Origin of the sequence: Tabrizicola sp., assembly GCF_016793705.1 — a bacterium.
Classification (GTDB): domain Bacteria; phylum Pseudomonadota; class Alphaproteobacteria; order Rhodobacterales; family Rhodobacteraceae; genus Tabrizicola.
On the sequence record NZ_JAEULO010000068.1, the window covers coordinates 223,997 to 277,337 of the forward strand.

A 53,341-nucleotide genomic window follows, 5' to 3' on the forward strand; every position below is an offset into this window, starting at 1 on the left:
TGGCCTCGATATCGCGGCGCATGGCGATGCGGCAGTTCGAGGTGCCGGTGAACTTCGATCCCAGCCCCTCCTGCATCGCCTGCACACACCAGTCCTGCCACAGGAACCCGTGCCGTCGTCGGGTTCCGAAATCGGCGATCTTCAGCCCGTCGATCTTCTTCAGCCGCTCGATCTTCTCCCAAAGCCGGGTCATCGCGCGGGCATAAAGCACCTGCAGCTCGAACTTGCCCATGTCGTTCAGCACGGCGCGGCTGCGCAGCTCCATCAGCACCGCCAGCGCCGGGATTTCCCACAGCATGACCTCGGGCCAGCGCCCCTCGAAGGTCAGCTCGAACTGCCCGTCGCGCTTTTCCAGGTGATAGGCGGGCAGGCGCAACCCCTCGAACCATTCCATGAAATCAGGGCGGAACATCTGCCGCTTGCCATAGAAGGTGTTCCCCCGCAGCCAGGTGCTTTCCCCCCGCGTCAATGAGACGGTGCGCACATGGTCAAGCTGCTCGCGCAACTCGCCCTCGTCGATCAGGTCGGCGAGGCGCACCTTGGTCGAGCGGTTGATGAGCGAGAACACCACGTTGGTGTCCGGCTTGTTTCGGAAAATCGATTGGCACATCAACAGCTTGTAGAAGTCGGTGTCGATCAGCGACCGCACGATCGGGTCGATCTTCCACTTGTGGTCCCAGACCCGCGTCGCGATATCCACCATCTATGCCTCCAGCGCGACGCCGGCCGCGCGCATCTTGTCCCGCGCTTCGGCCAGGCTGCCGTTCAGGTCGATGGCCCGGGTCGCGCCTTCCAGCACGGTCGCCTTGAATCCCAGTCGCGCCGCGTCCAGCGCGGAATAGGCGACGCAGTAATCGGTGGCGAGGCCGACCAGCGTGAGCGCCGTCACCCCCCGGCTCCTCAGATAGCCTTCCAGCCCGGTGGGCGTGCTGTGGTCGTTCTCGAAGAACGCGGAATAGCTGTCGATCCCGGCGCGAAAGCCTTTGCGGACAATCAGTTGCGCGGGATCGGTGCGCAAAGTCCAGTGGATCTCGGCCCCTTCCGTACCCTGCACGCAATGGGTGGGCCACAGCACCTGCGGCCCGTAGGGCATGTCGATCAGGCTGAAGGGCTCGGCCCCCGGATGGTTGTCGGCAAAGGAGGTGTGGTCGGCCGGATGCCAATCCTGTGTCAGCACAACGGTCGGGAACTCCGTCATCAACCCATTGATCCGACTGATGATTTCATCGCCCCCCGCCACGGCCAGGGCGCCGCCGGGGCAGAAGTCGTTCTGCACGTCGATCACGATCAGCGCTTCGTTCGCGGCTCTCATGGCGGCCTCCCCCGGATCATCCCTCCTTGGTTAGGTCCGGGGGCGGGGTGCGTCAAGCGAAGCGCTTGAAATTCCGGGAGGTTGGGCGCAAAGGGGGGCCATGCTGACCGTCGCTGCGCTGTATCACTTCACCCGCTTCCCCGATCCCGCTGCCCTGAAACCGGGGCTCCTGGAGGTTTGCGAGACGCATGGCGTGAGGGGGTCGCTGCTGCTGGCGCCAGAGGGGATCAACGGCACCATTGCCGGGACCCGCGAAGGGATCGACGCCGCCTTGGCCGCGATCCGCGCCCTGCCGGGCTGTGAAGGGTTGGAGTGGAAGGAAAGTTTTGCCGAGGCAATGCCATTCGGGCGGATGAAGGTGAAGCTGAAGCGCGAGATCGTGACCATGGGGCAGCCCGGCGTGGACCCCCTTGCCCGAGTCGGGAACTATGTCGCGCCTGCCGACTGGAACGCGCTGATCTCGGACCCCGATACCGTGCTGATCGACACGCGGAACGACTACGAGGTGGCCATCGGCACGTTCCGGGGGGCGGTGGACCCCGATACGCGAGCCTTTGGCGAGTTTCCCGATTGGTGGCAGGCGAACCGCGACCGCTTCGCGGGCAAGCGGATCGCGATGTTCTGCACCGGGGGCATCCGTTGCGAGAAGTCGACGAACTACCTTCTGGGGCAAGGGGTCAATCAGGTCTACCACCTGAAGGGCGGCATCCTGAAGTACCTGGAAGAGGTCCCGGAGGCGGAGAGCCTGTGGCTGGGCCAGTGCTTCCTCTTCGACGACCGGGTGTCGGTCGGGCACGGGCTGGTGCCGGGGGGCCTGAAGGTCTGCGGCGCCTGCCGGAGGCCGGTGACAGAGGCGGATCAGGCCGCACCGGAGTATGAGGAAGGGGTCTGCTGCCCGGCCTGCGTCGAGGAATACTCGACCGCCGACCGGGCGCGGTTCCGGGAAAGGCACCGCCAGATGATGTTGGCAGCCAGGCGGGGCCGCCAACATCTTGGGGCCTAGGCCGCCTTGTCGGCCAGCATGTCCTGCACCATCGGGATGACCTTCTCGCCATAAAGCCGGATGCAGTCCATCAGGTCGGCATGCGGGACGGGACCGGTGGAGTATTTCATGTCGAACCGCTGGATTCCCAGCGTCTTCACGGTCTTCGCGATCTTCCGCGCCACCGTCTCGGGCGAGCCCACATACAGCGCGCCGTGGTGAACTTCGCCCAGGTAGCGGTCCTTCGTCACCGGCGGCCAGCCCCGTTCCTTGCCGATGCGACCGAACATCTCGGCATAATGCGGCCAAAGCTTTTCCTGCGCGATTTCATCCGTTTCCGCAACGAAACCGGGCGAGTGGACGCCGATGGGCCGCACGGGTTTCTCCAACTGGGCGCAGGCGCGCTGGTAGAGGTCGACATAAGGCGCAAAGCGCGCCGCATCGCCGCCGATGATCGCCAGCATCAGTTGCAGGTCCTGCCGCACCACCCGCACCACGCTTTCAGGGCTGCCGCCGACGCCAACCCAGACCGTCATCGGCTGGCCCAGCGGCGGGAAAACCTGCTGGTCTTTCAAGGCGCTACGGGTTTCGCCCGACCAAGTCACGCGCGGCTCGCGCAGGAGCTTGGCGAAGAGGTCAAGGCGCTCCTCGAAGAGCTGGTCGTAGTCGTGCAGGTCATGCCCGAAGAGCGGATAGCTTTCGGTAAACGACCCGCGCCCGAGGATCGGCTCCGCCCGGCCGTTCGACAGGGCGTTGAGCGTGGAAAACCGCTGGAAGACGCGGACCGGGTCGTCGGTCGACAGCACCGTGACGGCGGTGCCGAGCTTGATCCGGCTGGTGCGCCCGGCGATGGCGGCCAGCACGATCTCGGGTGAGGAAATCGCGAAATCGGGGCGGTGGTGTTCGCCAAGGCCAATGAAATCAATGCCGATTTCATCGGCGAGCGTGGCCTGGTCCAGGACTTCGCGCAGCACGCGGTCCATGCTTTGCGGCTGGCCGTCAGGACCGACCGAGACGTCGCCGAACGTGTCGAGGCCGAGAGAGATGGGGGTCATGGGAAGCTCCTTTCCGGCCAAGGTAGGGAGGGAGCCGCGACAAATGAATGCGGATTTCGAGAGAGGGGCGGTTCAGCGCCGCACGCATCGGGCAAGCCACGACGAACGCTGGATTAATTGGACGGATCGGCAGCGATCCGGGCGTCTTCCTTCCGTCCCCATCGCGTCTACATTCCGTCGATATGCACGCACGTCCTGCAACCGATTAATCATGGCGGCGAATCGGCGGGCCGGGGCAGGATGACAGGGAAGGAGACCGACATGACATCACCCGAGAAACTGGCCATCGAGATGGGCCTCGACATCCCCGACTTCGACCGTGACGGCTATTACGGCGCGGGTTACGGCACGATGAAACCCTATCATCGGGTCGGCAGCCTGCTGTTCCTGTCGGGCCATGTCGCGCAAAGGGGCACCGAGATCACCCAAAGGGGCCGCCTCGGCGCCGATGTGACGGTGGACCAGGGCTATCAGGCGGCGCGGCGGACCGGGGTGAACGTTCTGGGCGGCATCCGGCAGGCGGTGGGGTCGCTCGACCGCGTGAAGGGGATTGTCCGCAGCCTCAACTTCGTCGTCTGCGCGCCGGAGTTCGAGGAGGTGAACAAGGTCTCCTCGGGTCTGTCGGACCTGTTCGTCGAGGTCTTCGGGCGCGAGCGCGGCCTTGGCGGTCGGGCGACGATTGGCGTGATGGCGCTCGCGAATGGTGTCTGCTTCGAGACCTGGGTCACGGTCGAGGTCGAATAGCCTCAGCGGCAGGGGGCCTGCGCGGCGACATGCGGTTTCAGCGAGGCCCAGGCCGTCAGTCGGGCAATGGCTGCGGTCCAGCGCTGGCGACGATCTGCGCGGAGGACGGCCAGATGTTCTGCCAGATGTTGCGCGTGGGCGGAGCGCGGGGCGATGCGGAGAAGGTCGAGGTTGACGCCGTTCATGGCTTTCGTTCCAGAATTCGATTGCCCTTTGTCATTGCCACAAATCCTGCGATATCTCGACTCAGCAATTTCCTTGGGAAGAAAGTTGAAGTTACGTGTCGCGCTGGCGTGATCTCCCCTCCCTGTCCGCGTTGCGGGCCTTTGACGCCACGGCGCGCAGCGGCAGCTTCGCCGGGGCGGGGCGGGTGCTGAACGTCACCCATGCCGCGGTGACGCAGGCGGTGCGCGGGTTGGAGGCGGATCTGGGCATGCCGCTCGTGAGGCGGACGGGACGGACGGTCAGCCTGACCGAGGCAGGTGAAAGGCTCGCCCGCGCGCTGGACGAGGGGTTCGGCACGGTGGCGGCCGGCATCACCGCCCTGCGCGAGGCCGAGGCGCGGCGGGTGGTGCGGGTCACCACGACGACCTTCATCGCGGAAACCCATGTCATGCCGCGTCTGCCGGACTTCTGGGCGAAACATCCCGGGGTCGAAGTGGCGCTGTCGCCCACTCCGTCGAAGGTCGAGCTGGCCAGGGATGGTTTCGACATGGCGATCCGGGCCTTGTCGGACGGCTGGACCGAACCGCAGGGCGAAGAGATCAGGCCACTGGCCCGCATTCCGCTGCTGGCGGTCTGTGCACCATCGCTGATCGCGGGCCGACGGATGGACTTGCAGGCCCTGCCCTGGATCGTGGGGGAGGACAGCCCCTGGGACAACGAGCAGCTTGGCGCGACGGGGATCGACCCCGCGCGGCTGAACCGGGTGCAGGTGGGCAGTCCGCATCTGGAGATGTCGGCCTGCCGGCAGGGCCTGGGCGCGATGCTGGCGACCGAGATCATCTGCCGGGCGGATCTGGAGGCCGGGCGCCTGGTGCGCCTGCCGCTGGCCGATCTGCCGGAAGTGACCTATGCGGCGGTGCTGCCAAGTGGCCCGCGTCGCCCGGCGGTGGAGGCCTTCGCCGACTGGCTGGCAACGATCTTCTGAGGCTCAGGCCCCGGATCGGGCCCAGGGGTCAGGCCTCGGGGTCAGGCCTTGTCGCGGACCATCAGGTGATTGCCTTCACCCTTGGTCACGTCGAAGCGCCCGGTGCGTTTCAGGAGATCGGAGAGTTTCGCGCTGCCGTAGCTGCGGGGATCGAAGTCGGGATAGAGCTGCACAAGGACGTTGCCGAGCTGGCCGAGAGAATAGCTGTCCTCCTCGACGCCGATCTTCTTCATCGCCGCAAGGATCAGCGGGATGGCTTTCGAGGGCGCGTCTTTCTCGGCCCGGCTTGGCCTGGCCGGTGCCGGGGCATCGGCCGCGGGTTCCGGGGACGCCGAGAGGTTTTCAAGGAAGATGAAGCGGTTGCAGACATTGCGCAGGCTTTCGGGGGTCTTCTTCTCGCCCACCCCTATGACCTGGAGCCCGTCCTCGCGGATGCGGCTGGCAAGCCGGGTGAAATCGCTGTCCGACGACACCAGAACGAAGCCGTCGACCTTGCCCGCGTGCAATATGTCCATCGCATCGATGACAAGGCCGATGTCGGAGGCGTTCTTGCCCCTGGTGTTCGCGGATTGCTGGTGCATGACAAGGCCAAGGCTGCGGGCCTTTTCCTTCCATTGCGCCAGTGCGGAGGAGGACCAGTCGCCATAGACGCGACGGACCGAGGGTTCGCCATAGGCGGCGAGTTCGTCGAGCACGGCCTCGATGTGGCGGGCGGGAATGTTGTCGGCGTCGATCAGGACGGCAAGGCGGGGATCGGCGGGCATCGGGGCCTCCTTGGGGTGCTCCCTTTGTCGCCGAACCGGGTCGGCGGGGGAAGCGGAAAGCGTCAGGCGATCAGCGGCAGGGCCTGCGCGGAAAGTGCCCGGAGCGCAGCCTCGGGCGTGAGCGACAGCAGGAGCCCGCGCTGGCCCGCGTTGATCCAGACACGCGCGGCGGTGCAGGCTGTGCCCTCGATAGCCGTGGGAACAGCCCGCTTCTGCCCGAAGGGAGAGATGCCGCCGACATGATAGCCGGTCAGCTTCTCGGCCTTCGGCGCGGGCATCATCGCGGCGGACTTGCCGCCAAAGGCCGTGGCAACGCGCTTCATGGAAAGCTGCCGGTCCGAGGGGATGACGCAGCAGGCGGGCTTGCCGTCGATCTCGACCATCAGGGTCTTGAGCATGACGGCAGGGTCGATCCCCAGCGCCTCTGCCGCCTGCAGGCCCGTCGCCTCGGCCTTCGGATCATAGGCGTAGGGGTGCAGCGTGACCTCGATCCCGAGGCCAGCCAGCGCGCGGAGGGCAGGGGTGGAGGACATGGGTCAGACCAGCGGTTCGGGGAAAGGTGATTGCACCTTGGCTCCGGTGGCGAGGAAGGCGCGGTCACCGGTGACGACCGTCGCGTCCAGCGCGAGAGCGATGGCGGCGATCTGGAGATCGGCGCCGGTATTGCCGATGCGGGCGGAAAGCTGACCCCAGATGCGGGCGGCCGGGGCGTCGAAGGGCAGGATGCGGTCGGCGAAAAGCCGGGTGGTGCGGTCGAGCCAGGCGCGAAGCTCGCCGGCGAAGACCGGGTCGCGACGGGACTGCTGGGCGATGCCTCGTTCGATTTCGCCAAGGGTGATGACGCTGAGAAACAGTGCATCGTCCGGCTTGTCGGCCAGCCAGCGGGTGACATGCGGTGCGCGGTCGGGGCGGCGCAGCGCCGACAGGACGTTGGTGTCGAGGAGGAACATCAGAAGGAAACGTCGCGTGGCAGTGCCCCGGCCCTGTCGATTTCCCCGCCGGGAAAGGCAAGCAGGTGGTCGGCAAACCGGCCCCGATGTTGGCCCGCCTCCGAGACGAGACGCGCGTAGTCGCTGGCCGACAGCACGACGACGGCAGGCTTTCCGCGCCGGGTCACTTCCTGCGGTCTTCCGCCAAGCGCGGCTTCGACCACTTCGGAAAAGCGATTCTTGGCGTCCTGCAAAGTCCACATGAGCACACCTATCTAGCCAGATAGCTAGCTAGATAGGTTGAAGGCTTTCTCCCGTCAAGCCTAGTACACCACCACGGCCCGGATCGACTTGCCCTCGTGCATCAGGTCGAAGCCCTTGTTGATGTCTTCCAGCTTCAGGATGTGGGTGATCATCGAGTCGATCTCGATCTTGCCGTCCATGTACCAGTCGACGATCTTCGGCACGTCGGTCCGGCCGCGCGCGCCGCCGAAGGCGGTGCCTTTCCACACCCGGCCCGTGACCAGCTGGAAGGGCCGCGTCTCGATCGTGGCCCCGGCGGGCGCAACGCCGATCACGATCGACTGGCCCCAGCCACGATGGGTGCATTCCAGCGCCGCCCGCATCACCTTGACGTTGCCGGTGCAGTCGAACGAATAGTCCACCCCGCCGATCTTGTCGAAGGGCGTCTTCGTCATGCCGACGATATGGGCCACCACGTCGCCCTCGATCTTGGTCGGGTTGACGAAATGGGTCATCCCGAACTTGCGGCCCCATTCCTCCTTGTCGTCGTTGATGTCGACGCCGATGATCTTGTCCGCGCCCGCCAGCTTCAGCCCCTGGATCACGTTCAGCCCGATCCCGCCCAGCCCGAACACAGCCGCCGTCGCGCCCTGTTCCACCTTGGCGGTGTTCAGCACCGCGCCGACCCCGGTGGTGACACCGCAGCCGATGTAGCAGATCTTGTCGAACGGCGCGTCGTCGCGGACCTTGGCCAGCGCGATCTCGGGCAGGACGGTGTGGTTCGCGAAGGTCGAGCAGCCCATGTAGTGATAGATCGGCGTGCCATCCAGCATCGAGAACCGCGTCGTCCCGTCCGGCATCAGCCCCTTGCCCTGCGTGTCCCGGATCGCGGTGCAGAGGTTGGTCTTGCGCGAAAGGCAGGACGGGCATTCCCGGCATTCCGGCGTGTAGAGCGGGATCACATGGTCGCCCGGTTTCAGCGTCTTCACGCCGGGGCCGCATTTCACCACCACCCCCGCGCCTTCATGCCCCAGGATCGAGGGGAAGATGCCTTCCGGGTCGGCACCCGAAAGGGTGAATTCGTCGGTATGGCAGATGCCGGTGGCCTTGATCTCGATCAGGACCTCGCCTTCCTTGGGGTCGTCGAGGTTGACCTCCATCACCTGCAATGGCTTGCCTGCGGCGACGGCAACGGCGGCACGGGTGCGCATGGGGTTTCCCTCCCTTGAAGAATTTTTCGGAACCTGTGCCAAACTGGGGCGTAAAGCAATGACGGATTCGACTCCGAAGCATGAAGGATGCGACCCATGAAACACGCCTTTCCCCTGCTTGTCTGCACCCCCCTGCTGCTGTCGGCCTGCGTGATGGAGCCGGTGCCGATGCCGCCCCCCGACCCGCTGGCCAGCTGCGGCGCGGACGAACTGCAATACCTGGTCGGTCGCCCCGGCGTGGTGCTGGACGGAATGCGCTTCAGCCAGGACGTGCGGGTGATCCAGCACGGCATGGCGGTGACGATGGACTACAGCGCCCAGCGGCTGAACTTCTGGCTTGACCGCCGCGACGTGATCGAGCGCGTGACCTGTGGCTGATCGCGGGGCGCTGGCCGGGGTCCTGTGTCTGGTGCTGGCCGCCTGCGTGGACCAGCCAGGTCCCGACGCCTGCGGTGCGGCAGGGATGCAGGACCTCCTCGGCCAGGATCGGGGCGTGCTGGCGGCAATGACCCTGCCGACCGGTACCCGCGTGATCACGCCGGGCATGGCCGTGACCGAGGACTACAGCGCCTCACGCCTGAACATCGACCTCGATGCGCAAGGCCGGATCACCGGCATCTGGTGTGGATAAAGCCGCAGGAAAAGCGTCCCGGCCTTTCGGTCGGGACGCTGCATCACCGGGGGTCTGCGTTATTCCTTCATGATGCGATAGGTGGTGTGGCAGTCCTTGCAGGCCCCGCCGAGCGCCCCCATCCCCGCCTTGATCGTATCCACCGAAGCGACGTCCAGCGCGCCCGCGGCATCGTTCGCGGCCTTGGCCTTCTTCAGGAAATCGTCCCAGTTTGCCCAGATCTCCGGCTTGGCTTCCGAGGCCGGGTCCGCCGCGCCCTGGTCCTTGAAGGTGGCCTCGATCTTGCCCGTCGCCTCGACCAGCGCGGCCTTGGCGCCTTCGGCAGCGGCGGCGTCGAAGGCGGTCTTGCCACCTGCCATGTCGCCGATGATGCCGACGTTCTTGCCGATGGTTTCCATCAGCTCCTCGCGCGCGATGGCGTTCGGGTCCGTGCGTTCTTCCTCGGCGAAAGCGGCCCCTGCGGACAGGGTGGCACCGATGATCAAGGCTTTGGCAAACTTCATGTACTGGCTCCCTCGCTGGCTTTACCTTGGCCACTATAGGCGGGGCATTCCGTCACGATAGCCGGACGGTTGTGCTCTCACGCACTTGTCATCTGCGGTGGTGCGGGCTCAGCAGCGCGCAACCCAGGCCCTTGCGGCAGCGCGCTGTCCGTGGAAACCATCCACACATGAAGTCCCGCAACCGCATCTCGGTGCATCAGACGCAGCGCATGGCGCTGACCACCGGGCTTGCGACCTCGATCCGCATCCTGCGCGCCGATGCTGCCGGGCTCAGCCGCTATCTCGAGGAAGCGGCAGTGGAGAATCCGCAGATCATCCTGACCCGGCCGCAGGTGCAGGAATGGCTGCCGCGCTGGAAATCGGCCTTCGGCTCGGACGACCGGCCCGAGCAGGAAGCCGCGGGGCCGAGCCTTGTCTCGCATGTGCTTGGCATGATCGAGGCGCTGCGGCTGGCCCAGGCCGAGGCCCGCATCGCCATGGCACTGGCCGAGGCGCTGGAACCCTCGGGCTGGATCGGCCGCGCCCTGCCGGCGATTGCGGGGCAACTGGGGGTCGGGGTTCCGGCGGTGGAAAGCGTGCTCAGCCGTCTGCAACAGCGGGCCGAGCCGACCGGGCTTTTCGCCCGCAACCTCGCCGAATGCCTGCGGCTGCAAGCCGAAGAGGCGGGGGAACTCGACGCGCCCATGGCGGCACTTCTGTCCCGGCTCGACCTGCTGGCCAAAGGCGAGATCGACCGCATCGCGCGCGAGGCGGGGCTGGATTTGACGGACCTGCGCCAGGCCTTCGGGCGGCTGCGCAGCTATGACCCGAAACCGGGCGCCGGGTTCGAGGTCAATGCCGCCCCGGTGCGCGAGCCCGACCTGATCGCCGAGAAGGGCGCGGCGGGCTGGATCGTCTCGCTGAACCGCTCGGCGCTGCCCTCGGTCTCGGTCGCCGAAGGCCGGGGCAAGGGACGGGCCGAGGCGCGGGCGCTGATCCGGATGATAGAGGGGCGGAACGCAACGCTTCTGTCGGTGGGGCAGGACATACTGACCCGGCAGACCGCTGCCCTCGAACACGGTCTTGGGGCGCTGGTGCCGATGACCATGGCCGAGGTGGCAATGGCGCTGGGCCTGCACGAGGGCACGATCAGCCGGGTCGTCGCGGGCACCGCGGTCGATACCCCGCGCGGCACCTGGTGGCTGCGTGCGCTCTTCACCAAGGCGGCGCGCGACGGGGGCCTGGCGGCAGGCGCGCTGCGCGACCGGCTGGCGAAGCTGGTGGCGGGGGAGGACCCGGAGCATCCGCTTTCCGACGACGCCCTTGCCGCGGCTTTGGCCGAGGGCGGCACCCCCATCGCCCGGCGGACGGTCGCGAAATACCGCACGATGCTGAACCTGCCCCCGGCCCATCGGCGCAGGCGGCGGCACTGATGTCGCTTCCGGGGCTGACAGCGGCGTGAACCTGCCTTAGCTGGCGGAAGGCGAAGCGGGGCAGGGACGAAGATGGCGATCTTTCTGGGTGTCGATACCGGGGGCACCTATACCGATGCGGTGATCCTGGACGAGGCGGCGAATACGGTCCTCGGCAAGGCCAAGGCGCTGACCTCGCGGCACGACCTTGCGGTGGGGATCGGCGAGGCGGTGGATGCGGCCATCGCGGCGGCGGGGGTCGGGGCGGCGGACGTGGCGCTGGTGTCGCTCTCCACCACTTTGGCGACCAACGCGCTGGTCGAGGGCCAGGGCGCCCGCGTGGCGCTGGTCTTCATCGGCTTCGACGATGCCGACCTCGGCCGCAGCGGCCTGACCGAGGCCTTGAAGGGCGACCCGGTGGTGAAGTTGCCAGGCGGGCATACCCATGCCGGGACCGAGGCCGCACCGCTGGACCTCGGGCTGCTGGAACTCATGGTGCGGGAACTGGGCGACGAGGTGTCGGGCTTCGCCGTCGCCTCACAATTCGCGACGCGGAACCCCGCGCACGAGATCGCGGCGCGCGACCTGATCCGCCGGGTGACGGGGCGGCCCGTGACCTGCTCGCATGAGCTGTCCGCCAACCTGAACGGCCCGAAGCGCGCCCTCACCGCCGTGCTGAACGCCCGGCTGATCGGGATGATCGACCGGCTGGTCGCCGCCTGCGAGCGGCATCTGGTGCAGGTGGGCATCGACGCGCCGCTGATGGTGGTGCGCGGCGACGGGGCGCTGATTTCCGCCGCCATGGTGCGCGAACGGCCGATCGAGACGATCCTCAGTGGCCCCGCCGCCAGCATCGTCGGCGCGCGCTGGCTGACCGGGGCCTCCGACGCGCTGGTCAGCGACATCGGCGGGACGACGACCGACGTGGCGCTCCTGCGCGGCGGGCTGCCCGAGATCGACCCGCAGGGCGCGCGGGTGGGCGGCTTCCGCACTATGGTCGAGGCGGTGGCGATGCGCACGACCGGCCTTGGCGGCGACAGCGAGGTGCATCTGGTAACGGAAGGCCTGACGGGCGGGTTGCGGCTTGGCCCCCGTCGGCTGATGCCGGTCTCGCTCCTCGCGATGGAGCATGGCGAGATGGTCCATGCGGCGCTCGACCGCTGGCTCTCGTCCGAGGCGGTGGGCGAGATGGACGGCCGTTTCGTCGTGCCGATGTCGGGCCAGCGCGGCGGGTTGAACGCCCGCGAACTGGCGGTGCTGGAGCGGATCACCAGGCCGATGACCATGGCCGCCGCGCTGACCTCGCGGCTCGAGGTCGCGGCGCTGGAACGGCTGGTCGCGCGGGGGCTGGTGATGCTCTCGGGCGTCACCCCCTCGGACGCGGCGCATGTGCTGGGGCGGCTGGACAGCTGGGACGGCGCGGCAGCGGAAAAGGCCCTGCGCCTGATCGCCAAGAGGCGCACCGGGGCGGGCGAGCGCTTCGCCACCGGGCCGAAGGTCTTCGCGCAAGCGGTGGTGGATCAACTGACGCAGCAGACAGTCGATTGCCTTCTGGAAGCCGCTTTCGGCGAGGATGCGGAGTTCGCGGATGAAGCGCCGGAAACCCTCGCCCGCCACACGCTGACCAGGGCGGGCCTCGCCCGGCACCGGGGCGTTCTGGAGCTGGACGTCAGGCTTGGCGTCCCGGTCATCGGCCTCGGCGCCTCGGCCCCCTCCTACTATGGTGCGGTGGGCGAAAGGCTGCATTGCCAGACGATCCTGCCCGAACATGCCGGTGTGGCGAACGCCATCGGCGCGGTGGCGGGGCAGGTCAGCCAGCGGGCAACCGGCACGGTGTCGTCGCCCGCCGAAGGCCGCTACGTCGCGCATCTGGCCGAAGGGCTGGAAAGCTTCTCCTCCTCGGAAGTCGCTCTCGCCGCGCTGGAAGCCGCGCTGGTCGCCGACGCCTCTTCCCGCGCGCGGGAGGCCGGGGCGGTGGACCTGCGGGTGACGGTCGAGCGCGAGGTGAACGAGGTCGAGATCGAGGGCCGCACCATGTTCATCGAAGCGCGGGTCACGGCCACGGCTTCGGGCAGGCCAAGGGTGGCGCACTAGGGCTGCTCCTCATTCGGCTGTTCCCGACGAGGAGACGAAGTCGAACGAGGAGGCCCAAGCCGAGCCGATTCACCCTTGACCTCTTCCCGCCGCGCCCTTAATCCGCCCGCCAGTGGCTAGGTAGCTCAGCTGGTTAGAGCGCGCGACTCATAATCGCGAGGTCGAGGGTTCGAGTCCCTCCCTCGCCACCACTTCCCGAAGACCCTGACGATCCCGGAGGCCCGTAGCCCCGCCTCGGTGCGGCCGTCCCGCGGCCAAGAAAGCCATTGCAGCGCAGGCCGGGCGCTGATTGATTGCATTAACAATGCCTTGCCCTGACCAGCCCTTGCGACGGGGTCCGGACCCTTGACCAGTCAGACCGACAGCTTCCTGGCGCGCTGCCTGTCCATTGACCTGGAGGTGGACCCGAAGACCGCGCGGCTTTTCGCCTTCGGCGCGCTGCGGGGCGGGGAGACGCTGGCCTACCGCGCCGGACCCTGGGCCGCTCTCGACATGGCACTCGACCGGCTGGAGGCGTTCAGTGCCGGGGCGACACATCTCGTCGGGCACAACATCCTGCGCCATGACCTGCCGCATCTGGCGGCGAACCGGGCGCGGCTGGCCGGGCTGGGCGCAGCGGCCGTCGACACGCTTTGGCTGAACCCGCTCGCCTTCCCGCGCAATCCCTATCACCACCTGGTCAAGCATTATCAGGACGGGCGGCTGGAGGTCGGCCATGTCAACGACCCGGTGGAAGATGCCCGGCTGGCGATGCAGCTTTTGTCCGACCAGATCGCCGCCTTCGCCCGGCTGGGAGAGGAAAGCCCGGACACACTGGCCGCCTGGCACCACTTGACCACCCGCGGGTCCGAGGCGCCGGGCTTCGATGCCCTCTTCCAGGCGCTGCGCGGCCCCGCCCCCGGCGAGGCGGCAGCCCATGCGGCGATCCGGCGGCTCTTGACGGGGCAGGCCTGCAACCACCGGCTCGACCAGACGCTCGAGCGCCTCTCCGATCCGCAGAACGGCTGGCCGATGGCCTATGCGCTGGCCTGGATTTCGGTCGCGGGCGGGGCCTCGGTGATGCCGCCCTGGGTGCGGTTGCAGTTCCCGCAGGCCGCGCGGATCGTCCGCGACCTGCGCGACTCCAACTGCGGCGACCCGGCCTGCGCCTGGTGCCGCGAGGGAAACGATCCGGGCCGCGCGCTGGAGCGCTGGTTCGGCTTTCCCGCCTTCCGGCCAGAGCCCGTGGACCCGGAAACCCGCAGGCCGCTTCAGGAACGCATCGTCGCCGAGGCGATGGCGGGCAAGTCGGTGCTGGGCATCCTGCCCACCGGCACCGGGAAATCGGTCTGCTACCAGATCCCGGCCCTGTCCCGCTTTGACCGGACCGGGGCGCTGACGGTGGTCATCTCGCCCCTTGTCGCGCTGATGGCAGACCAGGTGCAGGGCATGGCACGGGCGGGCATCTCCTGCGCCGTCACGGTGAACGGGATGCTGTCGCTGCCCGAACGCCACGACGCGCTGGAGAAGGTGCGGATGGGCGATGCGGCGATGCTGCTGATCTCGCCCGAACAGCTGCGCTCGCCTTCCGTCCGCTCCGTGCTGCACCAGCGCGAGGTCGGGCTCTGGGTGCTGGACGAGGCGCATTGCATCTCGAAATGGGGCCACGATTTCCGCCCCGACTACCGCTATGTCAGCCGCTTCATCAGGGAATCCTCGGGCGACAGCGTGCCGCCGGTCCTGTGCCTGACCGCCACGGCGAAGCCGGAGGTGGTGCGCGACATCCGCGACCATTTCCAGACGCGTGTGGGCGTCGACCTCATGCTTCTCGATGGTGGCGCGGTGCGGACCAACCTGCATTTCGATGTCCTGCCGACGCAGAAGGCCACCAAGCTCTCCGACATCCTGACGGCAATCGAGGCGCACTTGCCGTCCGAAGGTGGCTCGGGCGCGATTGTCTATTGCGCCACGCGCGCCACGACCGAACGGGTGGCGGGGCATCTCAAGGCGCAGGGGCTGGCGGCGGACCACTTCCATGCGGGCCTTGAGCCCGAGCGCAAGCGCGAGGTGCAGGAGGCCTTCCGCACCGGCCAGCTTCGGGTCATCGCCGCGACCAACGCCTTCGGCATGGGCATCGACAAGCCCGACATCCGGCTGGTGGTGCACGCCGACATTCCGGGCTCGCTGGAGAACTACCTGCAAGAGGCGGGCCGCGCAGGCCGGGACCGGGCACCCGCCCGTTGTGTGCTGCTCTACGACCCCGAGGATGTCGAGCGGCAATTCTCGCTCTCGGCCCGGTCGCGACTGGCCCGGCACGAGATCGGCGCGATCCTCAAGGCGCTTCGGCGGATGGAGAAGCACAAGTCGGGCGAGGTGGTCGCCACCCCGGGCGAGATCGTGCGCGAGGAGAAGGACCAGGCGTTCGAGCGCGACCGGCAGACCGACGACACCCGCGTCAAGACCGCCGTCGCCTGGCTGGAGGAGGCGACGCTCCTCTCGCGTGAGGAGAACCGGGTGATGGTCTTCCCCTCCGCGCTACGCATCCGCACGGTCGAGGACGCGGCGGCAATCCTTGACCGTGCCGATATCACGGGGGCGCGGAAGAAGCAGCTTCTGGATCTTGTCCGCCATGTGATGAACGCGGCCCCAGACGCTGGCGTGTCGACCGACGATCTGATCGGCGCGACCGGGCTTGCGGGCAAGGGCGTGGCCAAGGCCCTGGCCGATCTGGAGGCGCTGGGGATCGCCCGCAACGACACCGCGATCACCGTCTACCTGCACCTCGGCGTCGAGGACGCCTCGACCCGGCGGCTGGAGCAGGCGGCACGGCTGGAGACCGACCTGATCGAACTCATGCAGGAGGCCGCGCCAGATGCGCAGGGCAGCGTGCTGCCACTCCATCTGACCGAAACCTGTCAGGCGCTCCGCGACCGGGGCCATGTCCAGGTGCGGCCCGATCTGGTCGAGACGATCCTGCGCAGCATGGCGCAGGACGGGCGCGACCACGAGGGCAAGAGCGGTAGCCTGACGCTGCGAAAGCTCAGCCGGAACAGTCTGTCGCTGCGGCTGGGGCGGTCGTGGTCGCTGGTCGCGCGCATCGCCGATCTCCGCCGGCAAGGGGCGCAGGTGTTGCTGTCGCACCTGATCGGGCGGGCGGCAAAGGGCGCGCGGGGCAAGGATGTCCAGGTCGACACCATCCTTGGCGCGATGCTGGACGCGCTGAACGGCGATGCCCTTCTGCGGGCTGACGTCAAGGACATGACCCGGCTGATGGACCGCGCGCTTCTCTGGCTGCATGAGCAGCGGATCGTGACGCTGGGCCGCGGGCTGACCGTGTTCCGCCCGGCAATCACCGTGCATCTGAACCCGAAGGGTGGGCTCTTCACGCTGAATCATTTTGCGCCTTTGGAAGAGCATTACACCGAAACGACGATCCAGACGCATGTGATGGCCGCCTATGCCGAAATCGGGCTTGCCGACATCAATCGGGCGCAGAAGCTGGCCGAGGATTACTTCAGGCTCGACCGCGACAGCTTCCTGCGGCAGTGGCTGCCGGGGCGCTCCACCGACCTCCGGCGGCAGACCACCAGCGCCTCATGGCGCGCCATCGTCGAGGCGCTGGACAATCCCGCCCAGGCCGAGATCGTGCGCGACGACCGCGAGCAGACCAACGTGCTGGTGCTGGCGGGGCCGGGGTCGGGCAAGACCCGCGTCCTTGTCCACCGCATCGCCTATCTGGTCCGGGTCCGGCGCGAGGACCCGCGCGGCATCCTGGTTCTGACCTACAACCGTCACGCCGCAGCCGAAGTCCGCGAACGCTTGCGCCGCCTGATCGGCGAGGATGCGGTGCTGGTCACGGTCTTGACCTGCCACGCGCTGGCGATGCGGCTGGTCGGTGCCAGCTTCGCGGGCGACCCGGGTCGCGAGCGCGACTTTGACGGCATCGTCATGCAGGCGGTGGCGCTTCTGCGCGGCGACGGCCTCACCCGGCCCGAGGCCGAGGCCCTTCGCGAGACGCTGATCCAGGGCTACCGATGGCTTCTGGTCGACGAATATCAGGACATCGGCCCCGAGGAATACGCCCTGATCGGCGCGGTGGCGGGCCGGTCGCTGGAGGACCCCGACCTGAAGATCAGCCTCTTCGCGGTGGGCGACGACGACCAGAACATCTACGCCTTCGCCGGGGCCTCGATCGACTTCATCCGCCGCTTCGAGGCGGATCATGCCGCGAAGCCCGTCTGGCTGACCGAGAACTACCGCTCCACCGGCCATATCATCGCTGCCGCGAATGCCGTCATCGCCCCGGCGGCGGGGCGGATGAAGGCGGGGCACGACATCACCGTGAACCGCGCGCGGGCGAAGGACCCGCCGGGGGGCGACTGGTCTGCACTCGACCCGGCGGCGCAGGGCCGCGTCACCCTGCTCGACGCCGGGCCGGGCGCGCGGGCGCAGGCGGTGGCGGCCCTGGACGAGTTGCAGCGCCTGTCGCGTCTCGACCCGGACTGGTCCTGGCGCAGATGCGCCGTGATCGCCCGCGACTGGAAGCGGCTCCTTCCGCTGCGCGCCCATGCCGAGGCGCTCGGCATCCCGGTCGACATGGCGAACGAGAAGATGCCAAGCCTCTGGCGCCTGCGCGAGATGCAGGCCTTCATCCGCGCGCTCCTGGCAGACCGTGCGCGGATGCTGGGTGTCGACGACCTTGTCGCGCTCCTCAACGCCCAGCCGCAGACCCGCTGGACCGACCTGGTCGGCGAGGGGATCGGCGCCCTGGCCCGCGAGCTGGCGGAAAAGACCGCGACCGTCCCCGATCTGGTGCAATGGTTCGGCGAATGGGCCCGCTCGGCGCGGGGCGAGCAGCGCGGGCTGTTGCTTCTGACCGCGCATCGTTCCAAAGGGCTGGAGTTCGACCATGTCGCGATCCTGGACGGCGGCTGGGACCGCCCGTCCCGCAACGAGGATGCCGAGGCCCCGCGCCGCCTGTTCTATGTCGCCATGACGCGGGCAAGGCAGACCCTGACCGTGCTGACCGGCGGCGCCCATGCCCTTGTCCGGCCGGGCGGGTGCGTCCTGCCGCGCCGGGTCCGTCCGGACCTTACCGCCGCGCCCGGCGTGCACCGGCACTACATTCCTGCCGATCCGAAGCTGGTGGACCTGTCCTACGCCGGACGCCTGAAACCCGGCCATCCCGCGCTTGCCGCCATCGCCGCCGCGCGTCCGGGCGATCCGGTGCGTCTTCTGCGGCAGGGCGACCGCTGGCAGATCGAGAACGAGGCGGGAATCGTGCTGGGCCGCATGTCACGCTCTTTCCACCCACCCGATACGGGCGCACTCCTGTGCGGCGAGGTCGCCGCGATCCTCGGCTGGCGCGGGAAGGACGGTCAGGACGACTACGCCCGCCACCTGCATCGCGAGGCTTGGGAGGTGGTTCTGCCCGAGCTTGTCTATACGCTCAGCGCACCCGCCCCGGCAGCGTGAGCGTCCTCAGCCTTTCGCCCAGGGTCCGTGCGGCTGGTCCAGCCCGTCAATCCGCTGGAATCCGTGCAGCCCGAAGAAATCGCGCTGGCCCTGGATCATGTTCGCCGTCCCGCGCGCCGTCCGCATCAGGTCGAACCAGGCCAGCCCCGCCGACAGCGCGGGCAGCCCCAGCCCATGCAGCGCGCCCGCCGCCACCACCCGGCGCAAGGCCGGAAGCGTCCGGCGCAGGTGATCGGCAAAGAAGGGGGCCAGCATCAGGTTGCGACCGGGGTCCTCGGCAAGCGCCTCTGCCATGTCGTTCAGCATCGCCGAGCGGATGATGCAGCCCGCCCGCCAGACCCGCGCCACCCGGGGCATGTCCAAGGCCCAGCCGAACTCGCCCGCCGCCGCCGTCATCATCGCGAAGCCCTGGGCATAGCACAGGATCTTCCCCGCGATCAGCGCCTGTTCCAGATCGTCCAGCGCAACCTCAACCCGCTCCGGCCCCGGCCCGTACAAGGCCTCGCCCGCTGCCCGCTCGCCGCGCCGGGAGGACACGTTCCGCGCCATCACCGCCGCCTCGATCACCGGGATCGGGGTGCCGAGGTTCTGCGCCTCGATCGCCGTCCAGCGCCCGGTGCCCTTCTGCCCCGCCGCATCGACGATCATGTCCAGAAGCGGCCCGCCCTTGACCGGATCCGCCGCCCCTGCCACCGCCGCCGAAATCTCCACCAGGTAGGACCGCAGCACGCCCTCGTTCCAGCGCGCGAAAACCGGGGCGATTTCTGCGGCGCTCATCCCCAGCCCGTCGCGCATCACGCCATAGACTTCGGCGATCATCTGCATGTCGGCATATTCGATGCCGTTGTGGACGGCCTTGACGAAATGGCCCGCGCCGCCTTCGCCCATGTGGTCGGCGCAGGGGGTGCCGTCCTCGGCCCGGGCGGCGATGGCCTGGAACACCTTGCGCATCCGCTGCCAGTGGATGGGCAGGCCGCCCGCCATGATCGCCGGCCCATGCCGCGCCCCTTCCTCGCCCCCCGACACGCCGATGCCCATGAAGCCGAAGGGCAGGCCCGCCGCCGCCCGGCGGTTGGTGTCGTGGAAGTTGGCGTTGCCCGCGTCGATCACCAGATCCTCGGGCTGGAGGAGCGGCGCCAGCGCGGCGAGTTGGTCGTCGACCGGCTGGCCCGCCGGGACCATCAGGATGATCGAGCGCGGGCCTGCCATCGCCGCGACCAGCGCCTGCAGCGTGTCGGTCGGCACGATCCGCGCGGCAAGATCGCCCGCCCCGGCGTGGAAATCGTGCGTCACGCTGGTCGTCCGGTTCCAGACCGCGATCGGAAACCCCTTCTCCGCGATGTTCAGCGCCAGTGCCGCCCCCATGGTGCCAAGGCCGACCAGCCCGACCTGCGGTTTCTGCATCGCGATTCCTCCCATTCCGCCGCCCGGCGGTGTTTGCGCAAACAGACCGCCGGGACATGTCGGGGTCAAGCCCAAAGCCACCCTGGCCGGGGGGCATGGCGCGAACCCGCGGCGTCGCCGCCGGGACCGGCGGGAGTCGCTTCTGGCGCTGGCTGCGACGCCGCCGCGCATGATAAGGGGGCGCATGACCTATCGTTTCATGATCCAGGGCGCAGGCTCGAACGTCGGCAAGTCGCTGCTCGTCGCGGGCCTCTGCCGTCATTTCACGCGGCTCGGAATGACCGTCCGCCCGTTCAAGCCGCAGAACATGTCAAACAACGCCGCGGTGGCGACGGGCGGCGAGATCGGCCGCGCCCAGGCCCTGCAGGCCCGTGCCTGCAAGGCGTCGCCGCATGTCGACATGAACCCCGTCCTTCTGAAGCCCGAATCCGAAACCGGCGCCCAGGTCATCGTGCAGGGCCAACGCCTGACCACGGTGAAGGCCCGCGACTATGCGGTGCTGAAGCCGCAGCTGATGACCCCGGTGCTGGACAGTTTCCGCCGCCTGCAGGCACAAGCCGACCTCGTCATCGTCGAAGGCGCGGGCAGCCCGGCGGAAGTGAACCTGCGAGCGGGGGACATCGCCAACATGGGCTTCGCGCGCGCCGCCGATGTGCCGGTGATCCTGACCGGAGACATCGACCGCGGCGGCGTCATCGCGCAACTGGTCGGTACGCAGGCCGTTCTCGACCCCGAAGATGCCGCGCTGATCCGGGGCTTCCTGGTCAACAAGTTCCGCGGCGACCCCCGGCTTTTCGACGAGGGCTACCGCCTGATCGAAAGCCGTACCGGCTGGCAGGCCCTCGGCGTCATCCCCTGGTTCCCCCAGGCCCACCGCCTCCCCGCCGAAGACGCGGCCGATCTCGGGGGCACGCGCGGCAGCGGCAGCTTCCTCATCGCCGTCCCCCACCTGAACCGTATCGCCAATTTCGACGACCTCGATCCGCTGGCGCAGGAGCCCGGCGTCACTCTGAAGATCGTCAAGCCCGGCCAGCCCCTGCCGGTCGAGGCCGACCTGATCATTCTGCCGGGAAGCAAGGCCACCATCGCCGACCTCGCCCATTTCCGGGCGCAGGGCTGGGACATCGACCTCGCCGCCGCCCTGAGACGCGGCGCAAAAGTCCTCGGCCTCTGCGGCGGCTACCAGATGCTCGGGAAGGAAATCGCCGACCCCGACGGCATCGAGGGCAAGCCCGGCTCCGTCCCCGGCCTCGGCCTTCTCGACCTCACCACCACGATGACCCCCGACAAGCGCGTCACGGAAACCGAAGCGATCCATCCCGCCTCCGGCACCCGCGTCACCGGCTACGAAATCCACCTCGGTCGCACGGACGGCCCCGACCGCGCCCGCCCGATGTTCACCGTGAACGGCCAGCCCGAAGGCGCGATCCGCGCCGATGGCCGCGTCATGGGCAGCTACCTGCACGGCATGTTCAGCGAAGACAGATTCCGGCGCGCCTTCCTCGCCAGCCTCGGCGCCACGCCGGGCAATGCCAGCTACGACGCCACGGTCGAGGAAACCCTCGACGCCCTCGCTGACCACCTGGCGGCGCATGTCGACTGCGAAGCCCTGTCGAAGCTGGCGTAGGTCGGGGTTCACCCCGACTCTCCCGCCGCATCCCTGCATCCTTCCGCCCCTGTGACAACTCAGCCGCAGCCAAAAGAATTCACAGTTTCGCATGCTTTTCGGCCACAATCAGGGCGGGTAAACTTCCCGCATCTTCAGTGTGCAGGTTCGGGCCGTTCGCCCGCCGCCGCAAAAAAAAGGATCAGGAAATGAAACTCGCCATCCTCGCCGCCGCTTCAGCGCTTCTCCTCGGCCAGAGCGCCGCCGCCCAGGATGGGTTCTACTACGGTATCGGCCTTGGCCTCACCCGGACCAGCACGGTCTCTCCGGTCGTTCCCGGCTATGAAGCGGATGCGACCGACGTTTCGCTCGCCCTGACGGCGGGCTACCGCTTCGCCGGCACGGCTGCGCTGAGCTACGGGATCGAGGGCAACCTCGACGTGCTCGGCGGCGCGACGATGAGCGATGGCGCCGACGCCTGCACCGGCAGTTCGCCCTCCTGGTGCAGCGTCGACACCGTCCTGCGCCTGCGCGGCACGCTGACGAACCAGCTGGCGAACGGCGGAGAGCTGACCTGGTCGCTGGGCGCGGTCATGGTCAAGGGCATCAGCGAGAATGGCCCCGGCAACAATCTCGATACCACCGGGCGCGGACTGTCCGTCGGTCTGGGCTGGCAACCGGGGGGCGGCATGCCGGTGCGGGTCGATGTGAACTACGATGCGATCCGCGACGACAACCAGCCCGCCTATGAGCGTGATCTCGACCTGTTCGGCCTGCGCGTCTCGTATATGTTCTGATCCGGCCAGCACGGGCGGGGTGGGCAGTCCTGCCCCCTTCCGCCCGTGGTTTACCGATCCTGAACACCCACGCGCAATTCCTTGAAATCATTGAAGGCCGCCAGTCCGTCCAGCGTGGACATCACCCGCCCGCGCAGTCCGCGATCGTTTCCGCCAGACCGCGCAGCAGCGCCGCATAGGCCCCCGGCCCGGCCTCGAGCGAGGACCCCACCGGATCCAGTGCGGCGCCGATCCTGACCCCGGTCCCCTCGGCCAGCTGGTCCATCAAGGCCGGGTCATGCTGCACCTCCGGGAAGAGGCAGACCACGCCCCCCGCCTCGATCTGCTGCCGCAACCCGGCCAACCGCGCGGCACCGGGCGACGAGGCATCCCCCAGCGCGATGCTGCCGACGAAATCCAGCCCGTAATGGTCGCCGAAATAGCCGAAGGCATCGTGGAAGCTGACGATGGGCTTGCCCTGCACCGGCGCCAGGATCGCCGCCACCTCTGCGTCCAGCGCCGCGACCTGCGCCGCCGCCGCCTCTGCATTGGCCTGATAGGTGCCCGCATGCTCCGGGTCCAGCCGCGCCAGTTCCGCCGCGATCAGCCCAAGCCAGACCTGCGCATTGCCGGGGTCGAGCCAGGCATGGGGGTCCTCGGAGCCATGGTCGTGGCCCGCTTCGTCGTGGTCGTGATCGTCCTCTCCCTCGCCCTCGGCATAGCTGCGGCGCAGGGTTCCCTCGGCATCCAGCAGCGCCAGCGAGGCCGCGCCTTCGGGCCGGGTTTCCAGTGCACCCTCCAGCCAGGGCGTCAGCTCCGGCCCGATCCAGACCACCAGACCGGCCCCGGCCACCGCCCCGGCCTGGCTGGGACGCAGCTGGAAGTCATGCTCGTCCGCCCCCTTGGCCAGCAAAAGCTCCGGCTGCCCCAGATCGCCCATCACCTGCGCGACCAGAGCGTGCACCGGGGGGATGTCGGTCACGACCGAAGGCACCTCGGCGAGGGCGGGGGTGGCGGTCATGAGGAGAGTAATGATATAACGCATCAGTCTGGCCTTTCCTTTGCGCCGATCTATGTATGTAATATCATAACACGTCAACCCCCGTGATACCGCCCATGCCCGATTCCACCTCCCCCGACCTCGCCTTCGCCGCCCATGACCACACCCATTGCGCCCATGATGCGCTGGAACGGGCCGAGGCGCTGACGAAGGCCAGCGGCGCAAGGATGACCCCGGTCCGCCGCCGGGTTCTGGAAATCCTGCTGGAAGAACACAAGGCGCTCGGCGCCTATGACGTGCTGGCCCGGCTGGCGGTGGAGGGCTTCGGCAACCAGCCCCCCGTCGCCTATCGCGCGCTGGAATTCCTGGTGGAGCAAGGCCTTGCCCACCGCATCCAGCGGCTGAATGCCTTCACCGCCTGCACCCATCCCGGTCAGGACCACGCCCCCGCCTTCCTGATCTGCCGCCTCTGCCACATGGTCGCCGAGGCCGAAGCCTCCGCCGCCCGCACGGCACTCGACGCCGAGGCCGCCCGCGCCGGTTTCCAGGTCGAACGCTCGACCATCGAGGCGCTCGGCCTCTGCCCGAACTGCCGGGAGGCCGCATGAGCCTGATCACCGCCGACCACATCTGCGTCCGCTTCGGGGCGGAGGAAGTGCTTCACGACATCAGCCTGACCGTCCGGCCCGGCGAGATCGTCACCATCCTCGGCCCCAACGGGTCCGGCAAGTCCACGCTGCTGAGGGCGCTCCTGGGCATCGTTCCGGCCGCCGAGGGGCGGATCACCCGCCAGCCCGGCCTGCGCATCGGCTATGTCCCGCAGCGGCTGACGATCGACCGCACCATGCCGATCACCGTGCGCCGGTTCCTGTCGCTCCCCTCCCGCGTCAGCGATGCCCAGGCCGGGGAGGCGCTGGCGCGTGTCGGCATGGCGGGGCAGGGGCATGAGCAGATGACCACGCTGTCCGGCGGCCAGTTGCAGCGGGTGCTGCTGGCCCGCGCGCTATTGGGTCGCCCGCAGCTCCTGATGCTGGACGAGCCGACCTCCGGCCTCGACCAGCCCGGCGAGGCGGCCTTCTACCGGCTGATCGAGGAGGTGAGGGCGGAAACCGGCGCCGCCGTTCTGATGATCAGCCACGACCTGCATGTGGTGATGGCCGCCAGCGACCGGGTGATCTGCCTCAACGGCCATATCTGCTGCGAGGGCACGCCCCGCGTGGTCTCGACCGCGCCGGAATACCGCGCGCTCTTCGGTCTCGGGACGCAGGGCGCGCTGGCGCTCTACCGCCACGAACACGACCACGCGCATGAGGACGGGCCGCACCACCATCACCACGGGCACGACCACAGCCATGATCATCCCCATGCTTGACGATTTCCTTGTGCGCGCCGGGCTTGCCGCCGTCGGCCTCTCGCTCGCCACCGGCCCGCTCGGGTCTTTCGTCGTCTGGCGGCGGATGGCCTATTTCGGCGATGCCACCGCCCATGCCGCCGTCCTGGGCGTGGCGCTGGCGCTGGCGACCGACCTGCCCATCGGCCTTGGCACGCTGACCGTTGCCCTTGCCATGGCCGTCACCGTCGCGGGCCTCTCGGCGCGGGGCTGGGCGATGGACACCACGCTCGGCGTCCTGGCCCATTCCGCGCTGGCCTTCGGCCTGGTTGCGGTCAGCTTCTTCCCGACCGTGCGCACCGACCTCTCCGCCTATCTTTTCGGCGACATCCTCGCCGTCAGCCGGGGCGACCTTGCGCTGGTCTGGCTCGGCGCGCTGGCTGTCCTCGCCCTTCTGGCCTGGCGCTGGCAGGCGCTTCTCACCGCCACCGTCAGCGAGGACCTCGCCCATGCCGCCGACATCCGCCCCGACCGCGAGCGGCTTGTCCTCGTCATCGCCCTCGCGCTGGTCGTCGCCGTGGCGCTGAAGATCGTCGGCGCGCTTCTCATCGCCGCCATGCTGATCATCCCCGCCGCCACCGCCCGCAGCTTCGCCCGCACACCCGAGGCGATGGCCGCCCTCGCCATCGCGATCGGCGCCGCCTCCGGGATCGGCGGCCTCGCCCTCTCGCTCTGGCAGGACACGCCCACCGGCCCCTCGATCATCGTGGTGGCCGCCGGACTCTTCGCACTGGCTTCGCTTCGGCAACAAAGTTAGGCGGATACCCGCATCCTGCCCGAAGCTTGCCAAAATTGCCCGCTATCACCACTGCCAGACCCGCCTAGGCCGCCGTTCCCAGGGCCAAAGTTACCAAGGACTGACCCGTGTTCCGACTGATCGGTTTTCTCGTGATCTTCGCCCTCAGTGCCGGGGGGTTCATGTTCGTCGACTACAAGATGTCCGCCCGATGGTCCGGGCGCGAGGATGCCGGGGGGCTGACCTTCGGCGAATATCTCCAAGGGCTTTCCGGGCGCATCTCGGGAATGGGCGGTGGTGGCGCACACGGGATGCCGAAGAAGCTTGCCGACATGCTGCCGAATCCGCCCGAAGGCTGGAAGGCCCGCCCGGTCGAAGCCGGCGACATCGACGGCTTCCTGCCGAAAAGCAGCAAGAACGCCGACAAGAAGGGCGTCGCGGCAGTGAAGGCGATGGCCGAGGGCGCCGCCGGTTCGGGCGTCGAGGTCGCGGCCCTGACCTTCCAGAAGGGCGACCGCAAGGTGATCGTCAAGGCGATCCGCTATCCCAACATCATCTTCACCAGCTTCGCCGCGATGCAGCAGCGGCTGGAGCTTCGGATGAAAACCGCCGAGTTCCGCGGCACCGAATTCGCCACCGTGCGCGGTCTAGACGTGACCGAGGACCTGTTGCCCGACGGATTTCGGGGCCGCTACTTCCTCGCCGATGTGGGCGCACAGATCCATCTTCGCATCCTCGCGCCGAAACGGATGACGGACGAAGAGTTGGTGCCCTTCCTCGAAACGCTTCACGTCAAGGCGATGAACGCAAGCGTCGTCGACAAGGTCGAGGGGCTGGGCGAGGTGCCGGTGATCGTTCTCGCCTCGGCGCTGGACGGGGTGGAACGCGATGCCTATCTCGCCGATGTCGCCGCGCGCTCGGCCTCCGAGGCCACAAGGGCCGAGACCGAACGCGCCGAGGCCGAGGCAGCCCAGGCAGAGGAGGTGCCAACCGAAGAGGGCAGCGGCGGCGGATTCCTGAGCGGCCTCTTCGGCGGCGACGACGACGCGGGACCGGCAGAGGAAGCCAAGGCCCCGGCGAATGCCGCCAAGCCCGGCTGCAAGACCGGCAAGGACGGCGTCAAGCGCTGCACCGTCGAAAGCGCGGTTCCGGCGGAAAACTAGAAGGTCAGCCCCGAAAACCGCGACGGGTTCTGCGGCACGCCCGGCAGGACGCACAGCATCTCGTACAGGAAATTCGCCCCGATCAGCGCGGTGTTGCCCGAAGGGTCATGGGGCGGTGACACCTCGACCAGATCGCAGCCGACAAGGTTCAGCCCGGCGCAGCCCCGGATGATCTCCAGCCCCTGCCAGGTGGTCAGCCCGCCCGGCTCCACCGTCCCGGTGCCGGGGGCGAAGGCCGAATCCAGGCTGTCGATGTCATAGGACAGATAGACCGGTGCATCGCCGATCTTCTCCCGCACGATCTTCATCAGGGGGGTCAGCGACTTGTGCCAGCACTCCTCGGCCTGCACCACTGTCCAGCCCTGCCTGCGGCCCCAGTCGAAATCATCCGCCGCATAGCCGGTGGCGCGGAGCCCGATCTGGAACACCTTGTCGTTGATCAGGCAGCCATCCTCCCAGGCCCGGCGGAAGGGGCAGCCGTGCGCGACCTTTTCGCCGAACATGGTGTCGTTGATGTCGGCATGGGCGTCGATGTGGATCAGCGCGACCGGCCCGTGCCGCTCCTTGATCGCCCGCAGGATCGGCCAGGTCAGCGTATGGTCGCCGCCCAGCGTCAGCGGGATCACCCCATGCGACAGCACCTCGCGGTAGTGCGCGGTGATGATGTCGACCGTCTTCTTCAGATCAAAAGTGTTGATCGCCACATCGCCCAGATCGGCCACCTGCAGGTGGTCGAAGGGCGCAGCCCCGGTGGCCATGTTGTACGGCCGGATCATCCGGGATTCATCCCTGATCTGCCGCGGGCCAAGCCGGGTGCCGGGACGGTTCGAGGTGCCGTGGTCCATCGGAATGCCGATGAAACCCGCATCCAGCCCATTGGCAGAGGTCGCCGCAGGCAACCGCATCATCGTCGCCGGTCCACCGAAGCGCGGCATGTCGTTGCCCCCGAGGGGTTGGTTGAAGCCGCTCATCTCATCCGCCTTCCGTACTGGTCCGGGCCAAGCTTGCGCAGATTTCGCGCGGCGGCAAGCCGGGTCGCCTCCTCGCGCGCCTTCGGCTTCTCGTCGGTGGCGAGGAGAAACGAAGTGCACGACGAGCGCCCCCGTCAGCGCGCCGCCAGAAGCCGGTCCAGTACCGCCCCGATCTCCGCCCCTTCGCTGATCTGCGGCAGGCTCTGCGTCAGCCCGTCCGCCGCTTCCTTCCGCGCCACGTCCTGCGCCGCCAGCGGAAAGGCCTTGCGCGGGTCCGGCTCCGACCGCAGCCCGAGATCGAAGAACGACCGTCCGAACTCCGTCCACTCCGCCCCGTCGCGGCACCCGAACGAGGTCCGGTCCCCCCGCGCCGCGGTGATGATCAGCCGGTCGGGCGCGGCGATGTCGTCGATGAACGACCCCGAATGGCAGGCCGAGACGACGATCACCGCGGGGCCGATCCCGCTGGCCTCCAGCATCGCCGCAAACTCCGTCGCCATCAGGTCACGGGTCCCTGCCTCGGGGAAATCCAGCGCAAAGCTGTCCTCACGGCCATGCGAGGCGAGGAAGAGGAAAGCCACATCCTCCGGCCCCTGCCGTCGGCCGATCTCGGCCAGCGCGCGGGCCAGGTTCGCCCGGTTCGCCAGCGGATACCGCATCGGATGGTCGTGGCTGTTCGCCAGCCGCAGCGTCCGCCCGCCCGAACCAAATTGCACGTCAAGAATGGCCGAGACGCTGTCCACCTCGGTCAGGAACACCGACTGCTCCGCCGTGCCCCCCAGCGCCAGGGCAAAAACCTCCGGCACCCCCGGCACCTGCGGCGTCAGCGCCGCGACCTGCTCCCCCATCAGCCGGTCTTGAGCCGCATACAGCGCCTCGACATCGACCGGCGTATAGGCCTCGTCCCATTCCGCATCGGGGAAAACATACAGCGCGTCCACCGGGAACCAGCGCAGCGCCACCTCCTTGGTGCCGAGGAACACCACCGCCATCACCAGCCCCGCCCGGAGCCATTGCCGCCACGGCCCCCGCAGCAGCCAGACCAGCAGCGCCACCTGCAGCAGATGCGACACTCCCCGCACCGCCGCCACCCGCGCCTCGGTCGCGAACAGGCCGGGCGCCTCGCGAACCAGCGTCCAGAGCGCCAGGTTCAGCACTGCCCCCAGCAGGAACAACAGCGTCACCGCCCGCGCCAGCAGGTCCAGCCGCCCCACCAGCGCCAGCCCGAGGACCAGCCCCGCCACCACCACCGCGCTTTGCGCCACCGCCGTCTGCACGCCCCAGAGCGACAACTCGCCCCCCGGCCCGAACGTCCCCACCTGCGCCGCGATCTCGGCCAGCCACGAAACGACAATCGCCCCCAGCGCCACCAGCGCGGGCCGGGCCGAATTGCGCGGAAGCGTGTCGCTAACGATCATGCCCGATTCCCTTTTCCGCCCTTCAACCCCAGAATCCGGGCAAGACTGCGGCGGCTTGTCGCGAATGTCGTTTTCTGACGCCAAAGGTCGGGTGGACTTGCCCGCCTTCTCGCGCCTCTGTCAGATAGGGGCAAACCTTTTGCGGGAGCCCCCAGATGAAAACCCATGTGAAAGCCCTTGTCGTCGGCGGCGGCGCGGTCGGCACCGGGATCGCCTACCACCTGGCGAAAGCCGGCTGGGACACCATGCTGGTGGAACGCGACGAGCTGACCGCGGGCTCCACCTGGCACGCCGCCGGTCTGCTGCCGCTCTTCAACATGGGCTACGCGACCACCCACATCCACAAGTACTCGGTCGACTTCTACAAGGGCCTGCAGGCTGAAACCGGCCTCGACGCGGGCTTCTATGTCGTCGGCAACCTGCGGATGGCGCAACACCAGCAGCGGATGGACGAGTATATGCTCTACTCCTCCGTCGCCGAGACCGCCGGGGTCTATCACGAGTTCCTTAGTCCCAAGGAAATCAAGGACCGCTGGCCGCTGGTCCGCACCGAAGACCTGATCGGCGCGCTCTACCACCCGCAGGACGGCTACATCAACCCGGCCGACGTGACTCAGGCCATGGCCAAGGGCGCCCGCCAGCACGGTGCCACCATCGAGCGCAAGGTTCAGGTCGACGGCTACCGCTGGACTGGCAGCGAATGGATCGTCTCCTGCACCCGGCTTGAGGAAAAGGGCGGGATGCTGGTCGCCACCGACGACAAGTTCGACATCACCGCCGAGCACGTCGTCACCGCCACCGGCAACCACGCCCAGCGGACGGCCAAGCTCCTCGGCATCAAGACCCCCGCCGTGGTGGTCGAGCACCAGTATATCGTGACCGAACCCGACCCGGCGCTGGTGGAATGGCGCAAGACCAACCCGCAGCACCCGGTCCTGCGCGACGCCGACGCCAAGTGGTATGTGCGCGAGGAACGCGGCGGCTGGATCCTCGGCCCCTACGAGAAAGGCGCCCCCGCCCGCTTCCAGTATGGCGTCCCCGACAGCTTCCGCGCCGACCTCTTCCCGCTCGACCTCGAAAGGATCGAGCAGGAATACATGTCCTTCATCCACCGGATCCCGTCCTCGGAAACCGTGGGCCTGAAGGACGACTACAACGGCCCGATCTGCTATACCCCCGACGGCAACCCGCTGGTCGGCCCCGCCCCGGGCCTGCGCAACATGTGGCTGGCGGAAGGCTTCTCCTTCGGCATCACCGCCGCGGGCGGCACCGGCCATTACCTCGCCCAGCTGATGACGCAAGGCGAGGCCGAGATCGACATGGCCTCGCTCGACCCCAAGCGCTTCGGCGGCTGGATGACCACCGAATACGCTTCCCGCAAGAACGAGGAATGCTACGACCACGTCTTCATCCTGCACCACCCGGACGAGGAACGCGAAGCCTGCCGTCCCTTGCGCACCGCCCCCGCCTATGACCGCCAGAAAGTGATGGGCGCGCAATTCGGTCAGGTGAACGGCTGGGAACGCCCGAACTACTATGGCCCGAAGGATGCCCCCGCCGACTTCGACCACAACTCGCGCAGCTTCCGCCGGGGTGAGTGGTGGCAGTATGCGAAGGCCGAGGCCGAAGCCGTCCGCAACACCGTCGGCATCATCGACGCCTCTGCCTTCACCAAGCACCTGGTCCGTGGCCCCGGTGCGACCGCCTTCCTCGACCACTTCACCTGCAACAAGCTGCCGAACGTGGGCCGGATCAACCTGACCTATGCCCTGACCGACCACGGCACGACGCGGACCGAATACACCATCGTCCGGCTGAAGCAGGATGAATACTACCTGATCTCCGCCGGCGCCTGGACGGCCTACGACTACGACTTCCTTCAGAAATCCGCCGACGACTGGATGGCCGCAGGCAAGGGTGCCATCGACATCCATGACGTGACGACCCAATGGGGAGTCTACGCCCTCGCCGGTCCGAACGCCCGTGCGCTCCTGAAAGAGATCGTCAAGGACGCCGACCCCGACACCGTCCTGTCGAACAAGCGCTTCCCCTGGCTCAGCTACCGCGACATCGAGCTGGGCATGTGCCCCGTCCGCGCCGTCCGCGTGGCCTATACCGGCGAGCTTGGCTGGGAACTGCACTACCCGATCGAATTCGGCCGCTATCTCTGGGACCTGATCTGGTCGGTTGGCGAAAAGCACGGCCTGAAGGGCGTCGGTGCCCGGGCGCAGAACTGGCTGCGGCAGGAAAAATCCTACCGTGCCTTCGGCAACGAGCTTGGCCGCGACGCGACCCCGCTGGAGGCGGACCTGCCGCGCTTTGTCGACCTGTCGAAAGAGTTCCGCGGCAAGGCCAGGATGCTGGAAACCGGCATCCGCTCCAAATGCGTGACACTGTTGATCGACGGCCCGGCGGACGCCGATCCCTGGGGCAAGGAAGCCATCCTGAACGGCGGCATCAAGGTCGGCCGCCTGACCTCGGGTGGCTATTCGGTCGCCTTCGGCAAGCAGATCGGCATGGGTTACGTCCCCGCAGACCTTGCGGTTCCCGGCACGAAGCTGAAGGTCAAGATGCAGCTCAAGGAATGGGATGCCGTCGTGACCGAAGACAGCCCCTTCGACCCGACCAACGCCCGCATCCGGGTGGACGGTTGACCGATTTCTACGAAGATATCGTGCCGGAGCCTTCAAAGGCTCCGGTGCAAAATCCTTGAAGATTTCGGCGGCTCACACCCGCCCCGTCACCTTCTTCCACCACCAGCGCGTGCCGACCAGCAGGAAGCGCCAGTCCTTGAAGAACTCCGGCGGCTTGCCCTCGATGGCGTGGCCGATGAACTGCAAGGCCCAGCCCAGGACGAACAGCCCCAGGGCCCAGGGCCAGAGGCCCGCGACGAAGATCGCCAACATTCCCAGCGCAATCGCCACCACGATCATCGGGATGCCGAAAGTATGCGTCAGCCGGTTCCACCGGTTCCGGTGGCTTTCCGCATATTCGGCGATCCAGTCGTCCCAACTGCGTCCGTTCAGCATCGCTTGCTCCTCTCCGGTCAAGGGTAGGCCCGGCTTTCCTCCTGGCCAAGCGGAATCCGGCCTCTGCCCCGGTCCCGACTTGAAGCTGTAAGACTCGGTCTCCATTTTCGTCACCATGGGGGCACGGATGACCAACGGCGAACGCAGGTTTCAACGACAGTTCGACGCGCTGGCGCGGCTGATCCCGCCCCTGCGCGGGCCGATGTCGACGCTGCGGCGCGACAGCTGGTTTCCAGTCCGCTTCCCCCTTGCCCTGATCCTGATCGCGGGCGGTTTCTTCGCCTTCCTGCCCGTCCTTGGCGTCTGGATGCTGCCCCTCGGCCTTCTCCTCCTCGCCGTCGACCTGCCTGTCCTGCGCGGCCCGATCTCGGCACTGATCATCCGGGGCCGCCGCAAGGGCCGTCGGCTCGCGATGCGCTGGCGACACTGGCGGCGGGGACATTAGTCCTCCTCCGACAACTCCTGCTCCAGAAACCGTTCGAAGGCATCCAGGTCCAGCGGATCAACCTGCCCGAAGGCCCGCATCCAGACCGTCGCCTCGCGCATCGCCTCAGGTTCCAGCTTGCACCAGATCACCCGGCCGCGCTTTTCCCGGCTGATCAGGCTGGCCTCCGACAGGACCGCCAGGTGCTTGGAAATAGCGGCCAGGCTCATCGCGAAGGGTTCGGCGACATCCGTCACCGCCATGTCGTCTTCCAGCAGCATGGCCAGGATCGCCCGCCGTGTCGGGTCGGCCAGCGCGGCAAAGACGGTATCCAGTCGGTCGGTCATCCGCCGCTTATCCCGCGCGCCCTGGCAATCGTCAACCGCGGGGTTGAATATGGGAAAGCGCACCCGGGGGCCACCAAGGCACCGCATGACCTTCCAAACTCAAGCAAATACAGATACTTGCCTGCCGCTCTGCGCGCTTGACTCTCGCCCCCCCGCTCCGTAGAACCGCGACGACCGTGAAGGGGCCAAGCCTTATGGCAACCGAACCCGATCCTGACCGTCTCCGCGCCCTGGAAGCGCGGCTTCATCAGGCGAAGGGCAAGCCGGAGGTGAAGCCGACCGAAACGGCCAGGGGTTTCTCGCAGGGCGAGGTGGCCTGGAGGATGGTGATCGAGCTGGCGACCGGCATCCTGCTGGGGTCCGCCATCGGTTACGGGCTCGACGTGCTGTTCGGCACTCTGCCGGTCCTTCTGATCATCTTCTCGCTCTTCGGCTTCGCCGCGGGCATCAAGACGATGCTCGGCACCGCGAAGGAACTGGGACGAAAGACCGGCAAAGCCGGACAGGACGAAGGGAACTGACCATGGCGACGGAAGAACACGGCAGCGGGCTGGCGATCCATCCGATGGATCAGTTCATCGTCAAGCCGCTGTTCGGCGACGGCCCGATCCACTGGTACACCCCCACCAACGTCACCCTCTGGATGGGCATCGCCATCCTCGCGATGATCGCGCTTCTCGTCCTGTCGACCCGCCGCCGCGCCATCGTCCCCTCGCGCGGGCAGTCGGTGGCCGAGATGTTCTACGGCTTCATCCACAAGCTGGTGGAAGACGTCGCGGGACACGAAGGCCTGAAGTTCTTCCCCTATGTGATGACGCTTTTCATGTTCGTCTTCCTGTCGAACATCCTGGGCCTCATCCCGATGTCCTTCACCACCACCTCGCATATCGCCGTCACCGCGGTGCTGGCGTTGATGGTGTTCCTGACCGTCACCCTCGTCGGCTTCTACCGCAAGGGCCTCGGCTTCCTCTCGATGTTCTGGGTTTCCTCGGCGCCGCTGATCCTGCGCCCGATCCTCGCCGTGATCGAGCTGATCTCGTATTTCGTTCGTCCGCTCAGCCATTCCGTCCGTCTTGGCGGCAACATGATGGCCGGTCACGCCGTGATCAAGGTCTTCGCCGGGTTCGCCGGCGCGATGGGCGTGGCTTCGGTGCTGCCGATTGCCGCCATCGCGGCGGTCTACGGGCTTGAACTCCTGGTCGCCTCGGTCCAGGCCTACGTCTTCACCATTCTGACCTGCGTGTACCTGCGCGACGCCGTCGGCGACGCCCACCACTAGGGTCCGGACAACCAACCTCAAGCATTCCATCCATAGGAGAGACATCATGGAAGGCGAACTCGCTCTGCTCGGCAAATACATCGGCGCCGGTCTTGCAACCATCGGTCTGGGCGGCGCCGGCATCGGCGTGGGCCACATTGCCGGCAACTTCCTGTCGGGCGCCCTGCGCAACCCGTCGGCCGCTCCCGGCCAGATGGCCAACCTCTTCGTCGGCATCGCCTTCGCCGAAGCGCTCGGGATCTTCTCGTTCCTGATCGCGCTCCTGCTGATGTTCGCCGTCTGATCCGACGAACGACGCCCAGCGATTGGCGGCGCCGGATCATCGGCGCCGTTCCGGCGTGAAGACGAACCCGATGGGGGACGACGATGTCAACTGAACCGATCGTTGAGGAGGCCGCCGGCCTTTGCGTCAACGAACATGGCGGCGCCATCGGCATGCCGCAGCTTTGCGGCGACTGGATTCCGAACCAGGTCTTCTGGCTTCTGGTCACGCTGGTCGTGATCTACTTCGTGCTGTCGAAGATCGCCCTGCCGCGCATCGCTGCGGTGCTGGCCGACCGGAAAGGCACGATCACCAACGATCTCGCCGCCGCCGAAGAACTGAAGCAGAAAGCCGTCGCCGCCGAAAAGGCCTATAACGACGCGCTGGCCAATGCGCGGACGGAAGCGGGCAAGATCGTTGCGGCAGCCAAGGCCGAGATCCAGAAGGATCTCGACGCCGCCACCACGAAGGCCGATGCCGAGATCGCCGCGAAAGCCGCGGAATCAGAGAAGACCATCGCCGGCATCCGCGACGGCGCCGCCGCTGCGGTGGCCGAAGTCGCCCGCGACGTGGCTGCCGAACTGGTCGGCGCGCTGGGGGGCGGGGCGGATGCGAAGACGGTCACGGCTGCCGTGACGGCACGGCTGAAGGGGTAAGGCGATGAAGAAACTCTCCATCCTCCTTGCCCTTCTGGCCTCGCCCGCGATGGCGGCCTCGGGTCCGTTCTTCTCGCTGCAGAACACCAACTTCGTGGTGCTCATCGCCTTCATCGCCTTCATCGGCATCCTGATCTACGCCAAGGTTCCCGCGAAGCTGACCGGCATGCTCGACGCCCGCGCGGCGACGATCAAGGCCGAACTGGACGAAGCGCGGAGCTTGCGCGAAGAGGCCAAGTCGATCCTCGCCACCTATGAGCGTCGGCAGAAGGAAGTGCAGGAACAGGCCGACCGGATCGTGTCGCAGGCCCGGGAAGAGGCGCTCGCCGCCGCCGCCCAGGCGAAGGCCGATCTCAAGGCCTCCATCGCCCGCCGTCTGGCTTCGGCGACCGAACAGATCGCCTCGGCCGAAGCAGCCGCGATCCGCCAGGTGCGCGAACAGGCCGTCTCGGTGGCCGTGGCCGCGGCAGGCGACGTGCTGTCGAAGCAGATGACGGCAGAGGCTGCGTCCTCCTCGATCGACGACGCGATTGCCCAGGTCGAAGCCCGGCTGCACTGAGCACCACTTGCAGAAATCGAAACCGGCGGTCCGCAAGGGCCGCCGGTTTTGCTTTGCGGGAACCGCTCGTCGAGCACTTTTCGTGCACTCCTCGCTGGAGCACCGCCCTCACGACGAGGAGCCGAAGGCGAACGAGGAGTAGCCCCTCAAAGCCCCGCCCAGCGTAGCCCGGCCACCACGACAACCCCCAGCAAAGCCGCCGCCACGTCGCTGCGCAGCACCAGCGTCAGCCCCACGACCGCGGCCAGCGCCAGCCCCTCCGCCGGCCCGCCCGCCTGCACCGCCAGCGCGGTGATCCCGGCCATCACCCCCAGCGGCGTCGCCCGCAGCGCGGCCTCCACCCTTGGCGAGACCGGAACGAAGCGCATCAGCGTGAACCCGGCGACCCGGCACAGGAGCGCCGCCGATGCCATCACCGCCAGCAGGACCGGGAAACTGTCGGTCATGCCTCCCCCCGATGCATCAGTGCCGCCACAGCCCCGGCGGCCAGCCCCGCCCCGATGATCGCGGGCGCAGGCCCAGCGAGATGGAAGATCGCCAAGGCCGCCCCCGCGCCCACCGCCACCGGCAGCAGGTCGACCCGGCTGTGCACCATCGCCGTCACCATTCCGGCAGCAAAGCAGGGCAGCATCAGGTCGAAGCCCAGCGCTTCGGGACGCGGCAGCACCGAAACCGCCGCCGCCCCCAGCGCCGTGCCCGACAGCCAGCCCACCGCAATCGGCGCGCCGGTGCCCGCCAGGTAGGCCCGGTCCTCCTCGCCCGCCCGGATCGCCCGCATGGTCATCAGCCAGTTGGCGTCCCCCAGCAGCAGCAGGCTGCCATAGGCCTTCACCGGCCCCGCCCCCCACAGCCAGGGCTGCAAGGTCGCTCCGAACAACAGGTAGCGCGCATTGATCACCAGGATCGCCGCGAACAGCGCCCAGATCGTCGCCTGCCCGGTCTGCAACAGATTCACTGCCGCCAGCTGCGCTGACCCGGAATAGATCGCAGCACTCATCGCCACCGACTTCACGACGCCGAACCCCGCCTGCGCCGCGACCAGCCCGAACCCCAGCCCGTAGGCAAAGATCGACACCGCCAGCGGCACCCCATCCCGCGCCCCGCGCCGGAAACCATCCAGGGAGAAGACCACCCCGCTCATCGTAGGTCGGGGCGTGCCCCGACTCTGCCCCCACCCCGAATCATCGCGCCGCCGCCCGCAGCACCCGGTCCAGCACGTCCAGGAACCGGCTCCGGTCCGCCTTGGAGAAGGCCCTCCCGCCCCCCTGCCGGAATGGATCAGCCGACCGCAGGTCCTGCATCAGGTCCCTTGTGGCCAGCGCCATCCCGACATTGGCCGCCGTCAGTTCCTCGCCGTTGTGCTTGACCACCCGCGCCCCCGCCGCCACGCATTTCGCCGCCAGCGGGATGTCTCCGGTGACAACCACATCCCCCGGCCCGCAGGCTTCGGCGATCCACTTGTCCGCTTCATCGGGGCCGCTGGAAACGAAGACGCTCTCCACCAGCGGGTTCTGCGAGGGTCTTATCCCCCCGTTCGACACCACCACCATCCGCACCCGATGGCGCGTCGCCACCGTCTCGGCCTCACCCTTCACCGGGCAGGCATCGGCGTCGATATAAAGCGTCATGTGGCCCCCGGATGGGCGTGGACAGGTGTTAAGAAACCCCTAACGGAAAATCGCAACCCATTGATTCTGAGGGAAACGCGGCGATTGTCCACCGTGGACACCTCAGATCGCCGCCTTCCGCATCTCGTCCAGATAGATCTCCCGTAGCCGCGCCGCGACCGGCCCCGGCTTGCCGGTCCCGACCGGCTTCCCGTCGACCTCGACCACCGGCATCACGAAGATCGAGGCCGCGGTCGAGAACGCCTCGTCCGCCCCCTGCGCCTCGGCGGGAGTGAAGGCCCGCTCCTCCACCTCGAACTGCGCCTCCCTCGCGAAGCGCAGCACCGCCGCCCGGGTGATCCCGTGCAGGATATCGTTGCCCAGGGCCCGGGTGATGATCCGGTTCCCCTTTACGATCCAGGCGTTGTTCGAGGTCCCCTCGGTCACCGCCCCGTCGTCATCCGTGAACCAGCTGTCGTCCACCCCCGCCTTCTTCGCCGCCATCTTCCCCATCGAGGGGTACAAGAGCTGCACCGTCTTGATATCCACCCGGCTCCACCGCAGGTCCGGGATGGTGATCACCCGGAACCCGGTCTTCGCGGCGGGCGCATCGGCCAGGTTCGGGATATCCTGCGTGAAGGCGACGATGGTCCCCGGCAGGTCGGCGGCGGGGAATACAAAGCTGCGATCCCCCGGATTGCCCCGCGTGACCTGCAGGTAGATCATCCCCTGCTCGATCCCATTCCGCGCGACCAGTTCCCGGTGCATCGCCAAGAGTTCCGCCTCGCTGACCGGGCAGGTCATCTCCAGCTCCGCCAGCGACCGCCAGAGCCGTTTCACATGCCCGTCGAAGTCGATCAGCTTCCCGTCCAGCACCGAGGTCACCTCATAGACCCCATCCGCCATCAGGAAGCCCCGGTCGAAGATCGACACCTTCGCCTCGCTTTCGGGCAGGTAGTCTCCATTCACATAGACGGTGCGGGTCATGCTCTATCCCCAAAGCTGCGGCAGGGCCGGGTGGATGTGGCGGTCGTCGTATCGGACCGGATTGTCGCGGTCCTGCGCCATGTCGGCGGGGCCGTCAAGGTCGGACCAGTCGGCCGCCTGCGCGACCAGGATCGCGGGGGCCATCGAGAGCGAGGTCGAGATCATGCAGCCGACCATCACCTTCAGCCCCAGCCGCCGGGCCTCGGCGCGGGCACGCAGGGCCTCGGTCAACCCGCCGGTCTTGTCGAGCTTCAGGTTCACCACATCGTACTTGCCCACCAGCCCGGGCAGCGAGGCCGCATCATGGGCGCTTTCGTCGGCGCAGACCGGCAGCGGGCGAGCGATCTCGGCCAGCATGTCGTCGGCCCCCTGCGGGAGCGGCTGTTCCACCATCTCCACCCCCAGCCGGATCAGGTGCGGGGCAAGGTCGGTGTAGACCTCGGGCGTCCAGCCCTCGTTCGCGTCGACGATCAGGCGGACCTTCGGGGCGCCCTGCCGGACCGCCTCGATCCGGGGCATGTCGGCGGGGGTGCCAAGCTTGACTTTCAGCACTGCACGATGGGCGTTCCGCGCGGCGGCAGCGCGCATCGCCTGCGGCGTGTCGAGCGAGAGGGTGAAGGCGATCTCCACCGGCTTCGGCTCGGCGAGACCGGCAAGCTGCCACACGGGCCTTCCCGCAGCCTTCGCCTCCAGATCCCAGAGCGCGCAGTCCACCGCATTCCGTGCCGCGCCGGGCTTCATCGCCTGTTGCAGGGCGGCGCGCGTGATCCTCTCGGGCAGGGCGGTTATTGCCGCGATCGCCTCCTCCACCGTCTCGCCATAGCGCGGATAGGGCAGGCCTTCGCCCCAGCCGCGATACCCGCCGCGGGTGACGGTGGCGGTGACCACCCGCGCCTCGGTCTTCGAGCCGCGCGAGATGGTGAAATGGTTGCGGAGCGGGAAGGTCTCGGCCTGGGCGGTGATCATGGGCGGGACTGTAGGGGGCAGCGCCGGGTTTGGAAAGGCGCGCGAGTTTCTGCATAAGCAAAAGGAATGTTGCGCCGCCGCGCGCAACAATATAACCCTGGCAAAGCAACCCGCGACATATCCTTGCCCACAGGAATCCCCATGAGCTTCCGCCTGCAACCCGCTGCCCCCGCCCGCCCGAACCGCTGCCAGCTTTTCGGCCCCGGCTCGCGGCCCGAGCTTTTCGCCAAGATGGCGGCAAGTGCTGCGGATGTGATCAACCTCGACCTGGAGGACTCCGTCGCCCCGGCGGACAAGCCGCAGGCGCGGGCGAACATCATCAAGGCGATCTCCGAGGTCGACTGGGGCCGCAAGACGCTGAGCGTGCGGATCAACGGGCTGGATACGCCGTTCTGGTACCGCGACGTGGTCGACCTGCTGGAGCAGGCGGGCGACCGGCTGGACCAGATCATGATCCCTAAGGTCGGCTGCGCGGCGGATGTCTATGCGGTGGATGCGCTGGTGACCGCCTGCGAGGCGGCGGCGGGTCGCAAGAAGCGGATCGGGCTGGAGGTGATCATCGAAACGGCGGCGGGGATCGCGCATGTCGAGGAGATCGCGGCCTCCTCCCCCCGCTTGCAGGCGATGAGTCTTGGCGCGGCGGATTTCGCCGCCAGCATGGGAATGCAGACCACCGGCATCGGTGGGACGCAGGAAAACTACTACATGCACCGCGAGGGGCAGAAGTATTGGTCCGACCCCTGGCACTGGGCGCAGGCGGCAATCGTGGCGGCCTGCCGGACACATGGCGTCTTGCCGGTCGACGGTCCGTTCGGGGATTTCTCGGACGAAGAGGGGTTCCGGGCGCAGGCGCGACGTTCGGCGACGCTGGGGATGGTCGGCAAATGGGCGATCCACCCGAAGCAGGTGGCGCTGGCGAACGAGGTCTTCACGCCGTCCGAGGCGGCGGTAACCGAGGCGCGGGAAATCCTCGCGGCGATGGAGGCGGCGAAGGCCGCAGGCCAGGGCGCTGCGGTCTACAAGGGGCGGTTGGTGGATATCGCCAGCATGCGGCAGGCCGAGGTGATCGTGCGGCAGGCGGAGCTGATCGGGGTGTAAACCGGGAGGTTGGGTCGAACCCCACTCTACACTTCGCTCACCGCACATTCCGGAAGCAGGCGCATCACGTCTTCCGGGCGACAGAGCTGGGTCGCGTCGGTGGTGACGGCGGCGGAAGCCGCGGCGGAGCCCATCGCCAGCGCCTCGGCGTTCGACTGGCCGCGCGACAGGGCCAGCACGAAGGCGGCGACGAAGCTGTCGCCCGCGCCGACGGTGGACTTGACCCGCACCTTGGCGGCCTTGGCGAAGAGCTTCTGACCGGCGTCGGCCAGAACGTTGCCTTCGGCCCCGCGCGCGACGATCACCGTCCTGGCCACGCCGCGCCGGACCAGCGATTGCGCGAATTCGGCGGTGTCGGCGAGGGTGGGGAGCGGCTTGCCGGCCAGTTCCTCGCCCTCGGGTCCGTCCATCCGCAGGACTTCCAGGCCGGGAATCGGATGGCGCACCGCCTCGGTCAGGGTGGCGCCGGACGTGTCGAGCACGATGCGGCTTTCGGGCATTGAGGCGGCGAGTTGCGCGGGAAAGTCGATCGGCACGCCGGGGGGCTGGCTGCCGGAGATCACCGAGATGCCGCCGGGCCGGGCGGTGGCGCGCAGGAGGGTGAAGACGCGGGCACGTTCCGCCTCGCCCCAGACAGGCCCTGGCAGCATGAAGCGGTATTGCTTGCCGCTGGTGGCCTCGTTCACGGTCAAGGACTGACGCGTCTCGCCGGGGCCGAGGATGGAGAGGAAGGTCACGCCCTCGGCCCGGATCAGGCCCGCCAGCCGGTCGCCGGTCAGCCCGCCGATGGCGACAAGGGCGAGGCTGTCACCCCCCAGGGCCTTGATCGCGCGGGAGACGTTGAGTCCGCCGCCGCCGGGGTCGAGGAGCGGTTCGGCACAGCGCAGCTTGTGGCCGGGAGTCAGCTCGTGCACCTCGGTCGCCATGTCGAGCGCTGGGTTGAGCGTGAGGGTCAGGATCGGAAGCTGGGACATGCGGCACCTGTTCGTGTTACCGCTATCATAGTGGCTTCGGCGTGAAATGGAACTGCTCGCGGCGGGTGGGGCCGGGGGCAAAAGTTTTCGAAAACTCTTGGCAGATTCCTTGGAAGGGTTTGGGCCGGGCCTCACTCCCACCAGGGGTCGATGGCGGCGATGTCGTCGTCGGACCAGCCGAAGTGATGCGCGATCTCGTGGATCACGACATGCGTCACCAATTCCTGGATCGAGACATTGCCGCGTTCGGCCCATTCGTCGAGGATCGGGCGGCGGAAGAGCCAGACCACGTCGGGGCGGGTCATCTGGTCGGCGGTGGATTTCTCGGTCAGCGGAATGCCGTCGTAGAGGCCGGTCAGGTCGAAGGCATCGTCGACACCCAGTTCCTCCAGCACCTCGTCCCCGGGGAAGTCCTCGACCCGCAGGCGGATGTGGGTGGCGGGTTCGCGGAACGGGTCGGGCAGGGTCGAGATCGCCTCATGCGCGAGCTGTTCGAGGAAGGCGAGGGAAGGGGCGATGCTGTCAGGCGAGGGGTTGGTCATGGGCGGAAGATAGGCGGCCCGCGAGGTGGGGGGAAGGGGGCGCGGCGATGCGCTGCCTGTGTTAGGCTGGGTCGGGCGGGAGGTCGGGATGGCGAAGGAAGCGAAGACGAAGAGCGCGCCGCTGGACCGGGAGGCATGGCTGGCGGGGGTGGACCCGAAGCGGCGGGAGGAGGCCGGGCGGCTGCTGGCGATCTTCGGCGAGGTGACGGGCTGGGAGCCGCGGCTCTGGGGGCCGTCGATGGCGGGTTTCGGTCGCTATGCCTATCGCTATGCGAGCGGGCATTCGGGGGAGAGCCTGGCCACGGGGTTCTCGCCGCGGACGGCCGAGCTGTCGATCTACATCATGCCCGGCTATGCGGACTTCGGCGCGCTTCTGGCCCGGCTTGGCCCGCACCGGACCGGCAAGTCCTGCCTTTACATCCGGCGACTGGCGGCAGTGGACGAAACTGTGCTGCGCGAGCTGATCCGGGCGGGGCTGGAGGATCTGGCGCGGTACTGGCCGGTGCATCCGGTGTGATCCTGGAACGGGGAGCCGGCCTCGGGGCATCGAGCCCCTCGGACGGCGTTGCCACGGGATGCGGCACCGTCGGCGAAAACTGGACAAAGGCGGGGGCTTGTGACAGGGAAGGGCGCTTGAAGGAGCCCCCCGATGACCGTCACCACCCGCTTCGCCCCCTCGCCCACTGGCTGGATCCATGTGGGCAACCTGCGCACTGCGCTGATGAACTACATGATCGCCCGCCAGAACGGCGGGACCTTCATCCTGCGGCTGGATGACACCGACCAGGAACGGTCGAAACAGGAATATATCGACGGGCTGAAGGCGGACCTCGACTGGCTGGGCATCCGCTACGACCGGATCGAGCAGCAGTCGAAGCGGATGGACCGTTATGCCGCGGCGGCGGAGCGGCTGAAGGCGGCAGAGCGGTTCTACGAATGTTTCGAGAGCCCGGTCGAGCTGGACCTGAAGCGGAAGAAGCTGCTGAACATGGGGCGTCCCCCGGTCTATGACCGCGCGGCGCTGGCCCTGACCGAAGAGCAGAAGGCGGCCTACCGCGCCGAGGGGCGGCAGGGCTACTGGCGCTTCAAGCTGGATCAGGAGCGGATCGAGTGGAAGGACGGGATCATCGGGCCGATCTCGATCGACGCCGCGTCCGTCAGCGACCCGGTGCTGATCAAGGCGGACGGGCAGGTGCTGTATACCTTCGCCTCCTCGGTCGATGACGTGGAGATGGGGGTCACCCATATCGTGCGCGGGGCCGATCATGTGACGAACACGGCGACGCAGATCCAGATCATGAAGGCGCTGGGGGGCATCCCGCCGACCTTTGCGCATCACAGCCTCCTGACCGGACCGCAGGGCGAGGAATTGTCCAAGCGGCTGGGCGTCCTGTCGCTGCGCGACCTGCGGGCGCGGGGGGTGGAGCCGATGGCTTTGTTGAGCTTGATGGCGCGGCTGGGGTCGTCGAAGCCGGTGGAGCTGGCGGCCTCGATGGACGATCTGGTCGCGGGGTTCGACATCGGGTCGTTCGGCGCGGCGCCCACCAAGTTCGACGCCGAGGACCTGTTCCCTCTGACCCGCCACCATGTGCAGGCGCTGCCCTTCGCGGCGGTGAAGGAGCGGATCGTGGGCTTGGGTGTGCCGGACGCCGAGGCAGAGGCGTTCTGGGCGGTGGCCAAGGGCAACATCACGGTGCTGGACGATCTCGGGCAGTGGTGGACGCTCTTCCGCGACGGGGCGGAGCCGGTGGTGGACGAGGCGGACCGGGAATTCGTGGCGCAGGCCCTGGCGATGTTGCCGGCGCGGCCCTGGACCACGGCGACCTGGGGCGAGTGGACTTCCGCCGTCAAGGAGGCGACGGGGCGCAAGGGCAAGGACCTGTTCCGCCCGCTGCGCCGGGCGCTGACGGGTCGCGATGCCGGGCCGGAGATGGCGGATGTGATGCCGCTTCTGCGCAAGGTGCCGGGCGTCTGAGCCCTTGGGCAGCCGCCGGGGGCGCTTCGCCCCCCGGACCCCCCGAGGATATTTGGGCAAATGTGAAAGGGCTTTGGCATGGCGGTGCCGCAGGCGAGGTTTGTCGAGGGCAACCTCTTCCGTCATGTGGCGGTGATGTCGCTGACCGGATCGGTCGGGCTGATGGCGATCTTCATCGTCGACCTCATCAACATGGTCTATATCTCCTGGCTGAAGGACCCGGTGCTGACGGCGGCCACGGGCTATGCCGGGGCGGTGATGTTCTTCACCACGGCCTTCGGCATCGGGCTTTCGATTGGGGTGTCGGCGCTGGTGGCGCAGGCGGTGGGCGCGCGCGATCCGGTGCTGGCGCAGGAGCGGGCGACGGTCGGGCTGATGCTGAGCCTGATCCTCGGCACCGGCTTTGCGGCACTGGTGTTGGTGCTGCTGCCCTGGATCGTGCCCGCTTTGGGCGCGACCGGGCGGACGGCGGACGAGACGCTGCAGTTCCTGCAGGTCTACACGCTGAGCCAACCCCTCCTGATCCTTGGCATCGTCGGCTCGGCCATCCTGCGCTCCTATGGCGAGGCGCGGCGGGCGATGATGGTGACGGTCTGGGGCGCAGTGGCGCTGGCCGCGCTGGACCCGGTGCTGATCCTCTGGGCGGGCTGGAAGCTGGAAGGCGCGGCTATTGCCGGGGCCGGGTCGCGCGTGGTCATGGCGACGGTGGCGCTGATGCCGGTCTGGCGGCGGATCGGCGGTTTCGCTCCGCTCAGTCGCGAGGCGTTGACCAGCGGGCTGGGGCCGTTGTTCGCGATCTCGGGCCCGGCGATCCTGACCCAGATGGCGACGCCGGTCGGGCAAGCCATCGTGACTCGGATGGTCGCGGGCTATGGCGAGGCGGCGGTGGCGGGGATGGCGATTGCCGGGCGGCTGACGCCGGTGGCTTTCGCGATGATCTTCGCGCTGGCCGGAGCGGTGGGGCCGATCATCGGCCAGAACCTCGGCGCCGGGCAGATGGCGCGGGTACGGCGGACCTTCCGCGAGGCGGTGGTCTTCACCGCGCTGGTCATCACCACGGTCTCGGCGGTGCTTTTCGTGCTGCGCGGGCCGCTGGCGGACCTCTTCCATGCGACGGGCGAGACGCGGGAGCTTCTGTTCCTGTTCTGCGGGCCGCTGTCGCTTCTGTTCTTCTTCAACGGGCTGATCTTCGTCGCCAATGCCACCTGCAACAACCTTGGCGCGGCCTACCAGTCGACCGTGATCAACTGGGCGCGGCATACGCTCGGCACGGTGCCCTTCGCCGCGCTTGGCGCGCAATGGGCGGGCGCGGCAGGGGTGCTGATCGGACAGGCGACGGGGGGCGTGGTCTTCGGTCTTCTGGCGATCTGGCTGGCCTGGCGGGTGATCCTGCGCCGCACGCTGTGATGTCGCTGGCCTGCGGCATACCGTCGTATTCCGTTTTCCTCTTGCCCGGACTGGGGGCTTTGCGCTAGGCAAGGCGCGTCAGGTTCGGGAGAATCCGGCGGGCCTCAACAGCCCAAAGGTGCCGAAGGAGCAACCGCCCCGGTAAACTCTCAGGCGCAAGGGACCGTAGCTGACGAAGAGACTCTGGAGAGTTCCCGCGCAAGGCGGGACGCCGAAGGGATAACGATCTCAGGCGTGCCGCAAGGCGCAGGGACAGAGGGGGCATCGCAGGGTGGGGATCGGCCCGCCTGTCGGTGCCGGTGCGTTTTCCGGCCAATGGGGGAGGGGCGGCGATGGCCGACCTGAAGGAAGCGGACCTGCTGCATCTGGGGCTTGAACGCCTGCATGAAGAGCTTGGCGGCAAGATGGTGCCCTTCGCGGGCTACCTGATGCCGGTGCAATACCCGGACGGCGTGCTGAAGGAACACCTGCACACGCGCAGCGCCGCCGGGCTGTTCGACGTCAGCCACATGGGGCAGGTGATCCTGCGACCGAAGGGCACGATGGAGGCGCTGAAGCTCGCCTTCGAGGCGCTGATGCCGGTCGATGTGCTGGGGCTGGCCGAGGGGCGGCAGCGCTATGGCCTGTTCACCAATGACGGCGGCGGCATCCTCGACGATCTGATGTTCACCAACCGGGGCGATCACCTTTATGTCGTGGTGAATGCGGCCTGCAAGGCGGCGGACATCGCGCACATGACCGCCGGGATGCCGGGGGTTTCGGTGGAACCCGTGACCGACCGGGCACTGCTGGCCTTGCAGGGGCCGGGGGCCGAGGCGGCGCTGGAGGCGGTCGTGCCGGGCATCGCGGCGATGCGGTTCATGGATCACCGGGTGATCGGGGACATCTGGGTCAGCCGGTCGGGTTATACCGGCGAGGACGGGTTCGAGGTCTCGGTGCCCGAGGCCGAGGCCGAAGGGTTCGCGCGGAAGCTGCTGGCGCAGCCGGGCGTGGCGCCCATCGGGCTTGGCGCGCGGGACAGCCTGCGGCTTGAGGCGGGGCTGTGCCTCTACGGCCATGACATCGACACCTCGACCTCGCCCATCGAGGCCAATCTGACCTGGGCGCTCCAGAAGGCCCGCAAGGCCGGTGGCGCCCGCGAGGGCGGCTTCCCCGGTGCGGCGCGGATCCTGAAGGAACTGGCCGAGGGGCCGGAGCGGGTGCGCGTGGGCCTGCGCCCCGAGGGCCGGGCCCCGATGCGCGAAGGCGTGGAGCTGTTCGCCGATGACGGCACGCCGGTCGGCCGCGTCACCTCGGGCGGGTTCGGGCCTTCGGTGAATGCGCCGATTGCGATGGGCTATGTCGCCCGCGCCCATGCTACACTCGGCACGACCCTTCTGGGCGAGGTGCGCGGCAAGCGCCTGCCCGTGACCGTATCCGAGCTTCCCTTCCATCCCACCACCTACAAGCGTTGAGGCAATGCGATGAAATACACCAAGGAACATGAATGGCTGCGCGTCGAGGGTGACCATGTGGTCGTCGGCATCACCGAACACGCCGCGACCCAGCTGGGCGACGTGGTCTTCGTGGAACTGCCGGAGACCGAGACGCAGGTGGCCGAGGGCGACGAGGTCTGCGTGATCGAAAGCGTCAAGGCGGCCAGCGACATCCTGGCGCCGATCGACGGTGAGGTGGTGGCGGTCAACGAGAAGCTGGTCGACAACCCGGGCCTGGTGAACGAGGACCCGACGGGCGCCGCCTGGTTCTTCAAGCTGAAGGTTGACGACCTGAGCGTGCTCGATCAGTTCATGGACGAGGACGAGTATCAGGACCTGATCGGCTGACCGCCCCACGCGCGCGCGCGCCCCAAATTTCTTAAGCAAGAAATTTGGCAAAATCCTTGCTTAAGGATCTTGGGGACTTGGTGCCGGGCGCATTCACTGACCATTCGAGGTGTCCCATGACCTTCACCCCCACCGACTACAACCCCTACGACTTCGCCAACCGCCGCCACATCGGCCCCTCTCCGGTGGAGATGGAGGAGATGCTGGCCGCGACCGGCGTGCGTTCGCTGGACGAGCTGATCGAGCAGACCGTGCCGGCCTCGATCCGGCAATCGGAGCCTTTGAGCTGGGCGCCGCTGGCCGAACATGAGCTTCTGGCGAAGATGAGCGAGGTATCCCAGAAGAACCGGGTGATGGCCTCGCTGATCGGGCAGGGTTATTACGGCACTGTCACACCCCCGGCGATCCAGCGGAACATCCTGGAGAACCCGGCCTGGTATACCGCCTACACCCCCTACCAGCCCGAGATCGCGCAGGGACGGCTGGAGGCGCTCTTGAACTTCCAGACCATGATCTGCGACCTGACGGGCCTCGACGTGGCGAACGCCTCGCTCTTGGACGAGGCGACGGCGGCGGCGGAAGCGATGACAATGGCCGAGCGGGTCGCGAAGTCGAAGGCGAAGGCCTTCTTCGTCGACCGCTTCTGCCATCCGCAGACCATCGCAGTGATCCGCACCCGGGCGATGCCGCTCGGGATCGAGATTATCGAGGATGACGTGCGGAATCTCGACCCGACCAGGGTGTTCGGGGCGATCTTCCAGTATCCCTCCAGCTACGGTCATGTCGTCGACTTCACCGTCCGCATCGCGAAGCTGCATGCGGCCGGGGCTATCGCGATCATGGCGACGGACCTTCTCGCGCTCTGCATGCTGAAGGAACCCGGCGCGATGGGTGCCGATATCGCGGTCGGCTCGGCGCAGCGCTTCGGCGTGCCGATGGGCTATGGCGGGCCGCACGCTGCCTTCATGGCGGTGAAGGACGCGCACAAGCGGCAGATGCCGGGGCGGATCGTCGGGGTGTCGATTGATGCACAGGGCGGCAAGGCCTACCGGCTGTCGCTCCAGACCCGTGAGCAGCATATCCGGCGCGAGAAGGCCACGTCGAACGTCTGCACGGCGCAGGCGCTTCTGGCGGTGATGGCCAGCATGTATGCCGTCTTCCACGGACCGAAGGGGCTGCGGGCGATTGCCGAGCGCGTGCATTTCCTGACCCAGCGGCTGGCCCGCGCCTTGAAGGCGGCGGGGGCCAAGGTCTCGCCGAAAGGGTTCTTCGACACGATCACCGTCGAGGTCGGGGTCGGTCAGGCGGGCATCCTTGCGGCGGCGCGGAACGAGGGGCTCAACTTCCGCAAGATCGGCCTCGACCGGGTGGGGATCAGCCTGGACGAAACGACGGATGAGCGGGTGCTGATCAAGGTCCTCCGCGCCTTCGGGATCGAGGGCGTGCCGCCGCACCGGGCGACGCTGGGCTTCCCGGAAGAGATGCTGCGGACGACCGACTACCTGACCCATCCCGTCTTCCATATGAACCGCGCCGAGAGCGAGATGATGCGCTACATGCGCCGGCTGTCCGACCGCGACCTGGCGCTGGACCGGGCGATGATCCCGCTCGGCTCCTGCACGATGAAGCTGAACGCGGCGGCGGAGATGATGCCGATCACCTGGCCGGAGTTTGGCTCGCTCCACCCCTTCGCCCCGCGCGACCAGGCGGCGGGCTATGCCGAGGCGATCACCGACCTGTCGGCGAAGCTCTGCGAGATCACCGGCTATGACGCCTTCTCAATGCAGCCGAACTCGGGCGCCCAGGGGGAATATGCCGGACTTCTGACCATCCTCGCCTATCACCGCGCGCGGGGGGACCATGATCGCAAGGTCTGCCTGATCCCGACCTCGGCGCATGGCACCAACCCGGCCTCGGCGCAGATGGCGGGGATGGAGGTCATCGTCGTCAAATCCGCTCCGAACGGCGACGTGGATGTCGAGGACTTCCGCGCCAAGGCCGAGGCGGCAGGCGACCGGCTGGCGGCCTGCATGATCACCTATCCGTCGACGCATGGCGTCTTCGAAGAGACGGTGAAGACGATCTGCAAGATCACCCATGACCACGGCGGGCAGGTCTATATCGACGGGGCCAACATGAATGCCCTCGTCGGGCTGGTGAAACCCGGCGAGATCGGTGGGGATGTGAGCCACCTGAACCTGCACAAGACCTTCGCCATCCCGCATGGCGGCGGCGGGCCGGGCATGGGACCCATCGGGGTGAAGGCGCACCTTGCGCCGCATCTGCCGGGTCATCCGGAGACCGAAGGCTCCGATGTGGCACGGCTGCACGACAACGATCTCGGGACCGTCTCGGCGGCGCCCTATGGGTCGGCCTCGATCCTGCTGATCAGCTGGGCCTATTGCCTGATGATGGGCGGGCCGGGCCTCACGCAGGCGACGCGGGTGGCGATCCTGAACGCGAACTACATCGCGGCGCGGCTTTCGCCCCACTACCCGATCCTGTTCATGGGCAACAAGGGCCGGGTTGCGCATGAATGCATCCTCGACACCCGCCCCTTTGCCGAGGCGGGGGTGACGGTGGACGACATCGCCAAGCGGTTGATCGACAACGGTTTCCACGCGCCGACGATGAGCTGGCCGGTGGCGGGGACGCTGATGGTGGAGCCGACAGAGTCCGAGACCAAGGCCGAGATCGACCGTTTCATCACTGCCCTTCTGGCAATCCGCGAAGAGATTGCGGCGGTGGAACGCGGCGAGATCAGTTCCGAGGACTCCCCCCTCCGCCACGCGCCCCACACCGTTGCGGCGCTGGTCGGCGAATGGAACCGGAAGTACAGCCGCGAGGCCGGATGCTTCCCGCCCGGCGCGTTCCGGGTCGACAAGTACTGGCCGCCGGTGGGTCGGGTCGACAACGTCTACGGCGACCGCAACCTGATCTGCACCTGCCCGCCGATCGAGGCCTATATGGAAGCCGCGGAGTAACCCAAGGGCCGGGCCCGCGACAGGGCCCGGCTACCCCCGCCGATGCGTCGCCGCCACGCGCGAGATTTCCTCGTAGATGCCCGACAGCAGGTTCAGCGTCCGCGTCGCCTCGGCCAGGCGGTCGGAAAAGCCGGGCACGTTGGCCACCGCCTGCAACAACAGCCGCCGCCTGAGCGCGCCGTAGTCATCGGTCACGCGGCGCCCTTCGTCCGTCACCATATAGGTCACGCCCGACCGCCCCGCCCCCTTGCGCAGCACCAGCCCTGCGCCGATCAGCTTGCGCAGGGAATACTGGATGTTCGGCACGTCGTCGCGGTTGGTCAGCCGGGCGAGGTCCTTGATCGTCTTGGGCCGGTCATTCATGCGGATGATGTGCAGCAGCGCATTCTCCGGCCCGGTCGCCGCCAGATCACAGACCGAGGCCAGGCATTCCGACTGCCAGCGCCCGAATCCCTCGAAGGTCCGCATCAGCGCGAATTCCAGTTCGGTCGTGTCGACCTCGACCGCGCTTTCCGCCAGGTGCCAGCGCAGGTCGAGGCCGGGGGTTTCACCGGCATCATTTTGAGTTCGAACCATTTTCTTCTCCCGCCGCCGCGCTCTGCCAGCCTGCGAAGTTTTGCCGCACCTGACGGTTGACGCAAATGGAATTTACGATAGACTTTCAAACATAAAATATCACCAAAACCACAACAGGGATCACCGACATGCCACACCACCCGATGCTCTCGGGCGACCGTTTCCGCTTGGGTACTTTTTCGACCAACTGCTCCTCGGGGATGACCCCCACCAAGGTGCCCGAACGCTGGGTCAACAGCTGGGACAACAACCTGAAGCTGGCGAAGATGCTGGACGAGGCCGGGATCGACTTCATGCTGCCGATCGCCCGCTGGATCGGCTATGGCGGTGAAACCGATTTTCACGGCGGCGTGCTGGAGACGATGACCTGGGCCGCGGGCCTTCTGGCGGCGACGAAGAACATCGCAGTCTTCGCCACCATCCACACCGCGGCGAACCATCCGGTCGTGGTGGCCAAGCAGATCGCCACCATCGACCAGATCGGCCACGGCCGCGCGGGCCTCAACATCGTCGCGGGCTGGAACAAGCCGGAGTATGAGGCGCTTGGCCTCAGCCTGCCGGACGACCATGAAACCCGCTATGCCTATGCGCAGGAATGGTTCGACCTGGTGCAGAAGCTCTGGACCTCGGACGAACATTTCGACTGGGACGGCACCTATTTCAAAGCCAAGCGGGTGAAGGGCGACCCGAAGCCGATCCGCGGCTCGGTCCCGATCATCAACGCGGCGGGCAGCCCGCAGGGGCGCGGCTTCGCCACCGACAACGCCGATTTCCTGTTCACCCCGGCCATCGACCTGGAGCGGTCGAAGGGCGAGATCGCCGAGCTCAAGGCACAGGCCGCCGCCAAAGGCCGCAAGGTCGACGTGCTGACTTTCTCCCACGTCATCTGCCGCCCGACCGAGGCCGAGGCGAAAGCCTATGCCGACTACACCGCCGTGCAGAACGCCGATACCGATGCGGTCGACAACCTGGTGCGGCTGCAGTTCGCCCATGCCCACAGCTTCCCGCATGACCTTCTGGCCCAGATCAAGCATCTCTTCGCGCTGGGGCATGGCGGCTACCCGCTGATCGGCACGCCGGATCTGGTGGCGGAAGGTATCCTGAAGCTGCACGCGACGGGCTTTGCGGGAACCACGCTGTCCTTCGTCGACTATGTCGAGGAGTTCCCCTATTTCCGCGACACTGTGCTGCCGAAGCTTCAGGCAGCGGGCATCCGCTAGTGGACGCGAAAAGCTTCCGCGAGGCGACCAAGGCCTTCGTCGGCAATTGCAGCGTGATCACCGTGGGCGATGGTGACGAGGCTTCGGGCCTCGTCGTCACCTCGGTGATCTCGCCCTCGGCTGATCCGCCGCTGCTGTTGGCCGTGGTCAACCGCAGCGCCTCCAGCCACGGGTTGCTTCACAGCTATGGCCGCTTCGGCTGGTCCTCGCTGGGCCGGGCGCATCAGGCGGTGGCGGAGCGGTTCTCGGGCTTCGGGGGCGTGAAGGGCGCCGCGCGCTATGAGGGGGCGGAGTGGGAAACCGCCGTCACCGGCGCGCGGCTTCTGGTCGGCGCGCCTGCCGCCTTCGACTGCACGGTCGAGGAGATGATCGAACGCGACACCCATTCGATCCTGACCGGCCGGGTGCAGGCGGTCCGCACCACCCCCGGCGCCGGAGGGCTGGTCTACTGGAACGGGGCCTTCCGGGCGCTGGATCCCGCCTAGGGCTGCGGCTTCGGCGCGGGCGTGCCAAGCGCCCCGCCGGGCCGGGTGCCAAGCCCGCCGCCCGAACCGACGCCGCTGGTCTTCGGCTTGGTCAGGTCCGGCACCTTGGGCGGCGTCTTCACGCCGGGCGTCGTACCCAACACCTTGCCGCCGCCGCCTTGTCGCGCCAGGCAATCCTGCGCCTGCACCAGCGCCGGGCTGATCCCGTCCACGTCGAAACCGTCGTCGATCCCCATCCCCAGCATCCGCAGGTAGCGGCCGCTGTTCAGGAAATCCACCGTGGCCTGGATGCCGTCATAGGTGATTCCGCCATAGTCGGCGTCCCAGGCCTCGCCGTTGCCGATGGCGGGGATGCCGGTTTCCATCATCACCCACAGCTCGAACTTCTGGCCGGGCTGGAACTTCACGTCGGGCTGCCGAAGCAGGATCGACAGCGTGTCGTTGGGGTAAAGCCCGATCCACAGATCCTGCCCGTTCTGGTAGCTGACGGTGATGTAGCAATAGGAGAACGCGCCGCGGTCGTCGGTGTAGGCCCCGCCGATCCAGTTGCCGGCCTCGAACTCCGACCCGGGGATTTCCCTGGATTGTGCGAGGGCCAGCGTCGGCGCAAGGGCGAGGGCGGCAGCGAGGGCAAGCGAGCGCATGGGGCGGTTCCTGAGCAGGTTTCGACGATCAGAATGACGGCGCGGGGCGCATCGCGCAAGTCAGGCTTTCCGCAACAATGACGCAGCATTGACCGGAGGCGCTGCCCAAGGTAGCGCTTGCGGCGATGACCCGGACCCGCCCGCCTTTCCTTGACGGCCTTGCCGCCAGCCTGCCCATCGTCATGGGCTATTTCCCCATCGCCTTCTCCTTCGGCGTTGCCGCCACCCAGGCGGGCTTCACCGGGCTGGAGGCCTTTGCGCTCTCGCTGATCATCTACGCCGGGGCCTCGCAATTCCTGGCGCTGGCGCTCCTGTCCTCGGGCGCGCCGGTGCTGGTTGCCGCCTTCACGCTGATCGCGATGAACCTGCGCCACGTCCTTTACGGTCCCGCCCTGATGCGCGAGGCGGGCGAGGGCGCGACCCGCCGCCATGCCTGGGCCTGGGCCTGGGGCCTGACGGACGAGGTCTTCGGTCAGGCTTTGGGCGCGCTGGCGCGAGGGCAGCGGTTTTCCGAACCCTATATGTTCGGTCTCGGCCTTGGCGCCTATGCCTCCTGGGTCTCGGGTACCG

56 protein-coding genes, 1 tRNA gene and 1 riboswitch (2 of these 58 cut by a window edge) are annotated in these 53,341 nt (G+C 67.8%); of the genes, 32 read left to right on the plus strand and 25 right to left on the minus strand.

Annotation, left to right across the window (positions count from 1 at the left end; translation table 11 throughout):
* Together pncB and pncA are read right to left on the minus strand one after the other, a co-directional pair.
* Positions 1-703: the 5' portion of a nicotinate phosphoribosyltransferase gene (pncB, locus tag JNJ68_RS18550; RefSeq protein ID WP_294984984.1), read on the minus strand. Its footprint begins 590 nt before the window's first position; only the first 703 of its 1,293 coding nucleotides appear in the window; its start codon is at positions 701-703; its stop codon lies beyond the left edge, outside the window.
* Complete coding sequence (pncA, locus tag JNJ68_RS18555) at positions 704-1,312, minus strand: bifunctional nicotinamidase/pyrazinamidase (protein WP_294984987.1); 609 nt, start codon at positions 1,310-1,312, stop codon at positions 704-706. It lies immediately after the preceding gene.
* A 100-nt stretch (positions 1,313-1,412) separates the two neighbouring features.
* Between pncA and JNJ68_RS18560 the strand changes: the two genes are divergently transcribed.
* Positions 1,413-2,315, plus strand: a complete 903-nt coding sequence (locus JNJ68_RS18560) for a rhodanese-related sulfurtransferase (RefSeq protein ID WP_294984990.1) — start codon at positions 1,413-1,415, stop codon at positions 2,313-2,315.
* On the opposite strand, the gene JNJ68_RS18565 is transcribed toward JNJ68_RS18560, so the two are convergent.
* Complete coding sequence (locus JNJ68_RS18565; protein ID WP_294984993.1) at positions 2,312-3,349, minus strand: LLM class flavin-dependent oxidoreductase; 1,038 nt, start codon at positions 3,347-3,349, stop codon at positions 2,312-2,314. The genes JNJ68_RS18560 and JNJ68_RS18565 overlap by 4 nt on opposite strands.
* A gap of 261 nt (positions 3,350-3,610) precedes the next feature.
* Between JNJ68_RS18565 and JNJ68_RS18570 the strand changes: the two genes are divergently transcribed.
* A complete protein-coding gene (locus tag JNJ68_RS18570; protein WP_294984995.1) occupies positions 3,611-4,093 on the plus strand; it encodes a RidA family protein in 483 nt (160 codons plus the stop codon).
* Positions 4,094-4,095: 2 nt separating this feature from the next.
* Here the strand turns inward: JNJ68_RS18570 and JNJ68_RS18575 are convergent, their stop codons facing one another.
* Entirely contained in the window at positions 4,096-4,278 is a 183-nt protein-coding gene (locus JNJ68_RS18575; RefSeq protein WP_294984998.1) for a hypothetical protein, read from the minus strand.
* A gap of 95 nt (positions 4,279-4,373) precedes the next feature.
* Between JNJ68_RS18575 and JNJ68_RS18580 the strand changes: the two genes are divergently transcribed.
* Positions 4,374-5,243, plus strand: coding sequence for a LysR substrate-binding domain-containing protein (locus JNJ68_RS18580; RefSeq protein ID WP_294985000.1), 870 nt, complete (start codon positions 4,374-4,376; stop codon positions 5,241-5,243).
* A 41-nt stretch (positions 5,244-5,284) separates the two neighbouring features.
* On the opposite strand, the gene JNJ68_RS18585 is transcribed toward JNJ68_RS18580, so the two are convergent.
* The 5 genes from JNJ68_RS18585 to JNJ68_RS18605 all read right to left on the minus strand — a co-directional run bounded on the left by JNJ68_RS18585 (position 5,285) and on the right by JNJ68_RS18605 (position 8,390).
* A complete protein-coding gene (locus tag JNJ68_RS18585) occupies positions 5,285-6,007 on the minus strand; it encodes an NYN domain-containing protein (protein WP_294985003.1) in 723 nt (240 codons plus the stop codon).
* A 62-nt stretch (positions 6,008-6,069) separates the two neighbouring features.
* On the minus strand, positions 6,070-6,540 hold the full coding sequence (gene ybaK / locus JNJ68_RS18590) for a Cys-tRNA(Pro) deacylase (RefSeq protein WP_294985005.1): 471 nt from the start codon (positions 6,538-6,540) through the stop codon (positions 6,070-6,072).
* A gap of 3 nt (positions 6,541-6,543) precedes the next feature.
* Positions 6,544-6,957 (minus strand): type II toxin-antitoxin system VapC family toxin, encoded by a 414-nt coding sequence (locus JNJ68_RS18595; protein WP_294985008.1) that lies wholly within the window; start codon positions 6,955-6,957, stop codon positions 6,544-6,546.
* Positions 6,957-7,199 (minus strand): type II toxin-antitoxin system Phd/YefM family antitoxin, encoded by a 243-nt coding sequence (locus JNJ68_RS18600; protein WP_294985011.1) that lies wholly within the window; start codon positions 7,197-7,199, stop codon positions 6,957-6,959. The genes JNJ68_RS18595 and JNJ68_RS18600 overlap by 1 nt, the downstream gene beginning before the upstream one ends.
* Positions 7,200-7,259: 60 nt before the next feature.
* Positions 7,260-8,390 carry an S-(hydroxymethyl)glutathione dehydrogenase/class III alcohol dehydrogenase gene (locus JNJ68_RS18605; RefSeq protein ID WP_294985014.1) on the minus strand — a complete coding sequence of 377 codons (1,131 nt, stop codon included), beginning with the start codon at positions 8,388-8,390 and terminating at the stop codon, positions 7,260-7,262.
* Between the two features lie 96 nt (positions 8,391-8,486).
* Here JNJ68_RS18605 and JNJ68_RS18610 point away from each other — a divergent pair, with 96 nt between their 5' ends.
* Together JNJ68_RS18610 and JNJ68_RS18615 are read left to right on the plus strand one after the other, a co-directional pair.
* Positions 8,487-8,768 (plus strand): I78 family peptidase inhibitor, encoded by a 282-nt coding sequence (locus JNJ68_RS18610; RefSeq protein ID WP_294985017.1) that lies wholly within the window; start codon positions 8,487-8,489, stop codon positions 8,766-8,768.
* On the plus strand, positions 8,761-9,021 hold the full coding sequence (locus JNJ68_RS18615; RefSeq protein WP_294985019.1) for an I78 family peptidase inhibitor: 261 nt from the start codon (positions 8,761-8,763) through the stop codon (positions 9,019-9,021). Before JNJ68_RS18610 ends, JNJ68_RS18615 begins: the two co-directional genes overlap by 8 nt.
* Before the next feature lie 59 nt (positions 9,022-9,080).
* On the opposite strand, the gene JNJ68_RS18620 is transcribed toward JNJ68_RS18615, so the two are convergent.
* Positions 9,081-9,524 (minus strand): cytochrome c, encoded by a 444-nt coding sequence (locus JNJ68_RS18620; RefSeq protein WP_294985022.1) that lies wholly within the window; start codon positions 9,522-9,524, stop codon positions 9,081-9,083.
* Positions 9,525-9,691: 167 nt separating this feature from the next.
* Between JNJ68_RS18620 and JNJ68_RS18625 the strand changes: the two genes are divergently transcribed.
* The 4 genes from JNJ68_RS18625 (at position 9,692) to JNJ68_RS18640 (ending at position 18,463) form a co-directional block, all read left to right on the plus strand.
* A complete protein-coding gene (locus JNJ68_RS18625; RefSeq protein ID WP_294985025.1) occupies positions 9,692-10,936 on the plus strand; it encodes an RNA polymerase sigma-54 factor in 1,245 nt (414 codons plus the stop codon).
* Positions 10,937-11,008: 72 nt separating this feature from the next.
* Complete coding sequence (locus JNJ68_RS18630; RefSeq protein WP_294985027.1) at positions 11,009-13,009, plus strand: hydantoinase/oxoprolinase family protein; 2,001 nt, start codon at positions 11,009-11,011, stop codon at positions 13,007-13,009.
* Positions 13,010-13,123: 114 nt separating this feature from the next.
* A tRNA-Met gene (locus JNJ68_RS18635) sits at positions 13,124-13,200 on the plus strand.
* Between the two features lie 301 nt (positions 13,201-13,501).
* Positions 13,502-18,463, plus strand: coding sequence for a RecQ family ATP-dependent DNA helicase (locus JNJ68_RS18640; RefSeq protein WP_294985204.1), 4,962 nt, complete (start codon positions 13,502-13,504; stop codon positions 18,461-18,463).
* Positions 18,464-18,469: 6 nt separating this feature from the next.
* On the opposite strand, the gene gndA is transcribed toward JNJ68_RS18640, so the two are convergent.
* Entirely contained in the window at positions 18,470-19,867 is a 1,398-nt protein-coding gene (gene gndA / locus JNJ68_RS18645; protein ID WP_294985030.1) for an NADP-dependent phosphogluconate dehydrogenase, read from the minus strand.
* Between the two features lie 184 nt (positions 19,868-20,051).
* Here gndA and JNJ68_RS18650 point away from each other — a divergent pair, with 184 nt between their 5' ends.
* A complete protein-coding gene (locus tag JNJ68_RS18650) occupies positions 20,052-21,494 on the plus strand; it encodes a cobyric acid synthase (RefSeq protein ID WP_294985032.1) in 1,443 nt (480 codons plus the stop codon).
* 188 nt (positions 21,495-21,682) lie between these two features.
* The gene (locus JNJ68_RS18655; RefSeq protein WP_294985034.1) at positions 21,683-22,270 is read left to right on the plus strand and encodes a hypothetical protein; all 588 of its coding nucleotides are present in this window, start codon (positions 21,683-21,685) and stop codon (positions 22,268-22,270) included.
* 121 nt (positions 22,271-22,391) lie between these two features.
* Here JNJ68_RS18655 and JNJ68_RS18660 read toward each other — a convergent pair whose 3' ends face one another.
* A complete protein-coding gene (locus JNJ68_RS18660; protein WP_294985036.1) occupies positions 22,392-23,294 on the minus strand; it encodes a zinc ABC transporter substrate-binding protein in 903 nt (300 codons plus the stop codon).
* A 71-nt stretch (positions 23,295-23,365) separates the two neighbouring features.
* On the opposite strand from JNJ68_RS18660, the gene JNJ68_RS18665 reads away from it, so the two are divergent.
* The 4 genes from JNJ68_RS18665 (at position 23,366) to JNJ68_RS18680 (ending at position 26,538) form a co-directional block, all read left to right on the plus strand.
* Entirely contained in the window at positions 23,366-23,857 is a 492-nt protein-coding gene (locus JNJ68_RS18665; RefSeq protein WP_294985039.1) for a Fur family transcriptional regulator, read from the plus strand.
* Positions 23,854-24,621 carry a metal ABC transporter ATP-binding protein gene (locus JNJ68_RS18670; protein WP_294985042.1) on the plus strand — a complete coding sequence of 256 codons (768 nt, stop codon included), beginning with the start codon at positions 23,854-23,856 and terminating at the stop codon, positions 24,619-24,621. Before JNJ68_RS18665 ends, JNJ68_RS18670 begins: the two co-directional genes overlap by 4 nt.
* The gene (locus tag JNJ68_RS18675; RefSeq protein ID WP_294985044.1) at positions 24,614-25,396 is read left to right on the plus strand and encodes a metal ABC transporter permease; all 783 of its coding nucleotides are present in this window, start codon (positions 24,614-24,616) and stop codon (positions 25,394-25,396) included. The genes JNJ68_RS18670 and JNJ68_RS18675 overlap by 8 nt, the downstream gene beginning before the upstream one ends.
* 107 nt (positions 25,397-25,503) lie before the next feature.
* A complete protein-coding gene (locus JNJ68_RS18680) occupies positions 25,504-26,538 on the plus strand; it encodes a hypothetical protein (protein WP_294985047.1) in 1,035 nt (344 codons plus the stop codon).
* Here JNJ68_RS18680 and speB read toward each other — a convergent pair.
* Together speB and JNJ68_RS18690 are read right to left on the minus strand one after the other, a co-directional pair.
* Positions 26,535-27,509 (minus strand): agmatinase, encoded by a 975-nt coding sequence (gene speB, locus JNJ68_RS18685; RefSeq protein ID WP_294985050.1) that lies wholly within the window; start codon positions 27,507-27,509, stop codon positions 26,535-26,537. The two genes, JNJ68_RS18680 and speB, sit on opposite strands and share 4 nt — an antisense overlap.
* Before the next feature lie 134 nt (positions 27,510-27,643).
* Positions 27,644-28,927: a C13 family peptidase gene (locus tag JNJ68_RS18690; RefSeq protein WP_294985053.1), complete on the minus strand. Its 1,284-nt coding sequence runs from the start codon at positions 28,925-28,927 to the stop codon at positions 27,644-27,646.
* A gap of 155 nt (positions 28,928-29,082) precedes the next feature.
* Between JNJ68_RS18690 and JNJ68_RS18695 the strand changes: the two genes are divergently transcribed.
* A complete protein-coding gene (locus tag JNJ68_RS18695) occupies positions 29,083-31,581 on the plus strand; it encodes an FAD-dependent oxidoreductase (protein ID WP_294985056.1) in 2,499 nt (832 codons plus the stop codon).
* A 72-nt stretch (positions 31,582-31,653) separates the two neighbouring features.
* Here JNJ68_RS18695 and JNJ68_RS18700 read toward each other — a convergent pair whose 3' ends face one another.
* Positions 31,654-31,956: a DUF962 domain-containing protein gene (locus JNJ68_RS18700; protein ID WP_294985058.1), complete on the minus strand. Its 303-nt coding sequence runs from the start codon at positions 31,954-31,956 to the stop codon at positions 31,654-31,656.
* A gap of 127 nt (positions 31,957-32,083) precedes the next feature.
* Between JNJ68_RS18700 and JNJ68_RS18705 the strand changes: the two genes are divergently transcribed.
* On the plus strand, positions 32,084-32,401 hold the full coding sequence (locus tag JNJ68_RS18705) for a hypothetical protein (RefSeq protein WP_294985060.1): 318 nt from the start codon (positions 32,084-32,086) through the stop codon (positions 32,399-32,401).
* Here the strand turns inward: JNJ68_RS18705 and JNJ68_RS18710 are convergent.
* On the minus strand, positions 32,398-32,727 hold the full coding sequence (locus JNJ68_RS18710; protein ID WP_294985063.1) for a metalloregulator ArsR/SmtB family transcription factor: 330 nt from the start codon (positions 32,725-32,727) through the stop codon (positions 32,398-32,400). The two genes, JNJ68_RS18705 and JNJ68_RS18710, sit on opposite strands and share 4 nt — an antisense overlap.
* Positions 32,728-32,921: 194 nt before the next feature.
* On the opposite strand from JNJ68_RS18710, the gene JNJ68_RS18715 reads away from it, so the two are divergent.
* From JNJ68_RS18715 to JNJ68_RS18735, 5 genes are all read left to right on the plus strand, one after another.
* Positions 32,922-33,248 carry an AtpZ/AtpI family protein gene (locus tag JNJ68_RS18715; protein WP_294985065.1) on the plus strand — a complete coding sequence of 109 codons (327 nt, stop codon included), beginning with the start codon at positions 32,922-32,924 and terminating at the stop codon, positions 33,246-33,248.
* 2 nt (positions 33,249-33,250) lie between these two features.
* On the plus strand, positions 33,251-34,006 hold the full coding sequence (locus JNJ68_RS18720) for a F0F1 ATP synthase subunit A (protein WP_294985067.1): 756 nt from the start codon (positions 33,251-33,253) through the stop codon (positions 34,004-34,006).
* Positions 34,007-34,052: 46 nt separating this feature from the next.
* Positions 34,053-34,289, plus strand: a complete 237-nt coding sequence (locus JNJ68_RS18725) for a F0F1 ATP synthase subunit C (RefSeq protein WP_294974368.1) — start codon at positions 34,053-34,055, stop codon at positions 34,287-34,289.
* A gap of 83 nt (positions 34,290-34,372) precedes the next feature.
* Positions 34,373-34,924: a F0F1 ATP synthase subunit B' gene (locus JNJ68_RS18730; RefSeq protein ID WP_294985070.1), complete on the plus strand. Its 552-nt coding sequence runs from the start codon at positions 34,373-34,375 to the stop codon at positions 34,922-34,924.
* A 4-nt stretch (positions 34,925-34,928) separates the two neighbouring features.
* On the plus strand, positions 34,929-35,483 hold the full coding sequence (locus JNJ68_RS18735; protein ID WP_294985073.1) for a F0F1 ATP synthase subunit B: 555 nt from the start codon (positions 34,929-34,931) through the stop codon (positions 35,481-35,483).
* Positions 35,484-35,629: 146 nt separating this feature from the next.
* Here JNJ68_RS18735 and JNJ68_RS18740 read toward each other — a convergent pair whose 3' ends face one another.
* The 5 genes from JNJ68_RS18740 to dgcA form a co-directional block, all read right to left on the minus strand.
* Entirely contained in the window at positions 35,630-35,929 is a 300-nt protein-coding gene (locus JNJ68_RS18740) for an AzlD domain-containing protein (RefSeq protein WP_294985076.1), read from the minus strand.
* Positions 35,926-36,615 (minus strand): AzlC family ABC transporter permease, encoded by a 690-nt coding sequence (locus tag JNJ68_RS18745; RefSeq protein WP_294985078.1) that lies wholly within the window; start codon positions 36,613-36,615, stop codon positions 35,926-35,928. Before JNJ68_RS18745 ends, JNJ68_RS18740 begins: the two co-directional genes overlap by 4 nt.
* Positions 36,616-36,664: 49 nt before the next feature.
* Positions 36,665-37,111: a YaiI/YqxD family protein gene (locus JNJ68_RS18750; protein WP_294985081.1), complete on the minus strand. Its 447-nt coding sequence runs from the start codon at positions 37,109-37,111 to the stop codon at positions 36,665-36,667.
* A 102-nt stretch (positions 37,112-37,213) separates the two neighbouring features.
* On the minus strand, positions 37,214-38,077 hold the full coding sequence (locus tag JNJ68_RS18755) for a D-amino-acid transaminase (protein ID WP_294985084.1): 864 nt from the start codon (positions 38,075-38,077) through the stop codon (positions 37,214-37,216).
* Positions 38,078-38,080: 3 nt separating this feature from the next.
* Positions 38,081-39,043, minus strand: a complete 963-nt coding sequence (dgcA, locus tag JNJ68_RS18760; protein ID WP_294985086.1) for an N-acetyl-D-Glu racemase DgcA — start codon at positions 39,041-39,043, stop codon at positions 38,081-38,083.
* A 141-nt stretch (positions 39,044-39,184) separates the two neighbouring features.
* Between dgcA and JNJ68_RS18765 the strand changes: the two genes are divergently transcribed.
* Complete coding sequence (locus tag JNJ68_RS18765; RefSeq protein ID WP_294985089.1) at positions 39,185-40,141, plus strand: L-malyl-CoA/beta-methylmalyl-CoA lyase; 957 nt, start codon at positions 39,185-39,187, stop codon at positions 40,139-40,141.
* A gap of 26 nt (positions 40,142-40,167) precedes the next feature.
* Here the strand turns inward: JNJ68_RS18765 and JNJ68_RS18770 are convergent, their stop codons facing one another.
* Both JNJ68_RS18770 and JNJ68_RS18775 read right to left on the minus strand, forming a co-directional pair.
* Positions 40,168-41,115: a 1-phosphofructokinase family hexose kinase gene (locus JNJ68_RS18770; protein WP_294985092.1), complete on the minus strand. Its 948-nt coding sequence runs from the start codon at positions 41,113-41,115 to the stop codon at positions 40,168-40,170.
* 131 nt (positions 41,116-41,246) lie between these two features.
* Positions 41,247-41,657 (minus strand): metallopeptidase family protein, encoded by a 411-nt coding sequence (locus tag JNJ68_RS18775; RefSeq protein ID WP_294985095.1) that lies wholly within the window; start codon positions 41,655-41,657, stop codon positions 41,247-41,249.
* Between the two features lie 88 nt (positions 41,658-41,745).
* On the opposite strand from JNJ68_RS18775, the gene JNJ68_RS18780 reads away from it, so the two are divergent.
* The 6 genes from JNJ68_RS18780 to gcvP all read left to right on the plus strand — a co-directional run bounded on the left by JNJ68_RS18780 (position 41,746) and on the right by gcvP (position 49,846).
* Complete coding sequence (locus tag JNJ68_RS18780) at positions 41,746-42,174, plus strand: DUF1801 domain-containing protein (RefSeq protein WP_294985097.1); 429 nt, start codon at positions 41,746-41,748, stop codon at positions 42,172-42,174.
* Between the two features lie 132 nt (positions 42,175-42,306).
* The gene (gene gltX, locus JNJ68_RS18785) at positions 42,307-43,632 is read left to right on the plus strand and encodes a glutamate--tRNA ligase (RefSeq protein ID WP_294985099.1); all 1,326 of its coding nucleotides are present in this window, start codon (positions 42,307-42,309) and stop codon (positions 43,630-43,632) included.
* 78 nt (positions 43,633-43,710) lie between these two features.
* The gene (locus tag JNJ68_RS18790) at positions 43,711-45,039 is read left to right on the plus strand and encodes an MATE family efflux transporter (protein ID WP_294985101.1); all 1,329 of its coding nucleotides are present in this window, start codon (positions 43,711-43,713) and stop codon (positions 45,037-45,039) included.
* Between the two features lie 75 nt (positions 45,040-45,114).
* A riboswitch (glycine riboswitch) is annotated at positions 45,115-45,215 on the plus strand.
* A 156-nt stretch (positions 45,216-45,371) separates the two neighbouring features.
* The gene (gcvT, locus tag JNJ68_RS18795; RefSeq protein WP_294985103.1) at positions 45,372-46,493 is read left to right on the plus strand and encodes a glycine cleavage system aminomethyltransferase GcvT; all 1,122 of its coding nucleotides are present in this window, start codon (positions 45,372-45,374) and stop codon (positions 46,491-46,493) included.
* A gap of 9 nt (positions 46,494-46,502) precedes the next feature.
* Positions 46,503-46,862, plus strand: a complete 360-nt coding sequence (gene gcvH, locus JNJ68_RS18800) for a glycine cleavage system protein GcvH (protein WP_294985105.1) — start codon at positions 46,503-46,505, stop codon at positions 46,860-46,862.
* Between the two features lie 116 nt (positions 46,863-46,978).
* Positions 46,979-49,846, plus strand: coding sequence for an aminomethyl-transferring glycine dehydrogenase (gene gcvP / locus JNJ68_RS18805; RefSeq protein WP_294985107.1), 2,868 nt, complete (start codon positions 46,979-46,981; stop codon positions 49,844-49,846).
* A gap of 30 nt (positions 49,847-49,876) precedes the next feature.
* Here gcvP and JNJ68_RS18810 read toward each other — a convergent pair whose 3' ends face one another.
* Complete coding sequence (locus JNJ68_RS18810) at positions 49,877-50,422, minus strand: winged helix DNA-binding protein (protein WP_294985109.1); 546 nt, start codon at positions 50,420-50,422, stop codon at positions 49,877-49,879.
* Between the two features lie 128 nt (positions 50,423-50,550).
* Here JNJ68_RS18810 and JNJ68_RS18815 point away from each other — a divergent pair, with 128 nt between their 5' ends.
* On the plus strand, positions 50,551-51,642 hold the full coding sequence (locus JNJ68_RS18815) for an LLM class flavin-dependent oxidoreductase (RefSeq protein ID WP_294985111.1): 1,092 nt from the start codon (positions 50,551-50,553) through the stop codon (positions 51,640-51,642).
* Entirely contained in the window at positions 51,642-52,127 is a 486-nt protein-coding gene (locus tag JNJ68_RS18820) for a flavin reductase family protein (RefSeq protein WP_294985113.1), read from the plus strand. The genes JNJ68_RS18815 and JNJ68_RS18820 overlap by 1 nt, the downstream gene beginning before the upstream one ends.
* On the opposite strand, the gene JNJ68_RS18825 is transcribed toward JNJ68_RS18820, so the two are convergent.
* Positions 52,124-52,771 carry a hypothetical protein gene (locus tag JNJ68_RS18825; RefSeq protein WP_294985116.1) on the minus strand — a complete coding sequence of 216 codons (648 nt, stop codon included), beginning with the start codon at positions 52,769-52,771 and terminating at the stop codon, positions 52,124-52,126. The genes JNJ68_RS18820 and JNJ68_RS18825 overlap by 4 nt on opposite strands.
* Before the next feature lie 125 nt (positions 52,772-52,896).
* On the opposite strand from JNJ68_RS18825, the gene JNJ68_RS18830 reads away from it, so the two are divergent.
* Positions 52,897-53,341 carry the 5' portion of an AzlC family ABC transporter permease gene (locus tag JNJ68_RS18830; RefSeq protein ID WP_294985118.1) on the plus strand. 242 nt of this gene lie beyond the right edge of the window, so the window shows 445 of its 687 coding nt (coding positions 1-445); its start codon is at positions 52,897-52,899; its stop codon lies off the right edge, out of view.

What these genes read in the sequence shown, in the direction of transcription:
- pncA (WP_294984987.1), bottom strand. Translation starts at nt 1,312, where the DNA reads ATGAGAGCCGCGAACGAAGCGCTGATCGTGATCGACGTGCAGAACGAC.
- JNJ68_RS18560 (WP_294984990.1), top strand. Translation starts at nt 1,413, where the DNA reads ATGCTGACCGTCGCTGCGCTGTATCACTTCACCCGCTTCCCCGATCCC.
- JNJ68_RS18565 (WP_294984993.1), bottom strand. Translation starts at nt 3,349, where the DNA reads ATGACCCCCATCTCTCTCGGCCTCGACACGTTCGGCGACGTCTCGGTC.
- JNJ68_RS18570 (WP_294984995.1), top strand. Translation starts at nt 3,611, where the DNA reads ATGACATCACCCGAGAAACTGGCCATCGAGATGGGCCTCGACATCCCC.
- JNJ68_RS18575 (WP_294984998.1), bottom strand. Translation starts at nt 4,278, where the DNA reads ATGAACGGCGTCAACCTCGACCTTCTCCGCATCGCCCCGCGCTCCGCC.
- JNJ68_RS18585 (WP_294985003.1), bottom strand. Translation starts at nt 6,007, where the DNA reads ATGCCCGCCGATCCCCGCCTTGCCGTCCTGATCGACGCCGACAACATT.
- ybaK (WP_294985005.1), bottom strand. Translation starts at nt 6,540, where the DNA reads ATGTCCTCCACCCCTGCCCTCCGCGCGCTGGCTGGCCTCGGGATCGAG.
- JNJ68_RS18595 (WP_294985008.1), bottom strand. Translation starts at nt 6,957, where the DNA reads ATGTTCCTCCTCGACACCAACGTCCTGTCGGCGCTGCGCCGCCCCGAC.
- JNJ68_RS18600 (WP_294985011.1), bottom strand. Translation starts at nt 7,199, where the DNA reads ATGTGGACTTTGCAGGACGCCAAGAATCGCTTTTCCGAAGTGGTCGAA.
- JNJ68_RS18605 (WP_294985014.1), bottom strand. Translation starts at nt 8,390, where the DNA reads ATGCGCACCCGTGCCGCCGTTGCCGTCGCCGCAGGCAAGCCATTGCAG.
- JNJ68_RS18610 (WP_294985017.1), top strand. Translation starts at nt 8,487, where the DNA reads ATGAAACACGCCTTTCCCCTGCTTGTCTGCACCCCCCTGCTGCTGTCG.
- JNJ68_RS18620 (WP_294985022.1), bottom strand. Translation starts at nt 9,524, where the DNA reads ATGAAGTTTGCCAAAGCCTTGATCATCGGTGCCACCCTGTCCGCAGGG.
- JNJ68_RS18625 (WP_294985025.1), top strand. Translation starts at nt 9,692, where the DNA reads ATGAAGTCCCGCAACCGCATCTCGGTGCATCAGACGCAGCGCATGGCG.
- JNJ68_RS18630 (WP_294985027.1), top strand. Translation starts at nt 11,009, where the DNA reads ATGGCGATCTTTCTGGGTGTCGATACCGGGGGCACCTATACCGATGCG.
- JNJ68_RS18640 (WP_294985204.1), top strand. Translation starts at nt 13,502, where the DNA reads ATGGCACTCGACCGGCTGGAGGCGTTCAGTGCCGGGGCGACACATCTC.
- gndA (WP_294985030.1), bottom strand. Translation starts at nt 19,867, where the DNA reads ATGCAGAAACCGCAGGTCGGGCTGGTCGGCCTTGGCACCATGGGGGCG.
- JNJ68_RS18650 (WP_294985032.1), top strand. Translation starts at nt 20,052, where the DNA reads ATGACCTATCGTTTCATGATCCAGGGCGCAGGCTCGAACGTCGGCAAG.
- JNJ68_RS18655 (WP_294985034.1), top strand. Translation starts at nt 21,683, where the DNA reads ATGAAACTCGCCATCCTCGCCGCCGCTTCAGCGCTTCTCCTCGGCCAG.
- JNJ68_RS18660 (WP_294985036.1), bottom strand. Translation starts at nt 23,294, where the DNA reads ATGCGTTATATCATTACTCTCCTCATGACCGCCACCCCCGCCCTCGCC.
- JNJ68_RS18665 (WP_294985039.1), top strand. Translation starts at nt 23,366, where the DNA reads ATGCCCGATTCCACCTCCCCCGACCTCGCCTTCGCCGCCCATGACCAC.
- JNJ68_RS18670 (WP_294985042.1), top strand. Translation starts at nt 23,854, where the DNA reads ATGAGCCTGATCACCGCCGACCACATCTGCGTCCGCTTCGGGGCGGAG.
- JNJ68_RS18675 (WP_294985044.1), top strand. Translation starts at nt 24,614, where the DNA reads ATGCTTGACGATTTCCTTGTGCGCGCCGGGCTTGCCGCCGTCGGCCTC.
- speB (WP_294985050.1), bottom strand. Translation starts at nt 27,509, where the DNA reads ATGAGCGGCTTCAACCAACCCCTCGGGGGCAACGACATGCCGCGCTTC.
- JNJ68_RS18690 (WP_294985053.1), bottom strand. Translation starts at nt 28,927, where the DNA reads ATGATCGTTAGCGACACGCTTCCGCGCAATTCGGCCCGGCCCGCGCTG.
- JNJ68_RS18695 (WP_294985056.1), top strand. Translation starts at nt 29,083, where the DNA reads ATGAAAACCCATGTGAAAGCCCTTGTCGTCGGCGGCGGCGCGGTCGGC.
- JNJ68_RS18700 (WP_294985058.1), bottom strand. Translation starts at nt 31,956, where the DNA reads ATGCTGAACGGACGCAGTTGGGACGACTGGATCGCCGAATATGCGGAA.
- JNJ68_RS18705 (WP_294985060.1), top strand. Translation starts at nt 32,084, where the DNA reads ATGACCAACGGCGAACGCAGGTTTCAACGACAGTTCGACGCGCTGGCG.
- JNJ68_RS18710 (WP_294985063.1), bottom strand. Translation starts at nt 32,727, where the DNA reads ATGACCGACCGACTGGATACCGTCTTTGCCGCGCTGGCCGACCCGACA.
- JNJ68_RS18715 (WP_294985065.1), top strand. Translation starts at nt 32,922, where the DNA reads ATGGCAACCGAACCCGATCCTGACCGTCTCCGCGCCCTGGAAGCGCGG.
- JNJ68_RS18720 (WP_294985067.1), top strand. Translation starts at nt 33,251, where the DNA reads ATGGCGACGGAAGAACACGGCAGCGGGCTGGCGATCCATCCGATGGAT.
- JNJ68_RS18725 (WP_294974368.1), top strand. Translation starts at nt 34,053, where the DNA reads ATGGAAGGCGAACTCGCTCTGCTCGGCAAATACATCGGCGCCGGTCTT.
- JNJ68_RS18730 (WP_294985070.1), top strand. Translation starts at nt 34,373, where the DNA reads ATGTCAACTGAACCGATCGTTGAGGAGGCCGCCGGCCTTTGCGTCAAC.
- JNJ68_RS18735 (WP_294985073.1), top strand. Translation starts at nt 34,929, where the DNA reads ATGAAGAAACTCTCCATCCTCCTTGCCCTTCTGGCCTCGCCCGCGATG.
- JNJ68_RS18740 (WP_294985076.1), bottom strand. Translation starts at nt 35,929, where the DNA reads ATGACCGACAGTTTCCCGGTCCTGCTGGCGGTGATGGCATCGGCGGCG.
- JNJ68_RS18750 (WP_294985081.1), bottom strand. Translation starts at nt 37,111, where the DNA reads ATGACGCTTTATATCGACGCCGATGCCTGCCCGGTGAAGGGTGAGGCC.
- JNJ68_RS18755 (WP_294985084.1), bottom strand. Translation starts at nt 38,077, where the DNA reads ATGACCCGCACCGTCTATGTGAATGGAGACTACCTGCCCGAAAGCGAG.
- dgcA (WP_294985086.1), bottom strand. Translation starts at nt 39,043, where the DNA reads ATGATCACCGCCCAGGCCGAGACCTTCCCGCTCCGCAACCATTTCACC.
- JNJ68_RS18765 (WP_294985089.1), top strand. Translation starts at nt 39,185, where the DNA reads ATGAGCTTCCGCCTGCAACCCGCTGCCCCCGCCCGCCCGAACCGCTGC.
- JNJ68_RS18770 (WP_294985092.1), bottom strand. Translation starts at nt 41,115, where the DNA reads ATGTCCCAGCTTCCGATCCTGACCCTCACGCTCAACCCAGCGCTCGAC.
- JNJ68_RS18775 (WP_294985095.1), bottom strand. Translation starts at nt 41,657, where the DNA reads ATGACCAACCCCTCGCCTGACAGCATCGCCCCTTCCCTCGCCTTCCTC.
- JNJ68_RS18780 (WP_294985097.1), top strand. Translation starts at nt 41,746, where the DNA reads ATGGCGAAGGAAGCGAAGACGAAGAGCGCGCCGCTGGACCGGGAGGCA.
- gltX (WP_294985099.1), top strand. Translation starts at nt 42,307, where the DNA reads ATGACCGTCACCACCCGCTTCGCCCCCTCGCCCACTGGCTGGATCCAT.
- JNJ68_RS18790 (WP_294985101.1), top strand. Translation starts at nt 43,711, where the DNA reads ATGGCGGTGCCGCAGGCGAGGTTTGTCGAGGGCAACCTCTTCCGTCAT.
- gcvT (WP_294985103.1), top strand. Translation starts at nt 45,372, where the DNA reads ATGGCCGACCTGAAGGAAGCGGACCTGCTGCATCTGGGGCTTGAACGC.
- gcvH (WP_294985105.1), top strand. Translation starts at nt 46,503, where the DNA reads ATGAAATACACCAAGGAACATGAATGGCTGCGCGTCGAGGGTGACCAT.
- gcvP (WP_294985107.1), top strand. Translation starts at nt 46,979, where the DNA reads ATGACCTTCACCCCCACCGACTACAACCCCTACGACTTCGCCAACCGC.
- JNJ68_RS18810 (WP_294985109.1), bottom strand. Translation starts at nt 50,422, where the DNA reads ATGGTTCGAACTCAAAATGATGCCGGTGAAACCCCCGGCCTCGACCTG.
- JNJ68_RS18815 (WP_294985111.1), top strand. Translation starts at nt 50,551, where the DNA reads ATGCCACACCACCCGATGCTCTCGGGCGACCGTTTCCGCTTGGGTACT.
- JNJ68_RS18825 (WP_294985116.1), bottom strand. Translation starts at nt 52,771, where the DNA reads ATGCGCTCGCTTGCCCTCGCTGCCGCCCTCGCCCTTGCGCCGACGCTG.